The sequence below is a fragment of the Brevundimonas sp. GW456-12-10-14-LB3 genome, from assembly GCF_059424365.1.
The window spans coordinates 1-54,293 of the sequence record NZ_JBWKZJ010000013.1 but is presented as its reverse complement, the minus strand read 5'-3'; the positions used below and the strand labels follow the sequence as shown (position 1 = coordinate 54,293).

Annotated in this window: 61 protein-coding genes (1 of these 61 running past the window's edge); 37 read left to right on the top strand and 24 right to left on the bottom strand. The window is 67.3% G+C overall.

The window, feature by feature from the left end:
* Together AC07XS_RS07655 and pdxH are read right to left on the bottom strand one after the other, a co-directional pair.
* Positions 1-1,111, bottom strand: the 5' portion of a protein-coding gene (locus AC07XS_RS07655; RefSeq protein WP_182713942.1) for a carboxylesterase/lipase family protein. It extends 485 nt beyond the left edge of the window; only the first 1,111 of its 1,596 coding nucleotides appear in the window; the start codon lies at positions 1,109-1,111; its stop codon lies beyond the left edge, outside the window.
* 87 nt (positions 1,112-1,198) lie between these two features.
* Positions 1,199-1,873 carry a pyridoxamine 5'-phosphate oxidase gene (pdxH, locus tag AC07XS_RS07650; protein WP_182713941.1) on the bottom strand — a complete coding sequence of 225 codons (675 nt, stop codon included), beginning with the start codon at positions 1,871-1,873 and terminating at the stop codon, positions 1,199-1,201.
* A 119-nt stretch (positions 1,874-1,992) separates the two neighbouring features.
* Between pdxH and AC07XS_RS07645 the strand changes: the two genes are divergently transcribed.
* From AC07XS_RS07645 to AC07XS_RS07630, 4 genes are all read left to right on the top strand, one after another.
* The gene (locus tag AC07XS_RS07645; RefSeq protein ID WP_182713940.1) at positions 1,993-2,724 is read left to right on the top strand and encodes a DnaJ C-terminal domain-containing protein; all 732 of its coding nucleotides are present in this window, start codon (positions 1,993-1,995) and stop codon (positions 2,722-2,724) included.
* A 70-nt stretch (positions 2,725-2,794) separates the two neighbouring features.
* Positions 2,795-3,880, top strand: coding sequence for a chorismate synthase (gene aroC / locus AC07XS_RS07640; RefSeq protein WP_182713939.1), 1,086 nt, complete (start codon positions 2,795-2,797; stop codon positions 3,878-3,880).
* Positions 3,880-4,293, top strand: a complete 414-nt coding sequence (locus AC07XS_RS07635; RefSeq protein WP_182713938.1) for a GNAT family acetyltransferase — start codon at positions 3,880-3,882, stop codon at positions 4,291-4,293. Before aroC ends, AC07XS_RS07635 begins: the two co-directional genes overlap by 1 nt.
* 188 nt (positions 4,294-4,481) lie before the next feature.
* The gene (locus AC07XS_RS07630; RefSeq protein WP_054765444.1) at positions 4,482-4,823 is read left to right on the top strand and encodes a VOC family protein; all 342 of its coding nucleotides are present in this window, start codon (positions 4,482-4,484) and stop codon (positions 4,821-4,823) included.
* 10 nt (positions 4,824-4,833) lie between these two features.
* Here the strand turns inward: AC07XS_RS07630 and AC07XS_RS07625 are convergent, their stop codons facing one another.
* Complete coding sequence (locus AC07XS_RS07625) at positions 4,834-5,169, bottom strand: hypothetical protein (RefSeq protein WP_152949937.1); 336 nt, start codon at positions 5,167-5,169, stop codon at positions 4,834-4,836.
* Here AC07XS_RS07625 and AC07XS_RS07620 point away from each other — a divergent pair.
* Positions 5,159-5,470 carry a hypothetical protein gene (locus tag AC07XS_RS07620; RefSeq protein ID WP_152949935.1) on the top strand — a complete coding sequence of 104 codons (312 nt, stop codon included), beginning with the start codon at positions 5,159-5,161 and terminating at the stop codon, positions 5,468-5,470. The two genes, AC07XS_RS07625 and AC07XS_RS07620, sit on opposite strands and share 11 nt — an antisense overlap.
* 215 nt (positions 5,471-5,685) lie before the next feature.
* On the opposite strand, the gene AC07XS_RS07615 is transcribed toward AC07XS_RS07620, so the two are convergent.
* Together AC07XS_RS07615 and thiE are read right to left on the bottom strand one after the other, a co-directional pair.
* A complete protein-coding gene (locus AC07XS_RS07615) occupies positions 5,686-7,269 on the bottom strand; it encodes a sensor histidine kinase (RefSeq protein WP_321207997.1) in 1,584 nt (527 codons plus the stop codon).
* Positions 7,270-7,429: 160 nt separating this feature from the next.
* Positions 7,430-8,083: a thiamine phosphate synthase gene (thiE, locus tag AC07XS_RS07610; protein WP_182713936.1), complete on the bottom strand. Its 654-nt coding sequence runs from the start codon at positions 8,081-8,083 to the stop codon at positions 7,430-7,432.
* 127 nt (positions 8,084-8,210) lie between these two features.
* On the opposite strand from thiE, the gene AC07XS_RS07605 reads away from it, so the two are divergent.
* On the top strand, positions 8,211-8,396 hold the full coding sequence (locus AC07XS_RS07605) for a (2Fe-2S)-binding protein (protein ID WP_182713935.1): 186 nt from the start codon (positions 8,211-8,213) through the stop codon (positions 8,394-8,396).
* A gap of 142 nt (positions 8,397-8,538) precedes the next feature.
* Complete coding sequence (bfr, locus tag AC07XS_RS07600) at positions 8,539-9,039, top strand: bacterioferritin (protein WP_054765438.1); 501 nt, start codon at positions 8,539-8,541, stop codon at positions 9,037-9,039.
* Between the two features lie 6 nt (positions 9,040-9,045).
* On the opposite strand, the gene AC07XS_RS07595 is transcribed toward bfr, so the two are convergent.
* Complete coding sequence (locus AC07XS_RS07595) at positions 9,046-9,771, bottom strand: ABC transporter permease (RefSeq protein WP_152949929.1); 726 nt, start codon at positions 9,769-9,771, stop codon at positions 9,046-9,048.
* Positions 9,771-10,706, bottom strand: a complete 936-nt coding sequence (locus tag AC07XS_RS07590; protein WP_182713934.1) for an ABC transporter ATP-binding protein — start codon at positions 10,704-10,706, stop codon at positions 9,771-9,773. The genes AC07XS_RS07595 and AC07XS_RS07590 overlap by 1 nt, the downstream gene beginning before the upstream one ends.
* 96 nt (positions 10,707-10,802) lie before the next feature.
* Between AC07XS_RS07590 and AC07XS_RS07585 the strand changes: the two genes are divergently transcribed.
* From AC07XS_RS07585 to AC07XS_RS07560, 6 genes are all read left to right on the top strand, one after another.
* Positions 10,803-11,288 carry a hypothetical protein gene (locus tag AC07XS_RS07585; protein ID WP_054765435.1) on the top strand — a complete coding sequence of 162 codons (486 nt, stop codon included), beginning with the start codon at positions 10,803-10,805 and terminating at the stop codon, positions 11,286-11,288.
* Positions 11,289-11,531 (top strand): helix-turn-helix domain-containing protein, encoded by a 243-nt coding sequence (locus AC07XS_RS07580; protein WP_054765434.1) that lies wholly within the window; start codon positions 11,289-11,291, stop codon positions 11,529-11,531.
* 54 nt (positions 11,532-11,585) lie between these two features.
* On the top strand, positions 11,586-12,143 hold the full coding sequence (locus AC07XS_RS07575; RefSeq protein WP_182713933.1) for a tryptophan-rich sensory protein: 558 nt from the start codon (positions 11,586-11,588) through the stop codon (positions 12,141-12,143).
* 101 nt (positions 12,144-12,244) lie between these two features.
* Positions 12,245-12,811: an elongation factor P gene (efp, locus tag AC07XS_RS07570; protein WP_054765432.1), complete on the top strand. Its 567-nt coding sequence runs from the start codon at positions 12,245-12,247 to the stop codon at positions 12,809-12,811.
* 198 nt (positions 12,812-13,009) lie between these two features.
* Positions 13,010-13,816 (top strand): inositol monophosphatase family protein, encoded by an 807-nt coding sequence (locus tag AC07XS_RS07565; RefSeq protein WP_152949925.1) that lies wholly within the window; start codon positions 13,010-13,012, stop codon positions 13,814-13,816.
* Between the two features lie 233 nt (positions 13,817-14,049).
* On the top strand, positions 14,050-15,099 hold the full coding sequence (locus AC07XS_RS07560; RefSeq protein ID WP_182713932.1) for a glycerophosphodiester phosphodiesterase: 1,050 nt from the start codon (positions 14,050-14,052) through the stop codon (positions 15,097-15,099).
* 11 nt (positions 15,100-15,110) lie between these two features.
* On the opposite strand, the gene AC07XS_RS07555 is transcribed toward AC07XS_RS07560, so the two are convergent.
* Entirely contained in the window at positions 15,111-16,994 is a 1,884-nt protein-coding gene (locus AC07XS_RS07555) for an ABC transporter transmembrane domain-containing protein (protein WP_054765429.1), read from the bottom strand.
* A gap of 138 nt (positions 16,995-17,132) precedes the next feature.
* Between AC07XS_RS07555 and rpmE the strand changes: the two genes are divergently transcribed.
* Both rpmE and AC07XS_RS07545 read left to right on the top strand, forming a co-directional pair.
* Positions 17,133-17,357, top strand: coding sequence for a 50S ribosomal protein L31 (gene rpmE, locus AC07XS_RS07550; protein ID WP_054765428.1), 225 nt, complete (start codon positions 17,133-17,135; stop codon positions 17,355-17,357).
* A 167-nt stretch (positions 17,358-17,524) separates the two neighbouring features.
* Positions 17,525-19,087 (top strand): L,D-transpeptidase family protein, encoded by a 1,563-nt coding sequence (locus tag AC07XS_RS07545; RefSeq protein WP_182713931.1) that lies wholly within the window; start codon positions 17,525-17,527, stop codon positions 19,085-19,087.
* Positions 19,088-19,105: 18 nt separating this feature from the next.
* Here AC07XS_RS07545 and rcdA read toward each other — a convergent pair whose 3' ends face one another.
* Both rcdA and AC07XS_RS07535 read right to left on the bottom strand, forming a co-directional pair.
* Positions 19,106-19,621, bottom strand: coding sequence for a protease adaptor protein RcdA (gene rcdA, locus AC07XS_RS07540; RefSeq protein ID WP_224761396.1), 516 nt, complete (start codon positions 19,619-19,621; stop codon positions 19,106-19,108).
* Positions 19,622-19,725: 104 nt separating this feature from the next.
* A complete protein-coding gene (locus tag AC07XS_RS07535; RefSeq protein WP_182713930.1) occupies positions 19,726-19,929 on the bottom strand; it encodes a DUF1192 domain-containing protein in 204 nt (67 codons plus the stop codon).
* Between the two features lie 89 nt (positions 19,930-20,018).
* On the opposite strand from AC07XS_RS07535, the gene AC07XS_RS07530 reads away from it, so the two are divergent.
* Positions 20,019-20,990: an NAD(P)H-quinone oxidoreductase gene (locus AC07XS_RS07530; RefSeq protein ID WP_182713929.1), complete on the top strand. Its 972-nt coding sequence runs from the start codon at positions 20,019-20,021 to the stop codon at positions 20,988-20,990.
* Between the two features lie 6 nt (positions 20,991-20,996).
* On the opposite strand, the gene AC07XS_RS07525 is transcribed toward AC07XS_RS07530, so the two are convergent.
* Positions 20,997-21,629 carry a beta/gamma crystallin-related protein gene (locus AC07XS_RS07525; RefSeq protein WP_182713928.1) on the bottom strand — a complete coding sequence of 211 codons (633 nt, stop codon included), beginning with the start codon at positions 21,627-21,629 and terminating at the stop codon, positions 20,997-20,999.
* Between the two features lie 221 nt (positions 21,630-21,850).
* Here AC07XS_RS07525 and AC07XS_RS07520 point away from each other — a divergent pair, with 221 nt between their 5' ends.
* On the top strand, positions 21,851-22,519 hold the full coding sequence (locus AC07XS_RS07520; RefSeq protein ID WP_054765423.1) for a DUF1013 domain-containing protein: 669 nt from the start codon (positions 21,851-21,853) through the stop codon (positions 22,517-22,519).
* 167 nt (positions 22,520-22,686) lie between these two features.
* Here the strand turns inward: AC07XS_RS07520 and AC07XS_RS07515 are convergent, their stop codons facing one another.
* Positions 22,687-22,860 carry a YdcH family protein gene (locus AC07XS_RS07515; RefSeq protein WP_054765422.1) on the bottom strand — a complete coding sequence of 58 codons (174 nt, stop codon included), beginning with the start codon at positions 22,858-22,860 and terminating at the stop codon, positions 22,687-22,689.
* A gap of 115 nt (positions 22,861-22,975) precedes the next feature.
* Here AC07XS_RS07515 and AC07XS_RS07510 point away from each other — a divergent pair, with 115 nt between their 5' ends.
* The 8 genes from AC07XS_RS07510 to AC07XS_RS07475 all read left to right on the top strand — a co-directional run bounded on the left by AC07XS_RS07510 (position 22,976) and on the right by AC07XS_RS07475 (position 30,161).
* The gene (locus AC07XS_RS07510; RefSeq protein ID WP_182713927.1) at positions 22,976-23,575 is read left to right on the top strand and encodes a UbiX family flavin prenyltransferase; all 600 of its coding nucleotides are present in this window, start codon (positions 22,976-22,978) and stop codon (positions 23,573-23,575) included.
* On the top strand, positions 23,572-24,069 hold the full coding sequence (locus AC07XS_RS07505) for a TIGR02444 family protein (protein WP_082382665.1): 498 nt from the start codon (positions 23,572-23,574) through the stop codon (positions 24,067-24,069). The genes AC07XS_RS07510 and AC07XS_RS07505 overlap by 4 nt, the downstream gene beginning before the upstream one ends.
* Before the next feature lie 48 nt (positions 24,070-24,117).
* On the top strand, positions 24,118-24,342 hold the full coding sequence (locus tag AC07XS_RS07500) for a YdcH family protein (RefSeq protein WP_054765420.1): 225 nt from the start codon (positions 24,118-24,120) through the stop codon (positions 24,340-24,342).
* 67 nt (positions 24,343-24,409) lie between these two features.
* Positions 24,410-25,030 (top strand): SAM-dependent methyltransferase, encoded by a 621-nt coding sequence (locus tag AC07XS_RS07495; RefSeq protein WP_182713926.1) that lies wholly within the window; start codon positions 24,410-24,412, stop codon positions 25,028-25,030.
* A gap of 157 nt (positions 25,031-25,187) precedes the next feature.
* Entirely contained in the window at positions 25,188-25,820 is a 633-nt protein-coding gene (locus AC07XS_RS07490; protein ID WP_182713925.1) for a M23 family metallopeptidase, read from the top strand.
* A gap of 70 nt (positions 25,821-25,890) precedes the next feature.
* Positions 25,891-27,777: a CocE/NonD family hydrolase gene (locus AC07XS_RS07485; protein ID WP_182713924.1), complete on the top strand. Its 1,887-nt coding sequence runs from the start codon at positions 25,891-25,893 to the stop codon at positions 27,775-27,777.
* Between the two features lie 75 nt (positions 27,778-27,852).
* On the top strand, positions 27,853-28,803 hold the full coding sequence (locus AC07XS_RS07480; RefSeq protein WP_054765416.1) for an ABC transporter ATP-binding protein: 951 nt from the start codon (positions 27,853-27,855) through the stop codon (positions 28,801-28,803).
* Positions 28,800-30,161 carry an ABC transporter permease gene (locus AC07XS_RS07475; protein ID WP_182713923.1) on the top strand — a complete coding sequence of 454 codons (1,362 nt, stop codon included), beginning with the start codon at positions 28,800-28,802 and terminating at the stop codon, positions 30,159-30,161. The genes AC07XS_RS07480 and AC07XS_RS07475 overlap by 4 nt, the downstream gene beginning before the upstream one ends.
* Before the next feature lie 112 nt (positions 30,162-30,273).
* On the opposite strand, the gene rpsU is transcribed toward AC07XS_RS07475, so the two are convergent.
* Positions 30,274-30,516, bottom strand: coding sequence for a 30S ribosomal protein S21 (gene rpsU, locus AC07XS_RS07470; protein WP_087120183.1), 243 nt, complete (start codon positions 30,514-30,516; stop codon positions 30,274-30,276).
* 188 nt (positions 30,517-30,704) lie between these two features.
* Between rpsU and AC07XS_RS07465 the strand changes: the two genes are divergently transcribed.
* Positions 30,705-31,352, top strand: a complete 648-nt coding sequence (locus AC07XS_RS07465) for a COQ9 family protein (RefSeq protein WP_152949918.1) — start codon at positions 30,705-30,707, stop codon at positions 31,350-31,352.
* Between the two features lie 96 nt (positions 31,353-31,448).
* Positions 31,449-31,778, top strand: coding sequence for a DUF7709 family protein (locus AC07XS_RS07460; protein WP_182713922.1), 330 nt, complete (start codon positions 31,449-31,451; stop codon positions 31,776-31,778).
* Between the two features lie 24 nt (positions 31,779-31,802).
* Here AC07XS_RS07460 and AC07XS_RS07455 read toward each other — a convergent pair whose 3' ends face one another.
* Complete coding sequence (locus AC07XS_RS07455; protein ID WP_182713921.1) at positions 31,803-32,885, bottom strand: 5-(carboxyamino)imidazole ribonucleotide synthase; 1,083 nt, start codon at positions 32,883-32,885, stop codon at positions 31,803-31,805.
* Complete coding sequence (gene purE / locus AC07XS_RS07450; protein WP_152949906.1) at positions 32,886-33,377, bottom strand: 5-(carboxyamino)imidazole ribonucleotide mutase; 492 nt, start codon at positions 33,375-33,377, stop codon at positions 32,886-32,888. It lies immediately after the preceding gene.
* 178 nt (positions 33,378-33,555) lie between these two features.
* Here purE and AC07XS_RS07445 point away from each other — a divergent pair, with 178 nt between their 5' ends.
* Positions 33,556-34,119, top strand: coding sequence for a GGDEF domain-containing protein (locus AC07XS_RS07445; RefSeq protein ID WP_054765410.1), 564 nt, complete (start codon positions 33,556-33,558; stop codon positions 34,117-34,119).
* Between the two features lie 22 nt (positions 34,120-34,141).
* Here the strand turns inward: AC07XS_RS07445 and AC07XS_RS07440 are convergent, their stop codons facing one another.
* The 3 genes from AC07XS_RS07440 to AC07XS_RS07430 form a co-directional block, all read right to left on the bottom strand.
* Entirely contained in the window at positions 34,142-35,947 is a 1,806-nt protein-coding gene (locus tag AC07XS_RS07440) for an autotransporter domain-containing protein (protein WP_182713920.1), read from the bottom strand.
* A 112-nt stretch (positions 35,948-36,059) separates the two neighbouring features.
* Positions 36,060-37,952: a phosphoglycerate dehydrogenase gene (serA, locus tag AC07XS_RS07435; RefSeq protein ID WP_182713919.1), complete on the bottom strand. Its 1,893-nt coding sequence runs from the start codon at positions 37,950-37,952 to the stop codon at positions 36,060-36,062.
* Between the two features lie 121 nt (positions 37,953-38,073).
* Positions 38,074-38,739 carry a YtxH domain-containing protein gene (locus tag AC07XS_RS07430; protein ID WP_227975895.1) on the bottom strand — a complete coding sequence of 222 codons (666 nt, stop codon included), beginning with the start codon at positions 38,737-38,739 and terminating at the stop codon, positions 38,074-38,076.
* Positions 38,740-38,908: 169 nt separating this feature from the next.
* Between AC07XS_RS07430 and AC07XS_RS07425 the strand changes: the two genes are divergently transcribed.
* The 5 genes from AC07XS_RS07425 to AC07XS_RS07405 all read left to right on the top strand — a co-directional run bounded on the left by AC07XS_RS07425 (position 38,909) and on the right by AC07XS_RS07405 (position 43,343).
* Entirely contained in the window at positions 38,909-39,832 is a 924-nt protein-coding gene (locus AC07XS_RS07425; protein ID WP_054766903.1) for an Hsp33 family molecular chaperone, read from the top strand.
* A 74-nt stretch (positions 39,833-39,906) separates the two neighbouring features.
* Positions 39,907-40,605 carry a hypothetical protein gene (locus AC07XS_RS07420; RefSeq protein ID WP_182713918.1) on the top strand — a complete coding sequence of 233 codons (699 nt, stop codon included), beginning with the start codon at positions 39,907-39,909 and terminating at the stop codon, positions 40,603-40,605.
* A 60-nt stretch (positions 40,606-40,665) separates the two neighbouring features.
* Positions 40,666-41,103: a holdfast anchoring protein HfaA gene (gene hfaA, locus AC07XS_RS07415; protein WP_182713917.1), complete on the top strand. Its 438-nt coding sequence runs from the start codon at positions 40,666-40,668 to the stop codon at positions 41,101-41,103.
* 131 nt (positions 41,104-41,234) lie between these two features.
* On the top strand, positions 41,235-42,137 hold the full coding sequence (gene hfaB, locus AC07XS_RS07410; protein ID WP_182713916.1) for a holdfast anchoring protein HfaB: 903 nt from the start codon (positions 41,235-41,237) through the stop codon (positions 42,135-42,137).
* A gap of 42 nt (positions 42,138-42,179) precedes the next feature.
* Positions 42,180-43,343 carry a CsgG/HfaB family protein gene (locus AC07XS_RS07405; RefSeq protein ID WP_182713915.1) on the top strand — a complete coding sequence of 388 codons (1,164 nt, stop codon included), beginning with the start codon at positions 42,180-42,182 and terminating at the stop codon, positions 43,341-43,343.
* 7 nt (positions 43,344-43,350) lie between these two features.
* On the opposite strand, the gene phoB is transcribed toward AC07XS_RS07405, so the two are convergent.
* From phoB to AC07XS_RS07375, 6 genes are all read right to left on the bottom strand, one after another.
* Entirely contained in the window at positions 43,351-44,043 is a 693-nt protein-coding gene (gene phoB, locus AC07XS_RS07400; protein WP_152949895.1) for a phosphate regulon transcriptional regulator PhoB, read from the bottom strand.
* 20 nt (positions 44,044-44,063) lie between these two features.
* A complete protein-coding gene (gene phoU / locus AC07XS_RS07395) occupies positions 44,064-44,789 on the bottom strand; it encodes a phosphate signaling complex protein PhoU (protein ID WP_054765402.1) in 726 nt (241 codons plus the stop codon).
* Positions 44,789-45,751, bottom strand: a complete 963-nt coding sequence (gene pstB / locus AC07XS_RS07390; protein ID WP_054765401.1) for a phosphate ABC transporter ATP-binding protein PstB — start codon at positions 45,749-45,751, stop codon at positions 44,789-44,791. Before pstB ends, phoU begins: the two co-directional genes overlap by 1 nt.
* A 4-nt stretch (positions 45,752-45,755) precedes the next feature.
* Positions 45,756-47,060, bottom strand: a complete 1,305-nt coding sequence (pstA, locus tag AC07XS_RS07385; protein ID WP_054765400.1) for a phosphate ABC transporter permease PstA — start codon at positions 47,058-47,060, stop codon at positions 45,756-45,758.
* On the bottom strand, positions 47,053-48,483 hold the full coding sequence (gene pstC, locus AC07XS_RS07380; RefSeq protein ID WP_054765399.1) for a phosphate ABC transporter permease subunit PstC: 1,431 nt from the start codon (positions 48,481-48,483) through the stop codon (positions 47,053-47,055). Before pstC ends, pstA begins: the two co-directional genes overlap by 8 nt.
* A gap of 144 nt (positions 48,484-48,627) precedes the next feature.
* Complete coding sequence (locus AC07XS_RS07375; protein ID WP_182713914.1) at positions 48,628-50,040, bottom strand: ATP-binding protein; 1,413 nt, start codon at positions 50,038-50,040, stop codon at positions 48,628-48,630.
* Between the two features lie 152 nt (positions 50,041-50,192).
* On the opposite strand from AC07XS_RS07375, the gene AC07XS_RS07370 reads away from it, so the two are divergent.
* From AC07XS_RS07370 to AC07XS_RS07355, 4 genes are all read left to right on the top strand, one after another.
* Positions 50,193-52,478, top strand: coding sequence for an ATP-binding protein (locus AC07XS_RS07370; protein WP_321207996.1), 2,286 nt, complete (start codon positions 50,193-50,195; stop codon positions 52,476-52,478).
* Between the two features lie 152 nt (positions 52,479-52,630).
* Entirely contained in the window at positions 52,631-53,248 is a 618-nt protein-coding gene (locus AC07XS_RS07365; protein WP_054765396.1) for a 50S ribosomal protein L25/general stress protein Ctc, read from the top strand.
* Positions 53,249-53,335: 87 nt separating this feature from the next.
* Complete coding sequence (pth, locus tag AC07XS_RS07360) at positions 53,336-53,956, top strand: aminoacyl-tRNA hydrolase (protein ID WP_182713913.1); 621 nt, start codon at positions 53,336-53,338, stop codon at positions 53,954-53,956.
* A 37-nt stretch (positions 53,957-53,993) separates the two neighbouring features.
* The coding region (locus tag AC07XS_RS07355) for a hypothetical protein (RefSeq protein WP_182713912.1) at positions 53,994-54,293 on the top strand (300 nt) is incomplete at its 3' end.

Here is a 54,293-nt window from a genome sequence, read left to right as displayed (position 1 = left end):
CATCGCCGTACATCCACAGCGTCTCCTTCTGGTAGCGGTCCATGTCCTTGACCTCATTGGCGAACAGACGCCCCTCGTCCAGATTGGTCCCGACGATGACGGGCACGCGGGTGAACCGCCCTTGGTCGATAGCCAGGGCGGGGTTTTCAGGCACGGTCGCATCGGTGTGCACCGGTCCCCACGACCCTGGGCCGTTGATGCCCGCCCGAACTGACGGCGCCCGCGACAGACGCCAGGCGGGCAAGGCCTTCAGGCAGGCGATCTGATCGGCGCCGGTGCAGCCCAAACGCCGGGCGAAGAGCGGGCCGGAAGCGGCGGCCTCTTCAGCGCTGACCAGAGACGAGGGCTCCAGACAGCCGCCGCTTTGCAGGATCATCCTCTGATAGAGACCCTCGGCCTGGGGCGAGGTCATCAGATAACAGGCGGCCCAGGCGCCGGCGCTTTCCGTGAACAGGGTGACATTGGCCGGGTCTCCGCCGAAGGCGGCGACGTTGCGGTTCACCCATTTCAGCGCCGCCAACTGATCCATCAGGCCGAAGTTGCCGCCGAACCCCTCACCCTCAGCCTGGAACTGAGGATGCGCCAGCCAGCCGAGGGCCCCCAGCCGGTAGTTCAAAGTGACGACCACCCGGTCCTGATCCGCCGCCAGCCGCGACGGATCGTAGTTGGCGCCCGAGCCCACGGTGAAGGCGCCGCCCGGTATATAGACCATGACAGGCCGGCGCCGCTGCGGTTCGCCGGCCGGGGCGTAGATGTTGAGGTAGAGGCAATCCTCTGACCCGACCACCAGACCGCCCCCGCCGCCCAATATCGCCTTGCGCCCTATAGCCTGGGTGCAGTCGGACCCTATGCGGGTGGCGTCGCGCACCCCGCTCCAGCCTTCAACGGGCTGAGGCGCCCGCCAGCGCAGTTCGCCGACGGGCGGGCGCGCGAAGGGCACGCCCAGAAACGCCCGCGCGCCCGCGCCCTCTACGCCCCGAACCGTCCCGGCCTCGGTGGCGGCGAGAACCGGGCGAGCGTCCGGCGCGAACCTGATGGGATAAACCTTGCCCGGATGAACGGCGCAGGCCGCCAGAACGAGGGACGCGAACAGCAGCGACAGCAGACGCATAGAGAACCTTGGCCGTGACGAAGCGACCTTAACGCGCGCGCCCGTGCAAATATCCCTGTGCGAAACGATTCAGTCCCGCAGGACGACCTAGGGCCAAAGGCGCTGTCGCAGCCAGGCGTCGCCGTCGCGGGTGAACTGCAGCCGGTCATGCAGGCGGAACGGCCGGTCGCGCCAGAACTCGACGACATGAGGCGTCACCCGCCAGCCGCTCCACCGCTCAGGACGCGGCACCTCCAGGTCCTGGAAACGCGCAGTCTCGCGCGCGACGGCCGCTTCCAGGCTCTGGCGATCGTCCAGCGGGCGCGACTGGTCCGAGGCCCAGGCGCCGATGCGGCTCTCGCGGGCCCGGCTGGCGAAATAGTCGTCGGCCTCCTGAGGCGTCACCGGTTCGACTGAGCCTCGCACCCGCACCTGACGGCGCAGCGACTTCCAGTGAAAGGTCAAGGCGGCGACCGGCCGCGCCGCCAGTTCGACGCCCTTGGCGCTTTCGCGGTTCGAATAGAAGGTGAAGCCGCGCGCATCGACGTCCTTCAACAACACGATCCGCGCGTCCGGCATGCCGTCGGCGTCCACGGTGGACAGGGTCATGGCGTTGGAATCATTGACCTCATGCGCGCGCGCCTCAGCGAGCCACTCGATGAAGGGACCGATCGGTTCGGTGCGGTCGAACAGGCTTTCGTCGCCGTTGGCGGCCAGGGCGGCGGCGTAGTCGCGAGCGTATTCCTCTCGCGACGGACTGGGCGGGATCACTGGTGCGGTCATGCGCAGGATTTAGACTGTGAAGGAGCCGATGAAAATGATCGGGATCAAATCCCCCCTCCCCGCCGTCCAGATCAAGCTGGTTAACCCGGCGTTGACCCTAAGGCGCGAACGGTAGCGAAATGAGCCCTTCTCATTCCCGATCAGACGCCGATGCGGTTCGTGACGCCCTTTCCACCTTGGGGCTTCAGGACGCCGCCGACGCTGAATCGCTGAAGGCGGCCTTCCGCGCGGCGGTGAAGGCGGCGCGGCCCGACCAGCCTGGCGGAGACGCCGATCGGTTTCGCAGAGTCATCGCCGCCTATCGCCTGGTCCAGGCCTACAGGCCGGGCGACGTCGCGCCGGGGACGCCGGACCGGCCCGCCGCCCCGCCTGTGCTCAGCCTCAGCCCCTTGCAGGCGGTCGCGGGCGCCAAGATTGATTTGCGGCTGGGTGCACGCACGATCCGGGTCGCGGCGCCGCCGGGCCTTCGAACCGGAGAGACGTTGCGACTGCGCGGCGGGGCGGCCGACGGGGCGGACCTTCTCCTGGCGGTGCTGATCCGCCCCCAGGATGGCCTGTCGGTCCTGGGCGACGATCTGTTCATGAGTTGGCCGACGCCTCAGCGCCTGTTGCAGGAAGGCGGCCGGGTCGAGATCGACACCCACGCCGGGACACGCTCCGCCTGGATCACGCCCGACCGTGCGGCGCCGGTCCGCATTCGGCTGAAAAACCTGGGACTGCCGGCGCGCGGATCCCGCCCTCCGGGCCATCTGTTCGTGACCTTGACCCCGTCGTCCGAAACGCGGTCCCCGGCCGAAGACCTGCTGGCGCAGTTCACCCGAGCCTGGACGCCGGAACGGCTGGCGGCCTGAGGGCGCAAAGCACTTCGCGAACCCGGCGTGACGGTTTCGCCGGGCGCCGTCATGCTCTAAGCGTCGCCCTATGTCGCACAACACCTTCGGCCATCTGTTCCGCGTGACCACCTGGGGCGAAAGCCACGGCCCGGCCATCGGCTGCGTCGTGGACGGCTGCCCGCCGCTGATCCCTCTGACCGAGGCCGATCTTCAGCCCTGGCTTGACCAGAGAAAGCCCGGCGGTTCGCGCTTCGTGACCCAAAGACGCGAAAGCGACACCGCGCAGATTCTGTCCGGCGTGTTCGATGACGGCGAGGGCCCGGTGACCACCGGCACGCCCATCTCGATCCTGATCAAAAACGAGGACCAGAGGTCCAAAGATTATGGCGAGATCGCCCGCGCCTATCGTCCCGGCCATGCCGACTTCACCTATCAGACCAAGTACGGCGTTCGCGATCCGCGGGGCGGCGGGCGCTCGTCGGCGCGCGAGACGGCCAGCCGCGTGGCGGCGGGAGCTGTGGCGCGCAAGGTGCTGGGCGACGGCGTCAAGATCCGCGCCGGCGTGGTGCAGATCGGCCCACACCGGATCGCACCGGAAGCCATTGATTTCGACGCCGTGCACGGCAACCCGCTGTTCGCCGCCTCCAGCGCGGTCGTAGCGGAATGGGAGGCCTATCTGGACGAGGTCCGCAAGGCCGGCTCGTCGATCGGCGCCGTCGTCGCCCTGGAGGTGACGGGCGTGCCTGCCGGCTGGGGCGCGCCGCTCTACGGCAAGCTGGATTCCGAACTGGCCGCCGCCCTGATGTCCATCAACGCCGCCAAGGGCGTGGAGATCGGCGCCGGCTTCGGAGCGGCGGAGTTGTCGGGCGAGGACAACGCCGACCAGATGAGGCTGGACCTGAACAAGCAGCCGGTCTTCCTGTCGAACCATGCGGGCGGAGTGCTGGGCGGCATCTCCACAGGACAGCCGGTCACGGCGCGGGTGGCGTTCAAACCCACCTCCTCGATCCTGACGCCACGCCAGACCATCACACGCGACGGCGAAGAGACGGATCTGCGCACCAAGGGCCGCCACGATCCTTGCGTCGCCCTGCGCGCCGTGCCGGTGGTGGAGGCTATGGCCGCCTGCGTGCTGGCCGACGCCTACCTGCGGCACCGCGCCCAGGTCGGGTAATGGACATCCGCCCCATCCGCGATGGGGAAGACGAGGCTGTCATCGCACTTTGGACAGCCTGCGGCCTGACGCGCCCATGGAACGACCCGGTTGCGGACCTGAATCTGGCGAAGGGCGGCGCGACCTCCGCCGTTCTGGTCGCGGCGGACGACGCCGGGATAGGCGGGACCATCATGGTGGGCTTCGACGGCCATCGCGGCTGGGTCTATTATCTGGCGGTCGACCCTGGGCGTCGCCGCACCGGCTTGGGGCGCAGCCTGATGGCGGCGGCGCAAGACTGGCTGATGGTTAGAGGCTCCCCCAAACTTCAGCTCATGGTCCGCAGCGATAACGAAGCGGCTATGGGCTTTTATCAGCGACTGGGCCTGGAGCGGCAGGAGGTGATCGTACTCGGCCGCAGGCTGGACGGCTGACAGGCGTCGCCGTTCGCTCTGTCCTTCGGCTTCTCGTCCTGCCGCATGAGCGCCATCAGGCCGGTTAGACCCGTCGTCATCACGATCATCGCCGAATCCTGCAATTGCGAACCGTTTGCAGGTTTGCGCACATCTGAGCGGTGTGCAAGACGGGTTCGTCGGTGGCGCCGCACTACAGGAGATCAACCGTGCGTGAAGACGGAAAGCTGGACTACCTCGAACTGCCCGCTGCAGACCTGCCCAGGACCAAGGGATTCTACAGTCAGGCCTTCGGCTGGACCTTTGTCGATTACGGCCCGACCTACGCTGCCTTCGATCAGGGGCTGGACGGCGGTTTCGACGCCGACGAGGCGGAACGAACCAGGACGCCTCTACCCGTTCTTTACGCGGACGACCTGGAGGCCATGCAGGCCAAGGTCGAGACGGCCGGCGGCGTGATCCTGAAGCCAATCTACGCCTTTCCGGGCGGTCGTCGCTTCCACTTCGCCGATCCTGCCGGGACGGAGATGGCGGTCTGGTCGGAAAACTGACCCCAGGACGTCAGCGGGCGTCCACCGACTGCGCAATCCTCTCGGCCAAGTCGCGGGCGGCGTCGTCCACACTCGCCACCCAGATATGGATTTCCTGGGGCGCGGACGGCCGCTGGAACAGGTGCTCCAGCGCCTGACGTCGCCCGCCTTCGCTGACCACGACCGAGGCGCGCCCTCCGGCCCGCACCACCTCGCCGTCGTAAATGGGGAATTGCGACGCCGGACCCACATAGATCATGACGAGGGGAAGCCCCCCGGCGGCCCGAACCGAATAGACGGCGGCGTCGGCGCCCGCCGGGGCGCGGGTCAGGATCAGGCTCTGCGGCAGCTCAAGGGTGAAGGGCAAGGCGGCGATAGCGGCGGCGTCCAGGCCTGACAAGCCGACAGGGTTCGCCGACGGCGCAGCGCTGGTCGCCGAAGAGGTCGGCGCGGCCGGCGACGTGACGGCGGGCGTCGTCGCGGGCGTCGGCCGTGGTGGCGGCGTGATCGCCGGTCGCACCGCCGGAGAGGTCGGCGCCGCAGCCGAGGGCTCGGCCCCGATCGCAGCGGACGTTGCGGAGGGCGTCGCGGGCGCGGGCGCGGCGGCCGGCGCACGCCCCGCCGACAGGCTGTTGAGGTCGCGCGTCACAGACGACGCCCCCGACTGAATCGGCGCCGCCCCGGTTTGAGAAGAGGTCGCCGGCGGCTGGGGTTGAGATGCGGTCGTCGGTTTGAAGGGCGGACCGCTGTTCAAATCCCGCGTCAGATCCGACGGCGAGCGCGGTGCGGACGACGCTTCTTGACCGGACAGAAGCGTGGCGGCGAGAGCGAGAGCGAACATGGCGCGACCTTTACGCGCCGCAGGCTGAACCGCAAGGCCCCGTCAGGCGCGCGGCAGCTCGATCCAGAAGGTCGCGCCCTCGCCCGGCGCCGACACCACGCCTATGGCGCCGCCTTGAAGCTCAACCAGCCGCTTGGCCAGGGCCAGGCCGACGCCGTGGCCTTCCACGCTGGATCGTTCCAGCCCCAGACGGTTGAAGGGCTCAAACAGCTGCGCCTGCTTCTCCTCGGACAGGCCGGGGCCGAAGTCGGACACCTCGATGCGAACGCAATCCTCCTGCTGGATCGCTCGCAGGATCACGCCGCCGCCCGCACCGCCGTATTTGAGCGCATTGACCGCCAGGTTGGTCACGACCTGAACCAGTCGTTGGGAGTCCGCCACGGCCACCGCGTGGCCGTCCTCGCAGACGACGGTGATCTCCACGCCCTGGGCCTCGGGCAACAGCACCGCACTGCGGCGGACGTCATCGAGCACGCCCACCACGTCGGTCGGGCGCAGTTCGACCTTGACCGAGCCGGATTCGGCGCGCGCCACGTCCAGCAGATCGTGCGCCAGGGCCTCGACCTGGCGGGCCGTCTTTACCAGCATGTCCGCCATCTCCGCCTGTTTCGGCGTCACCGGCCCCAGTTGCCCGCTTGACCAGAGTTGGCCGATGCCGATGACGCCCGCCACTGGGCTTTTGATCTCGTGCGCGACATTGGCCAGCAGGCGAGACTTGGCTTCGGAGGTCATTTCGGCCCGGACCTGTCCCAGACGCGCTCGCTCGGCCAGCCGATCTCGTTCTTCCAGAAGGGCGGCCACCAGAAGGGTCGGCATATAGCCGATGAGAACCAGCAGCTGCGCTATCAGCACCTGTTCGGCGCGCGCCATTCCGGCGACATAGGGGCCGGCGCCGGCCATGGCGCTGCCCACCGCCAGGATCGAGACGATCAGAAGGCTGAAGGCCGAGCCCGCCACACCCAGACGCACCGCCACCGCCAGCAGCAGCGGCGTCATGATGAAGCCCATGGACATCTGTCCGGTGAAGCCGATGTAGTAGAAGGCCAGAATGGCGGTTATCAGGCCCGCCGCCTCAAATCGCGTCTGAGAGCGGTTCAGGCGGGTCAGAGTGGAACGGGTCAATGAAAGTCCCAGAGCCCCGATCACCGCTATGCCCAGGGCATGGCCGAACCACCAGGTCTTGAAACTCTCCAGCGACGCCTCCTGACCCAGATGCGGCAGGGCAAAGGCCACCGCCAGGCCTGCGGGGACAGGGGCGATCAGGGCGCAGAGCAGAAAGCGGACGGTGCTGCCCAGACTGAGAATGTGCAGGCTCGGCAAAACTCGACGCACCAGAAACACAGCCGCCCCGATCTCGATCAGATTGCCGGCAGTGAAGAGCAACGACAGCGCCGGACTGTTTCCCGAGATCAACTCGCCGATCATGAGGCTGACGGTCAGAACCAGGGCGAAGACCATGTCGTGACGGCGTCCGCTGCCGGTCCTCAGCCAGACCGCAACCGCCACGCCGCTGGCGGCCCACAGGCCGACCACCAGGCCGGAGCTGCGCGCAAAATTGACCGCCACGGCGACCAGCAAGGCCACCGCCACGCCGGTCAAGACGGGCACGACGGGGTGGGCGAACAAATCACTGCCCGCCTTGCTGCGGCCTACGCCGGCTGCCGACGCAGGGGCTGCGGTTGCGATGTCGAGCGCGCGGCTCATCGTCATGTAAAGGGTCTCGGCGAATGGATCCGCCGAAGATTAGACGCCGATCATGCTAAAATACCCTGAAGCAGGGCGCGGTTCAGAACTTCAACCTTTCGTTGAAAGCCTTGACCGCCGCCGCCGGCCCCTGGGCATAGGACCAGACGCCGCTGCTGACGGCGATGAAATCGGCCCCCGCGCGGGCGAGGTCCCGGGCCGTGTCCACCGTGATCCCGCCGATGGCGACGCAGGGCGCCTCGACCGTTTCCTGCCAGACGGTCAGAAGCTCCAACTCCGGCCGGTGCGTCGTGGTCTTGGTGTCGGTCGGATAGAAGGCGCCGAAGGCGACATAGTCGGCTCCGCCCTCTGCGGCGTCCCAGGCCAGTTCACGGTCGTCGTGACAAGTGACGCCGATCATGGCGTCGGGCCCCATGATGCGCCGAGCCTCGACCAGAGAGGCGTCCTGCTGGCCGATGTGCACGCCATCGCATCCGGTCTCCTTGGCCAAATCCGGGCGGTCGTTCAGCAGAACGGCCACGCCGCGGCGACGCGCGACGGGCGCCAGCGCGGCGACGGCCGCCCGGACCGCGGCGTCGTCGGCCGGCTTGAGCCGGATTTGCAGCGCCGCCACGTCGCCGGCGTCCAACGCCTGACCCAGCAGGTTCGCAAAGGCGTCCAGATCCGGAATCACCGGAGGGGTGATCAGATAGAGGCGGCAGGGCGGACGGGCGGGAACGGTGGGGGACTTGGCCATGGCGCTGCTTCCCTCTCCTGCGACCATTCGTCAACGGTATCAAACGGCGCAATGCGTGCGAACGACTTGCAATCGCCTTAACGGATGCTATAGCGAACCATTATCAGCCTCGACCGCATGGATCCTCGTGTACGTCTGCAACTGCAACGGTCTGCGTCAAAGAGACGTCGCTCAAGCCATCGAGGCCGGCGCCAGCCGTCCGCGCGACATTTTCGAGCGCCACCAGTGTCAGGCCCAGTGCGCCAAATGCGTCTGTGAGATGCGACAAATGATCCAGGACAACCGCGAAGCCTTCGCCCTCGCCGCCGAATAGTCGCCGAATCCTTCGCGGGCGAAAATCACTCGCACTATCAATGTAGTGATAAAAACTCGCAAATAAACAAACTGGCTTTTACTGTGGTACGGCATGGCCTGGCAGACGGCGCAGAGGTCGTCTCCAGAGCAAGGACAGGGCCATGAAGGGCGATCCCGCAATCCTCCGCACACTGAACGCTGTGCTGACTAACGAACTGACGGCGGTCAATCAGTATTTCCTTCACGCGCGCATGTTCGAGAGCTGGGGCTTGGCCCACCTCGGCCACGTGATCTACGAGGAATCGATCGGCGAGATGAAGCACGCCGACATGCTGATCAAACGCATCCTCTTCCTGGACGGCCTGCCGAATCTGCAGGATCTGCACAAGCTTAAGGTCGGCGAGGATCCGATCGAATGCCTGGGCGCCGACCTGCAGCTGGAGCTGGATAGTCGTGTCGCCACCGCCGCGGCCGTGACCCAGTGCGAAGAGGCCCGCGACTACGTCAGCCGTGACCTGCTGATGAAGATTTTGTCCGACACCGAGGAGCACATCGACTTCCTCGAAAACCAGCATAAGCTGATCGAACTGATGGGCGCGCAGAACTATCTGCAGTCGGCCATGAAGGAGATCGTCACCGACAGCGCCGCGACGGGCGGCTGAGGCTCCTTAGCGTCCCTCGCGGCGGGCCAGGTGCAGCACCGCCGCCGCGAGCACGACAAGGCCCAGACCACCGCCCAGCGTCAATGCGGTCTGCACCCGCCAGGCCTCGGTCGCCAGGATGTTGACGGGCATCTGCCACGGCATGAACACCCCTTGCCTGGCGGATGTGGCCACGACGGCGAAGAAGGTTCCCCCTATGCCCAAGGCCAAGCCCGGCACAAAGCTGGCGAAACGGATGGCGGTCCAAAACTGTATGGCGATCATCAGCAGGGCGGCCGCCGCCATCCGCGCCATCGACCAGGCGTAGCCCGTCAAATCGAGCGCGCCCATAGCCGCGGCCTCCGGCTTGATCAGGCCGCCCAGCGCCACCGCCCCTATGGTCGCGCCCAGCACCGCCGCGCTCATGATCAGCACGAGAGCGATCACGCAGACCGCCTTTGCCGCGTAAAGGGTCCAGCGGGGAACAGGCAGGGCGCGCAAATGATCCCAGCTTCGCGGGCCGTGCTCCATGTGCGCGACCAGAGCGGTCAGGGCCGCGACGCACAGGGGCATCATGAAATAGGCCCAGATCGCCATGCCGCTGCCGATCCACATGTCCCACTCCGACGGCGTCTTGGACCGAAGCAGCATCGAGAAGACGAAGACGGCGATCAGGGCGGGCGCTGTCGCCGCAAGCACCAGAGCCAAAGAACGGTTCAGCTTCCGGACTTCTACAGACAGAACGGTCAACATCAGACGGGCTCCGAGACGGGTCTTCGGGAGACGGCGGAGGCGGCGCGATAGACGCCCTCGAGCGAGGGCGCGCGCGAGCCGATAGAGAAGACGGCTACGCCGGCCGCAACCAGATCGCGGTTCAAAGCCGCGCAGACCTGGTCATGATCGTCGCCGGGACGCAGCTGCGCCACCAGCCCATCGGCGTCGTCGCTCAGGGTCAGGTCTCGCGAACGCAAGACGGCGCGGGCGCGTGTCGGATCATCGACACGCAGCCCGATCTCTGGCGCCAGTTCGGCCTTAAGCCGGGCCAGTTCGCCCTCGACCACCAGCCGACCCTGATGGATCACGCCGACATGGGTGGCGGTCTGTTCGATCTCGCCGAGCAGGTGGCTGGACAGCAGGACCGTCGCCCCCGCGCGGATCGGCAGTTCCCGCAGGAAATGACGCATGTCGGCGATGCCGTCGGGGTCCAACCCGTTCGTCGGTTCGTCCAGCATGAGCACCGGCGGGGAACCCAGCAGGGCGCGGGCGATGCCGAGCCTCTGGCGCATGCCTAGGGAGTAGTCGCCGACGCGCCGTCCGCCGTCGCGCGTCATATCGACGACGTCCAGCACCCGATCGACCTCAGTCGTCGCCAGACCCAGAAGTCGCCGGGTCAGGTCCAGATTCTCTCGTCCCGAAAGATGGCCATAGAAGCCGTGCGCCTCCAGCAGGGCCCCGATCTTGCGGGCCGCGCCTCTGCGGTCCTTGACGACATCGACGCCGCAAACCCGAGCCACGCCCGATGAGGGCCGCAGCAGGCCGGTCAGCATCTTCATCGTCGTGGTCTTGCCAGCGCCGTTGCGGCCCAGGACGCCATAGACCGAATGATCCGGCACGGTCATGGACACGCCGTCCACCGCCCGACGATCCCCGAAAAGACGGGTCAGTCCCTCAGTCTCTATAGCCGCCATGCCCAACCCAATCTTTAACTCTTAGATAAAGTTGCGGCCCTCGGATTTTTAAGTCAAGATTAAAAACAAGACAGGTTTCAACTCGGAACAAGGCCCATGACCGCTGACAACCTCGCCCGCTTTCGGCTGATGTGCCGGCAGTTCCGCGCGCTTGCGATCTTCATGGTCGTCAGCGTCGGCGGCTTGCTGGCCCTGGCGCCGGTCGCCTTCTTCCTGGCGCAGGGAGATCGCCCGGTCCGGCTGCTGGTTGAACAAGTCCTTTGGGCCCTGCCCGCCCTATTCTACCTTTTCGCCGTCTGGTCGATCGGGTCGGCGATGGGGCAGTTGGCGAAGGGGCGTTTGATCCAGCCGACCTTATCGTCCGCCCTGCGTCGCGTGGGGTTGGCGCTTGGCCTTGGCGGAGTGCTCAGCGTCTTTGGCGTCACCAACCTGATGCGGCTGTTGGGTCTTACCCAGGGCGGCTTCGCCTATTTCGACATCGCCGGCATGACTCTGGGCATGATCGGCGGCGCCCTGTTCCTGTTGGGGCGCGTCATCGACCACGCCGGCCGAATACAGGCCGAGATGGACGAGATGATCTGAATGCCGGTTCGCGTCACCCTGAATGATCTGATGGTTCGCAAGGGCCTGAAGGCGCGCGACGTCGCCGCCCAGGTGGGCCTCAGCGAGACCCAGTTCTCGCTGTTTCGATCCGGCAAGGTGAAGGGCATAAGGTTCAGCACTCTGGCGCGGCTGTGCGCGGTGCTGGAGTGCCGCCCCGGCGACCTGCTGGACTATGATTTCGATCCGCGCGAGACGGAACCGGTCGAACCGGACGAGGTCTGACGGAACCGGCGCCCCGTCCGCCCATTAGATTTTCCTGACAAGCGGGAGCGGACCATGACGGATATCGACGACGCCATCGACGACGTGCGCGACGCGGCCGTGGATCTGTTGAACAGCGAGGGGCGGAGCGTGGCGCATGTGGCCGTAGGGGTGGCGCTGACGGTGGGGTTCGCCCTGCTGGCGACGGGCATAGCGTCAGGCGCATTCACCCCCAAACGAAAGCTGAAACATGTGCGCGACGGCGATCTGCCCATTACGGAGAAGCCGCGCGGCGCCTTCAGCCTGATCCTGCCGGCGGTGTTTTCGGCCACGACCCTGTCGGCGGTGCGGGTCTGGAACGCGCCGCATCGGCCCGAAAGGACGCGCGCCATGGGGCTTTGGGTCGCAGCCCAGACGGTCAACGCGGTCTGGCTGGGGTTGCGCCCCTCCACGATGTGGAAACAGGTGGCCGCCGCCATGTCGTCAGCGGGTCTCGCGGCGGCCTTCGCCCATGAGGCCCGCAAACTGGACGAGGGCGCCGGCAAGATGGCCGCCCCGACAGGCGGCGGCGTTCGGGTGGGCAACTTCCTTCATCGGAAAGCCGATCAGATGAACGAGCGGACCCTACACTAGGTCCGCCTTGCCCTTCTCGGGGGCTTCCTCTAGGGATCGCGCCCTATTCGCCACGCTCCAACCTGGGCGCGCGGGCGCAACCCCATTCCCGATGTGACCCCATGAAGATCAACGGCAACGCCATCAAGCCCGGCATGGTCCTGCAACACAACGGCGGCCTGTGGGTCGTCACCAAGGCCAGCCACGTCAAGCCCGGCAAGGGCGGCGCCTTCGCCAACGTCGAAGCCAAGAACCTCGAGACCGGCAACAAGCTGAACGAACGCTTCCGCTCGGAAGACAAGGTCGAGCGCGTGACCCTGGAGCAGAAGGACTTCTCCTATCTGTTCGACAACGGCGACAGCCTGGTCTTCATGGATGACGCCACCTATGAGCAGATCGAGCTGCAGAAGGACTGGGTCGGCGACGAGCGCATTCCCTATCTGCAAGAGGGCATGAAGGTCGTCATCGAGATGCACGAAGAGCGTCCGATCGGCCTGGAACTGCCCGATCAGGTCGTGCTGGAAGTCGCCGAGACCGAGCCGACCGTGAAGGGTCAGACGGCCTCGTCCTCCTACAAGCCCGCCATCGCCTCGAACGGCGTGCGGATCATGATCCCGCCCTATATGTCGGCCGGCGAGAAGATCGTCGTCGACACGACCAGCGGCGAATACGTCCGCCGCGCGGACTGAACTCCGACAGGTGCTGGCGAAGAGTGCTAGTGAGCAGAGGGGCCGGCGGGCCAAGGCGCTCCGCACGGCTTCCGCTCACCTTCTGCTCACCAGCACTATTCACTAGCACTTCCCCACGCCTTCCACGTCCCCCTTGAACTTCTCCGCATCTCCGGCCCTGAGCGGCTTTAGAGGACATGCGGACCAGGAGATTTCACAATGGCCCTCGCCTCCGCCCTGCTTCAGGTCATGACCGACGCGGTCCGCAAGACCGCCCGTCCGATGCTTCGCGACTTCGGCGAGGTGTCGCAGTTGCAGGTGTCGCGCAAGGGGCCGGGCGACTTCGTCACCGCCGCCGACCTGAAGGCGGAAGAGACCCTGTTCGAACTGCTGACCAAGGCCCGGCCCGGCTATGGCTTCCTGGGCGAGGAACGCGGCCTGGTCGAGGGAACCGACAAGTCCCACACCTGGATCGTCGATCCGATCGACGGCACGACCAACTTCATGCACGCCCTGCCCCATTTCGCCATAACGGTGGGGCTGGAGCGACGCGCGCCGGACGGGTCCAGCGAGATCGTCGCCGGCGTCACCTACAACCCCGTCATGAACGAGCTGTTCTGGGCCGAAAAGGGCAAGGGCTGCTATCTGAACGACCAGCGAATCCGAGTCTCCGGGCGTCGTGACCTGTCGGAAAGCCTGATCGCCACCGGCCTGCCCTTCATCGGCAAGTCGGGTCACGCCCAGGCCATCAAGGACATCCACGCCGTGGGCCAGCGCGTCGCCGGCATCCGCCGCCTGGGCTCTGCCGCCCTGGATTTCGCCTGGGTCGCCGCCGGCCGATATGACGCCTACTATGAGCGCAATCTGAAGCCCTGGGACGTGGCGGCCGGCATACTGTTCGTCACCGAGGCCGGGGGCCGGGTCACGACCATCGAGAACGACGGCGATCCCAAGACGGGCGTGTCGATCCTGGCGTCGAACACCGAACTGCATCCGCAACTGCGCAAGGTGTTGCAGGCGTCCTGAGGCTCGCTTCTGTCTCTTCCCCGCTTGCGGGGAAGTGGCGCGGCGCTTCTCCAGCGCCGTGACGAAGGGGCTCTTGCCGCATCACCAGCGGCCGGTGGGGCGTCAAGAACCCCTCCACCGGCGTAGGTTGTCCTCGGGCTCGCCTTCGGCGAGACCCGGGGGCGGTCCCCCTCCCCACTGCGCGGGGAGGAGACATTCATATCCTTGTCGCGCCGCGCCCCTATCCAGGGGGCATGATCCGCGCCATCGTCACCGCCCTCGCCCTCCTTGTCGGAACGCCGGCCATGGCCCAGCCGCTGATCATCGCCCACCGCGGCGCCTCGGGCGAACGGCCCGAGCATACGCGTGCGGCCTATCTGCTGGCGATCGAACAGGGGGCGGACGTGATCGAGCCGGATCTGGTGCTGTCCAAGGACGGGGTCTTCATCGACCGGCACGAGAACGAGATCAGCGGCACGACCGATGTGGGCGACCGGCCCGAGTTCGCGGATCGCAAGACCACCCGGACCATCGACGGCGTCTCGACCACCGGCTGGTTCACCGAGGACTTCACCCTGGCCGAGCTGAAGACGCTGCGGGCCAAGGAACGGCTGCCCGCCTTTCGGCCCGGCAGCGCCGCCTATGACGGGCGCGAGCCGATCCTGACCTTCGACGAGGTGGTCGCCATTGCGCGCGAGGCCTCGGCCCGGACGGGCCGGACCATAGCGGTGGCGCCCGAGTTGAAACACCCGACCTATTTCGCCGGCATCGGCCTGCCGATGGAGGACGCCTTTGTGGCCGAGCTGAGACGACTGGACCTGACCGGCGCCGACGCCCCGATCATCATCCAGTGTTTCGAGGTCGGGCCGCTGGAGCGGCTGTCGAGGCGGATCGACGCGCCCCTGGCCCAGTTGATCGCGTCCGAGGGCGGGCCCGTGGATCGGCCGGACCTGACCTATGCCCAGATGATCACGCCGGAAGGGCTGAAGGCCATGGCCGCCTATGCCGATTGGGCGGCGCCGGACATGACCCTGGTCCTGCCGAGAGACGCGGACGGGCGGACGACCGGACCGAGCGCCCTGGTCGCCGACGCCCACGCCGCAGGGTTGAAGGTGGTGATCTGGACCCTGAGGGCCGAGAACGCCTTCCTGCCCGCCGAGCGGCGCCGGGGCGAAGGCTTTGCGGACCACGGCGACATGGCCGGCTACGCCGCCGCCTTCTCCGAGGCAGGGGTGGACGCCGTCTTCACAGACTTTCCGGCCCTGGCGCGATCAGGACGCTCCGCGAATCCTTCGTCCAACTAAGGGTCTTCGGCTCAATCCGCCCGGAACTGAAGCTCGGCCAAGCGGGCGTAGAGGCCGCCCTGTGCGACCAGCTGGGCGTGGGTCCCCTCCTCCACCACACGGCCGTCGTCCATGACGACGATGCGGTCGGCGCGCAGGACCGTGGCGAGGCGGTGGGCGATGACCAGGGTGGTGCGTTCGGTCATGGCCTGATCCAGGGCCGCCTGGACCAGCCGTTCGCTTTCGGCGTCGAGGGCGCTCGTCGCCTCGTCCAGCAGCAGGATGGGCGCGTCGCGGACCAGGGCGCGGGCGATGGCCAGACGCTGGCGCTGACCGCCCGACAGGCTCTTGCCGCGTTCGCCCAATGGGGTGTCGAAGCCTTCCGGCAGGGCGTCGATGAAGCCCAGGGCCTGAGCCTTTTCAGCGACGGCGCGGGCCTCTTCCAGGGTGGCGGTCTCGCGGCCGAAGCGAATGTTCTCCAAGGCCGAGCCTGAAAACAGCGGCGTCTCCTGCGACACCCAGGCGAAGCGATTGCGAACCTCGACCGGATCGGCCTGGCGCACGTCCACCCCGTCGACCGAGACCAGACCGGTCTGCGGATCATAGAAGCGCAGCAGCAGGCGGAAGACGGTGGACTTGCCCGCGCCGGAGGGACCGACCAGGGCCACGGTCTCGCCGGGACGGACGGTCAGGCTGAACCCCTTCAGGGCCGGAAGATCGGGTCGGCCGGGATAGGCGAAATCGACGGCCGACATGGAGACCTCGCCGCGCGGCGGGGTGGGCAGGGCGACGGGCCGGGCCGGGGCGGCGATGTCGGGCGTGGCCCGCATCAGTTCCTCGATCCGCTCCATGGCGCCGGCGGCCTTCTGCACATCGCCCCAGCTTTCGCCCAGAGCGCCCACGGCCCCGGCGGCGAAGACCGACAGGAGGACGAATTGAAGAAGGGCGCCGGGCGTCATCTGACCGGCCACCACATCGCGCGCGCCCAGCCACAGGACCAGGGTCACGCCGCCGAACATGACGACGATGATCAGGGCCGTCATCCAGGCCCGCGCCCGCATCCGCTTCAGAGAGGCGTCGAAGGCGTCTTCCACCGCCGCGCCGAAGCGGGCGATGGCGCTGTGTTCGCGCCCGAAGGCCTGGACCGTCTCGACGGCGTCCACGCTTTCACCGGCGAAGCCGACGGCGCCGGCGAACCGGTCCTGGGAGGCGACGGTCAGCTTGCGGACCCGGCGGCCGAAAATGAAGATCGGCCCCAGCAGGAACGGCACGATCAACAGGACCAGGCCGGTCAGTTTCGGACTGACGAAGAACAGCAGCACCACCCCGCCGATCAGGGTCAGGAAGTTCCGCAGCGCATAGGAGACCGAGGTCGTCATCAGGGTCTCGACCAGGGCGATGTCGGTCGTCAGGCGCGACAGCACCTCGCCGGTCCGCATATGGGCGTAGAAGGAAGGGTCCAGCGTCAGGATGCGGCCGAACAGCCCCTTTCGGAGGTCGGCGATGACCCGCTCGCCCGTCCGTGTGACGTAGAAATAGCGGGCGGCGGTCGCGAGACCCAGGAACAGGGCGTTGGCCCCCAGCAGCAGGAACCAAAGGTTCAGGCGCGCGCCGCCGTCTTCAAATCCGTGATCGATGGCCCCTCGGGCCAGGGCCGTCAGCCCCAGTGAGGCGGTGGTGGACAGCAGCAGCCAGAAGACCGCCATGAGGGCGTGGCCCTTGTGCCGAAGCGCATAGGGAATCAGCCGCGCCAGGGGACGGATGTCCCGGCGCTTCGCCCGCTTCTCGCCCGCTTCAGACATCTGTTCGGCCAGGACGGCGCCGGCGCTGGGCCGCCCGTCCAGGCTGGCCGCGCCGGCGGCGCGCCCCGCAGGAATACTGGCGGAGCGGGCGGAGGCGGCGGATTGATCAGTCATTGCGACCGCCTCTTGCCCCGGAACGCCCCCCGGTGTAAACGCCGCCCCTCATTCCCGCCGGATTTTCTGGCGGGTTTCTCATTTCATGCGCAGCGACGGTCGGCATCGTCATCGCGCCCAGAGACCGGACGACGACCCATGAAGGCGGACACCCACCCCGACTACCACTTCATCACCGTGGTGATGACCGACGGCACGACCTATCAGACCCGTTCGACCTACGGGAAGGAAGGCGACAAGCTGGCGCTCGACATCGACCCGACGACGCACCCGGCCTGGACCGGCGGCAACGCCCAGCTGATGGACCGCGGCGGTCGCGTTTCGCGCTTCAACAACAAGTTCGCCGGCTTCATCAAGAAGTAAGCGCGTCCTGGCTGCGACACATCGCGGCAATCACGTCACGAAAAGCGCCGGTCCGATGGCCGGCGCTTTTTGTTTGCCTGGAACGTCGGTAACATGGACGGCGTTCAAATCAGCAAGAACAAGGGCGTCGGTTCACGGGGATCGGGCCATCGAGAAGCGGACGGATTATGAATAGACGGGAACTGGGTTTGGGCGTCGCAACGGCGACGATCGCCCTCGCCTCCGCTGCGCGGGCGCAACAGGTTTCCATCCAGCGCCCTGCGGCGGCCACCGCCTTCTACAACAGTTTCAACGATCAGATTTTGCGTCTGCCCGAAACCCAGCAACCGGACGTTCGCGCCTTTTATGAGATGAACGGCTGGCGGGCGGTATGGACCGGCGAGCGGATGCGCGCCCTGAACGCCGTCGCCGCCCGGGCCGAGCGCCACGGCCTGTCGGCGGGTGACTATTTCGACTTCGTGGGCCTAGCCGCCGATCCCGCCTCGGCCGATCTGCGCACGACGGCGGCGGCCCTGGCCTATGGCCGCGTCCTGGCCGAGGGCAAGGTGCGGCCCGAGACGGTCGAGGATCTGTGGGAAATGCAGAAAAACCGCGTGGACCTGCCGCGCGGCCTCAGCGACGCCTTGGCCCGCAACATCCTGCTGGACTGGTTCGAGGGTCTGGCGCCGACCGACATCGGCTATCAGAACCTGTCGGCGGGCTATGTGCGCTATCGCCGACTGGCCGCCGGCGGCGGCTGGCCCGCCTTCCCGGCCGGCCCGACGATCGAACCCAACATGAGCGACCGCCGCATCCCCGCCCTGATCGACCGGCTGACGGCCGAGGGTGATCTGACGGCGGCGCAGGGCGCGCGGCTGAAGGCCCAGGGCCTGACTTACGGCGCCGAGCTGCAACAGGCGGTCCAGGGCTTCCAGACGCGGCACGGCCTGGACGCCGACGGCCGCATCGGAACGGGCACCCAGCGCTCTCTCTCAGCCTCGGCCGAGGATCGGGCGCGTCAGATCGCCCTGAACCTGGAACGCCGCCGCTGGCTGAAGCGCGACGTTGCGCCCGAGCGGATCGAGGTCAACACCGCCGCCGCCATCATGGTCTATTGGAAGGATGCGAAGCCGGTGCATTCCAACCGCGTGGTGGTCGGCTCCGCCGAGAACCAGACGCCCAGCCTGGAGAAACCCTTCGCCTCGGTGGTCGCCAATCCGCCCTGGTATGTGCCGGCCGGCATCGCACGGCGCGAAATCCTGCCCAAGGGTCCCGGCTATCTGGCGGCCAACGACATGTATGTGGCCAACGGAACAGTGATCCAGCGCGCCGGGCCGAAGTCGGCCCTGGGCTATGTGAAGTTCGAACTGCGCGACAGCTACGCCATCTTCCTGCACGACACCCCGTCCAAGGCCGCCTTCAACCTTTCCGTGCGTCAGCGCAGCCATGGCTGCGTGCGGGTGCAGAACGCCGTGGAATTCGCCCGTCTGCTGCTGTCGCCCGATCCCGCCAAGCTGGCCGAGTTCGACACGGCCCAGGAGACGCGTGAGACCACTCGCGTGACCACCGGGCGCGAAATCACGGTGCGGCTGCTGTACTGGACCGCCTTCGTGGACGGTCAGGGGCGGGTCGCCTTCCGCGAGGACGTCTATGGCCGCGACGGCAAGCTGGCCCAGGCGCTGGGGATCGCCGTCAGCCTGCCTCGACCGATCGACGACGGGCGTCGCGACGCTGACGACGTCGGGCCGTAAGGTCGGGCTTTAGAGGCGTCAGCCCTTGAAGGCGGCTTCCAGCAGGCCCAACTGGCTGAGGACCGGATTCTGCGGCTGTTCCTCAGGCGCCTCCAGATACATGCGGCGGTCGAGATAGAGGGCGCGGTCGAACAGTTTTTCCGACCGGACCAGATATTCGACCAGGGCGATCGGCAGTTCCGCGTGGCTGGGCTGGCTCTCGATCTTGCGGTCGTTCAGACGATAGCGCGGCTCGCAGGCGGTCTCGGCCGTCATGTCGTTCTCGCGTACGGCCCGCTGCACCAGAAGCCAGGAGGCGATCTGCATCAGGCGCGTGGTCAGCTTCATGCTTTCGGCCGCATAGGCCAGGGCGGCCGAGCGGGACAGCATCTTGGAATCGCGACGGCCCTCTCCGTCCAGATAGGCCGCCGTCTCCTCCACCAGTTCCATGCCTTCGCGGAAGGTGCGGTCGAACAGTTCGGAACGGGTGAAATCCTGCACCTTGCGAGCGCGTTCGGCCCGGGCGGCCATGTCTTGATCGTCGCTCAGGGTCATGGGGGACATCATCATGAAGGTTAGGCTTGTTCCGACTTGGGGCCACAAACGGCCTGGGCCGAAGGGTTTGCAACCGTCATGCCACGGATTTGAGACGCGGGCGATCAGGGTCTAAAACTGAACAGGGCGTCGGCGGCGCTTTTCTTGGCCTGTTTCTTCTCGATCGCTGTCTGGGCGCGACTGATTTCGGCCGTCAGTGCGCCGATCCGCTCCTGCAGGTCTTCAATGGAATAGGGGTCCAGATCCTCGCGCTCAAGAGTGGTCAGGGCCTCTCCACGCCGCGGGCGAGGCTCGAAATCGTCGAACATGGTCGTCGCCTTTCTGCGCCTGTCATGGCCGAAGTCGGCCGGAACCCCTATCTGAACGCGCGGACAGCGACGAATGCAAGCGAGGCGACATGCGGCTTATCCAGATCGAGGGCGGTTCGGGTCCGGCTGAGGCGCTGAAGATCGCCGAACAGGCTGATCCGACGCCTGGCCCCGGCGAGGTGTTGATCCAGGTGCGCGCGGCCGGAATCAACCGGCCCGACCTGCTGCAGCGGCGGGGCGGCTATCCGCCCCCGCCCGGCGCCTCGCCTATCCTGGGACTGGAGGTCGCGGGCGAAATCGCGGCCCTGGGCGAAGGCGTGAGCCAGTGGCGCCGAGGCGACCGGGTCTGCGCCCTGCTGGGCGGCGGAGGCTATGCCGAACAGGCGGTGGTGGACGCCCGCCACGTTCTGCCGATCCCGGAGGACCTGTCCTTCGTTCAGGCGGCCGCCCTGCCCGAGACCGTCTTCACCGTCTTCGCCAATGTGTTCGAGGCGGGCGGGCTGAAGGCGGGCCAGACGCTGCTGATCCACGGGGCGACGAGCGGGATCGGGGTGACGGCGATCCAAATGGCCAAGGCGGCGGGCGCTGTGGTGATCGCCACCTCGCGCGGGGCGGACAAGGCGAAGGCGGCCCAGGCTTTGGGCGCCGATGTCAGCCTGGACGCCCGATCCGACGACCTGGCGGCCGCAATCGCCGAAGCGGGCGGCGTCGATGTGCTGCTGGACATGGTGGGCCGAGACTACGCCGAACTGAACCTGAAGGCGTTGAAGCCCGGCGGTCGCTGGGTGGTCATCGCATCCCTGTCCGGATCGGTGGTCGAAATCGACCTGATGCGGATCATGCTGAAGCGGCTGGTCCTGACGGGATCGACCCTTCGCAGCCGATCGGCCGATGAGAAGGCCCGGCTGACCGCCGCCGTTAAGGCGACGGTCTGGCCCTGGGTCGCCTCCGGCGCGGTGCGACCGCCGGTGCAGGCTGTCTATCCGCTGGACAAGGCCGCCGAGGCGCATGGCGCGCTGGAGGCCGGCGATCACATCGGCAAGTTCGTGCTGACGCCTTGACCGCCCTCAGCGATCCCAGCGCCCGCCGCCCCGCACCGGGCGCATCGAGGAGATGCGGTCGTTGAAGCCGTCGCTCAGGAAGCGGACGTCGCCTTCGACGATGCGGCAGCGCCCCCGGAACTCGGCGTCGGTGCAGACCTCCCATCGGCCGCGAACGCGCATGGAGCTGATCCGGTCGTTGAAGGGGGTGCGGCCCAGGTTGCGGTCCTCATCGACGAACTCGCGCGAGGCGCCGCGGAAGTTGGCGTTTTCATAGACGGTGATGGAGGTCCGGCCCCATCCTCCGTTCCAGCCGCCGCCCGAGCCGCCGCCCCAACCCCCGCCATTGTCTTCGCCGTTCCATCCGCCGTTCCCACCGGGATAGTCGGGACGACGATCTTCATAGTCCCCCCGCTCGCGGCCGCAGACCAGAAGGCCGTCCATATTGGCGATCTCTGCGTCTCCACACCGGGCCAGTTCGATCGAGGTGCCGCGAATGCGGCCCCGCATGTCGCGACAGTCGGCGTAAAGCCGTCCGCGGTGGGTGTAGGCCTCGGTGCAGGACCGGCTGTAGCTGCCGCGCGGGGCGACCCGCTGGGCGGTGATGTCCTGGCCGGAAGCCAGGGCGGCGGCCATGGCGGCGCCGAGCAGAATGGGCATGGTGGTTCTCCTCTCCCAAAGGCGAAAGCCTCGATTAAGGCGAAGGTTGCCGCACCTCGGATGAACCGTGGCTGTACGAGAATGTCGGGCGGCGTTTTCTTTTCAGGCGAATAGGCCTATATCGAAACCATAAGCGCCCGGTCGAAAGGCCGGGCGCCGTCGTATCCAACGTCTGCCGAACCCTCATTCGGCGGCCCCCACCCTACCGGAACGAACGCCCCATGAGCGACATTCTGATGCCCAAGGCCACTGCGGTCTGGCTGGTCGACAACACCTCCCTCAGCTTCGAGCAGATCGCCGACTTCTGCGGTCTTCATCCGCTGGAAGTCCGCGGCATCGCCGACGGCGACGTGGCCCGCGACATCCGCGGCGTCGATCCCGTCACCGGCGGCCAACTGACTCGCGAAGAGCTGGACAAGGCTCAGGCCGACGAAAACTATCGCATGAAGGCGATCGTCAGCCGCCACGCCGAACTGCTGAAGTCGGCCAAGCCTGCGCCGAAATACACCCCTGTGTCGCGTCGTCAGGATCGGCCCGACGCCATCGCCTGGTTCGTGCGCAACCACCCGGAAGTGACCGACGCCCAGATCGCCAAACTGCTGGGCACGACCAAGTCCACGATCGAGAGCGTGCGCAACCGCACCCACTGGAACAGCGCCAACATCAAGCCGGTCGATCCGGTGACCCTGGGCCTGGTCGGTCAGCTGGCCCTGGACGAGATCGTCAAGAAGGCCGCCGACAAGAAGGCCAAGGACGATCTGAAGAACGGCGGCGGCACCATCCTGCCCGTGGCCGAAGAGGTCGAGGAAGAGCCGGAATTCGTTCCCGAAGCCCGCCAGCGTCCCGGCGCCGAGCCGACGGCGGAATCGGTGTTCGGCGCCAAGGATTGATCCGTCCGTCGCGCTCGGGCTTGGCCTGAGGGCCCGGCGCCGTGCGCTGACGTCTTCGCACCAGCGGCGGATCATCCGATCCTCGGGTCAAGCCCGAGGATGACGGGAATAAAAACGGCCCCGGAGAGCGGTCTCCGGGGCCGTCGTCGTCTGAGCGTGCGCGACCCTCAGTGGGCCCGCTGCTCCAGAATGGTGATCTCTTCCTTCAAGCGAAGCTTCTTCTGCTTCAATTCCTTGACCTGCAGCGTGTCCACGGACGGATGGTTGAGTTCTCGCTGGATCGTCTGATCCAGCATGCGGTGCCGATTACCCAGTTCGCGAATACGAGCCTCGATGGTCATGGCTTGCGCCTCCGTTGGTTAGGGACCAGTAGAGTGAGCGCCCGGTTCGGCAGGCTGTGGAATCACATTCCAGTGACTGCTTTTCGTCCGGGCACGACGGAGGCTGGCCCCAAAAATGGTCGATGATGTGAACGGAGCCATACGGACTGCTCCTTATCGGATGGTGGTCGGAATTTCAGGGGCGTCAGGCGCGATCTACGGCGCGCGGACGCTGGACGCGCTGAAGGATTTAGGCGTCGAGACCCATCTGGTGGTGACCAAGGCCGCCCTGCTCACATTGTCGCAGGAGACCGATCTGTCGCCTGACGACCTGACTGCAAAGGCCTCGGTCGTTCACAAACTGGCTGACGTCGGGGCGACCATCGCCTCGGGCTCCTTCAAGACCTTGGGCATGATCGTGGCCCCCTGCTCGATAAAGACGATGAGCGAGATCGCCACGGGCGTGACCTCGTCGCTTCTGACCCGCGCCGCCGACGTGACGTTGAAGGAGCGCCGGCCGCTTGTGCTGATGGTGCGTGAGACGCCCTTCCATCTGGGCCATCTGCGGACGATGACGGCCCTGGCCGAAATGGGCGCGACCATCGCCCCGCCCCTGCCCGCCCTTTATGCGCGGCCGGCATCGATCCTGGAGATGGTGGACCAGTCGGTGGGGCGGACCCTGGATCTGTTCGGGCTGGACTGGAGCGCCGTGCGGCGCTGGGACGGGCTGAAGTGACCGCCGTCGAGACGCGCAGCCTGTGGGACTGGGCCGTCGCCGCCTATGGGCGACCCGGCGTCAGCGAAGCCTGCCTGGCCTTGCAGGACAGCCACGACCAGAATGTTCCCCTGCTGCTGTGGTCGGCCTGGGCCGCTGCGGCCGGCCATGAAGCCGACGCCGAGACGATCGAGGCGGCCTGCGACATCGCCCGCGCCTGGGACGGGGTGGTGGTCGCGCCGCTGCGCGCCGTTCGCCGCACCCTGAAGGCGCCCGTCCCCGACATCGAGGACGCGCCGCGCCTGGCGGTCCGCGAGAAGATCAAGGGGCTGGAGCTGGAGGCGGAACGCCATCTGCTCGCCGCCCTGGAAGCCCTGATCCACGAAGCGGACGACCACGCGCCCCGCGCGTCGCCGCGCCCTGCCTTGGAAGCCCTGGTCGCCACGGCGCGCCTCTGGGCGCCGGTGACGCCGCGCCCGGCCTTGCAGCGGCTGGCCGAAACCCTTTCCGCCTGAAGGTCGTCCGATTATGTTGGCTCTACCGACTGCAAGATGGACTGCACGATGAACGACGATGTGCCGGACATCACCGAGGAAGAAGCGGCGCTTCACGCCCGCGTCAAATTGCTGCGCCAGGAGCACGCCGACCTCTCGGCCTCGATCGACGCCCTGTCCGAGGCGGCCGTGCCTGATCAACTGCTGATCGCCAGGCTGAAGCGCAAGAAGCTGGCGCTGAAGGACGAGATCGTCAAAATCGAGGATCAGATCCTGCCGGACATCATCGCCTAAGGCCCAGTGGCTTGGGTTGCGCCGAACGGTCGCAAATGATAGCCATTCGCAGGAATGGAGGCCGATCATGGCGACCTTGAGTGACGGCTGGGACGCCCGCTATGCGGCGACCGCCGACTATGTTTTCGGCACGGCGCCCAGCCAGTTCGTGGTGACGCACGCCGACCGGCTGAAGCCCCGCAGTCGGATTCTGACGCCCGCCGACGGCGAGGGCAGGAACGCCGTCTATCTGGCCCGACTCGGCCACCAGGTGACCGCCACCGACATCTCGCCGGCCGCGCAGGACAAGGCAAAACGCCTGGCCGCCCGCGAGGGGGTCGAGGTGGATTTTCAGATCCAGGACCTCGAGGGGTGGACCTGGCCGGACGCGGCCTATGACGCCGTGGCGGCGGTCTTTATCCAGTTCGCGCCACCCGACTTCCGTGCGGCGATCTTTGAGGGAATGAAGCGGTCGGTGAAGCCGGGCGGCCTGATCCTGTTGCACGGCTATACGCCGCGCCAGCTGGACTACGGCACCGGGGGGCCTTCCCAGGTCGAACAGCTCTACACCCCTGAACTGCTGGAGGCGGCGTTCGGCGATTTCGGGATCGAGCATTTGCGCGCCTATGAGGCCGATCTGGACGAAGGGGCCGGCCACAGGGGCCGTTCGGCCCTGATCGACCTGGTCGCTCGACGCCCGCTGGATTAGGCCCAGCCCCATCCCGGCCCGATCAGGGTCCAAAAGTCGCCCCAGCCTAGGAGCATAAGCGCCGCTTCCAGGAGCATGACGGTTTCGAACGCGCCCGCGCGTGTCGCTCCATGCTCCGGCTCAATCCAGAGCCTGTCCAAGCTGGAGACGCCGCCGAATGCGACGCCTGCTGACCGACGCGCCCCTGGCGCGTTGCAAAAGCCTATTGATCCACGGCGGCCAGACCGCCGCCTTTGCGACCGTGGCCCTGCTGGCCGCCGCCGCCGCCCCCGGCGTGACGCGCGAAACGGCGCCGACAGTTGCGGCCGAGCCCGTCGCCCCGCCGGTGAAGGCTCAGGTCGAAAATGCCGGGCCGGTGATGCGGGAGATCGGGTTTTCCGCCCCCGTGCGCGGCTATGCGATCAACTCCCCCTTCGGCCTGCGCAAGCTGGCGATCGAGGCCCGCGCCCGCGCGCACAAGGGCGTGGACATCGCCGCGCCAAAGGGAACGTCGGTCTTCACCGCTGCAGAGGGTCGGATCGTCCGCACCGGCTATGAGGCCGGGGGCTACGGCGCCTTCATCGAGGTGCGCCATCCGAACGGCCTCAGCACCCTTTACGGCCACCTCAGCCGCATTGATGTGGGCAGCGGCGATCTGGTGACGAGCGGACAGCGAATCGGCCTGGTCGGCTCGACCGGCTATTCGACAGGCCCCCATCTGCATTTCGAAGTGCGCCGCAGCGGCGCCCAGGTGAACCCGGCCAAGATCGTGGGCCGCCATTTCAAGGTGGCGGTCAAGGCGAAGGACTGATCCCGGCGAAAGATTGCCGCGCCCTTCTTTGCAGCCTAACCTTCTGCAAGCTTTTTGGAGGGGCATCATCATGAACAGAATCGTCGCCGCCGTCGTCGCGGCCGTACTGGCGGCTACGCCCGCCGCGGTCGCCGCCCAGGACTATGGCCGGTACAGCGATGCGGCCGCCCAGACCGAACTGTCCCGCATCGCCGATGTGCAGATGGCGGTCATGATGCCGATGCGCGACGGAGTCGGACTGGCCACCAACATCTATCGGCCCAAGAACGCCCAGGGACCCCTGCCGACCGTCTTCATCCGCACTCCCTATAATGAGCTGGCCTATAACCCCCGCACCACCCGCAGCGCCCTGACCTGGGTCAGCCGCGGCTATGCCCTGGTCATTCAGAACGAGCGGGGGCGCTATTTCTCGGGCGGGGACTATCAGATCCTGGGCTATCCCCAGACCGACGGCTATGACGCCCTGAGCTGGATCGCGGCTCAGCCCTGGTCGAACGGCAAGGTCGGCACCCTGGGCTGCTCGTCTTCGGCCGAATGGCAGCTGGCGCTGGCGGCCCAGAACCATCCCGCCCATGCGGCCATGGTCCCCCAGGCGTCGGGCGCGGGAATCGGCAAGGTCGGGCGGTTCCAGGAACAGGGCAACTGGTACACCGGCGGCGTGCCGCGCAATCTTTTCTTCGTCTGGCTGTACGGTGTCGACAATCCGCTTCGCGCCCAGATCCCGGCGGAGACGGACCAGGAGACCCGCGCCCGCATCGTCCGCTACAACGACTTGGACGCCAAGAAGCCCGAGGTGAACTGGCCCAGCCAGATCCGCCATCTGCCGGTCGATGAAATGCTGAAGGACCTGGGCGAGCCGCCCGCGACCTTCGAGGAACTGATCGCCCGCACGCCCGCCGACCCGGCCTGGCGCGAGGGCGGCCTCTATCACGACGACATGGGCTGGGGCGTGCCGGCCCTGTGGTTCAACAGCTGGTACGACGTCTCCATCGGGCCGAACATGGAGCTGTTCAATCACGCTCGCTCGACCCCCCAGGACCGCGAGGCAGCCGAGAACCAGTATGTGGTGGTGGGGCCGAACAATCACTGCGCCTTCGCCGGGCTGAAGGCCGGGTTCCGCTCTGGCGATCGCGACCTGGGCGACGCCAGTTTCGACGCGGACGGCCTGGTCCTGGCCTGGTTCGACCGCTGGCTGAAGGGCGAGCGCCGCGCCTTCCCCGACAGCACCCCGCATGTCCAATATTTCAACATGGGCCAGAACGAATGGCGCACCGCCGCCCAGTGGCCGCCGGCCGGCGTCCAGACCGTGCGGATGTATCTGCGATCCGGCGGGGCGGCCAACAGTCTGAACGGCGACGGCCGGCTGAGCCCCGAGGCGCCGCCGGCGGGCGAACAGGCCGACCGCTATCGCTATGATCCGATGAACCCGGTCCAGACCATCGGCGGCGGCGACTGCTGCAACGGCGGGCTGGTCACGGCCGGCGCCTTTGACCAGCGTCAGATCGAGGCGCGCAACGACGTGCTGGTCTATACCTCGGAGCCGCTGACCGAGCCGATGCAGGTGACGGGCTTCGTCGATGCGGTGCTGAAGGTGTCGTCATCGGCGCCCGACACCGACTTCGCGGTCAAGCTGGTGGATGTGGCGCCGGATGGGACGGCCTATATCCTGGGCGACACCATCATGCGAGCCCGCTATCGCACCGGCTACGACCGGCCCACCCCCCTGACGCCCGGCCAGATCGCGACGGTGCAGCCCACGCCGATCACCATCAGCAACACCTTCCAGCCGGGCCACCGCATCCGGGTCGAGGTGACCAGCTCCAACTTCCCGAAATTCGTCCGCAATCTGAACACCGGCGGGCCGAACGAAAGCGAGACCCAGGGCCGGGTCGCCGACAACGCCCTGCATCACGCCGGAGACGACGCCTCCTACATCGACCTGCCCGTCCTGAAATAGGGCGACGGGGCGGAAGCGGCTGGCCTGAACCGCTTCCGCCTTGCTAGGCTGGCTGCAATCATAAGGGGAGACGGAATGACGGCTGCGTTGACGCTGGAAAGCGTGAGCAAGCGGTACGGCGGTTTCGACGCCGTGCGCGACCTGAGCTTCGAAGTGCCCAAGGGCTCGATCTGCGGCTTTCTGGGGCCGAACGGGGCGGGCAAGACCTCAACCCTGCGGATGATCCTGGGGCTGCAACCGGCGACCTCGGGCCGGATCGACATCCTGGGCGCGCCGGACGGGCGGCTGGTCCGCGACCGGATCGGCTTCCTGCCTGAGGAGCGCGGTCTCTACAAGAAGATGACCCCGGTGGAGGCCATCGCCTTCTTCGGCGCCCTGAAGGGCCTCCCCTCCCACGAAGGCAAGAAGCGCGCGAGGCAGTTGCTGGAGCAGCAGGGCCTGGGCGCGGCGCAGAAGAAGAAGATGAAGGAGTTGTCCAAGGGGATGGCTCAGAAGGTTCAGTTGATCGCCGCCGTGGTGCACCGGCCCGAGTTCGTCATCCTGGACGAGCCCTTCTCAGGCCTCGATCCGATGAACCAGCAGGGGCTGGAGGAGATGATCCGCGGCCTGGCGGCGGACGGGGCGACGGTCCTGTTCTCGACCCATGTGATGCAGCATGCCGAACGGCTGTGCGACAAGGTGGTGCTGCTGGCCAAGGGGCGTAAGGCGTTCGAAGGCACGGTCGAGGAGGCCAAGGCCACCTCCCCCCGCGTCCTGGACCTGGAAGGCGCCATCTCGCCCGAGGCGGCCGGCGCCCTGCCCGGCGTGGCGGGGGTCGAGACCCTGTCCGATCAGGACGGGGTGCGCCGACTGAAGATCGTGCTGGCGGCCGGCGCGGGGGGCCAAGACACGCTGAAGGCCGCCTTCCTGAGCGGGCTGGACGTCCGGGGCTTCGCCCTGAAGGAACCGACCCTGCATGACGCCTTCATCGGCCTGACCGGCGACAATCCCGATCAACCCGCCGTCCGCGCGGAGGCGGTCCAATGAAACGCACCCTGCTGATCGCCCGCCGCGAATATGTCGCCTACGCCAAGACCGTGGGCTTTTGGCTGTCGCTTCTGGCCTTTCCGATGTTCGCCGTCCTGGGCGGGGGCATCCCCCTGCTGATCCGCTCGGCGGAACCGATCAAGGTAGTGACGGTGATCGAGGACGGTCCGGCGGCGACCGGCCTGGCCGCCGAGGTGCGCGCCGCCCTTCAGGAAGAGAAGGACCGTCTGGCGGAGCGGGTGCAGGAAGCAGCCCAGAAGGGCCAGGCCGCGGCCGGCCGCGCCGCCGCCTCCATCAGCGGTCCGAAGATGCGGCTGATCGACGCCCCGCCCGCCCTCACCGTCGCGGCGCCCGGCGCCGCACGTGAGGCGGCCTTGCGCGAGGTGCTGGACAAGGATGCGTCCAAGGACCGGCGCGTGGACGCCGTGGTCTTCTTGAGCCGCGTCGACGGCAAGCCCCAGGCCCAGGTCTGGACCGCGCGGGCCATGGACAATGACGTCGCCGACTTCGTCCGCAACGCCCTGCGGACCGGCTATCGCGACCAGGCCCTGACCGCTGCAGGCGTCGCCCCGTCCCTGGTCGAGCAGATCGAATCCTTCAAGCCCGAGGTGAAGGCCTTTTCGCCCAACGCCGCCAGCGGGGGCGAGGTGTCGATGCGTGATCGAATTCCGGCCTTCATCGGCCTGGGCGCCGGCTTCCTGCTCTGGTCGCTGGTGATCACCGGCGCCTCCATCCTGCTGAACAGCGTGATGGAGGAGAAGTCGAACAAGATTCTGGAGGTGCTGCTGTCCTCGGCCTCCGCCTCGGAAATCCTGACGGGCAAGGTTCTGGGGGTGGCGATGCTGACCTTGACGGTGCTGGCGGTCTGGGCGGGAATCGGAACCTCGGTGCTGACGTCGGCCTCGCCCGATACGGCGGCGACGATCGGCCAGGTGCTGTTGGACGGCGGCCTGGTCTTCTATTTCATCGCCTATATGGTCGGCGGCTATCTGATGTACGCCGTGCTGTTCGCGGCCATCGGCGCCTTCTGCGAGACGCCGCGCGACGCCCAGACCCTGATGGGGCCGATCATGATGATCCTGGTCGTGCCGATCCTGGTCATGCAGATGGCCCTGACCAGCCCTGATGCGCCGGTGGTGAAGGTCCTGTCGTGGATACCCTTCTTCACCCCCTTCCTGATGAGCGCGCGGGCGCCCAGCGATCCGCCCCTGATCGAGGTCGTTCTGACCTTGATCGGCATGTTCGCCACCGCCGCCCTGATGGTCTGGATCGCTGGCCGCGCCTTCCGCGCCGGCGCCCTGTCAGACGTGAAGCTGAGCTGGAAGACGTTCGGACGGGCGGTGACGGGACGGGGATGAGGCGCCGCCTCCTCTCCGCCTCGCACCACGGAGGCGACAAGAAAAAGGCCGCTTCCCGAGGGAAGCGGCCTTTGATCTTTCGGCCTACGCCTGAGCCCTTTCGGGCTGAGCCTTAGCGGCCGCCGGGGACGCGCGGCTTGGGCGCAGGCAGCAGGCCTTCGCGTTGGGCGCGCTTGCGGGCCAGCTTGCGGGCGCGACGGACGGCCTCGGCCTTTTGGCGGGCGCGCTTTTCCGAAGGCTTTTCGTAGTGCACGTGGCGCTTCATTTCACGGAAGCTGCCTTCGCGCTGCATCTTCTTCTTGAGGGCTTTCAGCGCTTGATCGACGTTGTTGTCGCGGACGAAAATCTGAACCAGGGGTATCTCTCCTTTGGCCGCCCGCCGCGTCCTTTCGAAGGGAGACGGGCAGACAAATAAAATCCTCTCCCGGGAGCGAGGCTCTCGGATGAAGGCGGGCTGATACACGAGCCCGCCGCGTCTGTCCAGTTCGTCGCAACCATTCTTCCAGGCTCGAAACCCCGAAAAGACGGGCGTATGATCCGCCAATGACACAGACCGACGATTGGGCCGATCAGACCGAACAGACCGTGCTGGACGCCGCCGTCGCCCGCGCCCCCGCCCTGGGCTGGAACGCCCGATTGGTCCGGGAGGCGTGCGAAGCCTGCGGCCTCTCGGTGGGGGATGAGGAACTGCTGCTGCCCAACGGCGCGCGGGATCTGGCGGCCCTGCTGTCGCGCCGCCACGACGCGCGCGCCCTGGAGGCCCTGGGCGCCGTCGATCCCAAGTCGCTGAAGATTCGCGAGCGAATCGCCCGCGCCGTGTCCGAACGGATGGAGGCCGGCGCCGCCGATCTGGAGGCGACGCGCCGCTGCGCCGCCTTCCTGGCCCTGCCGACCAACACCGATCTGGGGCTGAAGCTGGCGTGGGAGACGGCCGACCATCTGTGGCGCTGGGCTGGGGATGAATCGACCGACTGGAACCACTATTCGAAGCGGACCATCCTGTCGGGCATACTGATTCCCGCCCTGACGATGCGCTGGTTCGACGGCAGCGAGGCGGCGGAAGCCTTTGTCGCTCGCCGCATCGAAAACGTCATGGCCTTCGAAAAGTGGAAGGCGGGGAAGGATTTCGAGGCGCCGTTCCGCAAGGTGACGGATGTGCTGAGTCGCATCCGTTATGGGGCGCGAGGTTAGGCGCTCGTCTCGCCGCTTTCGCTCCTTTGTCGCTGCGCAGCGTTGCATTCGAGACGGGTGAGCGCCAGCTAAGCTTCAGTCCCAGGAGCGATGCGCATGGCCGACGAGATTCTTCACACGACCGCCTTGAACGCGATCAACCAGAAGCTTGTGGCGGATGGGGAACGCCTGCCCGCTGTGAAGTTGAAGGACGGCAGCACGGTCCAGACCGGCACGGTCGCCACCATGTTGCTCAACATCGAACATTATAATCAGGGCGCACGGGGCGATGTGGAGCGCCAGTTGGAACTGGCCGTGCCCACACTGGCCAAGATCGGCCTGTTCGACCTGTTCAGCCCGCACGAATGGTGCGCCGGCGACAATCCGGGACGAGCCTTCGTCGGGCGACTGGCGCTGGCTCACATCGTCGACGAATCGGGTCGCTGACCGAAGCGATCGCCACAGACGGCCTCAGACCGTCCCCAACACCCGGTTCACATGGGCCATCTTGCGGCCCGGTCGGGCCTCGGCCTTGCCGTAGAGGTGCAGCCGTTCATCGGCCTTGGCCGACAGGGCGCGCCATTGATCGACCTCGTCGCCCAGCAGATTCTTCATCTCGATCCGGGCATGGGCCGCCGTGGGGCCGAGGGGCCAGCCGGCCACCGCGCGGATATGCTGTTCGAACTGGTCACAGACGCAGCCGTCCTGAGTCCAGTGGCCGGTATTGTGGACGCGCGGGGCGATCTCATTGACCAGCAGAACGTCGTCTCCGAGGTCGAACAGCTCGACCCCGATCACGCCCACATAGTCCAGACCGTCCAGGATCGCCTCGGCGATGGCGCGGGCGCGCACCTGGGTCTTTTCGTCGACGGCGGCGGGGGCCAGGGTCGTGCGCAGCACCCCGCCCTCGTGCCGGTTCTCGCCCAGCGGATAGACCGCCATATGACCGTCCCAGTCGCGCGCGGCGATGACCGACAGTTCGCGCACGAAGGTCGCCCTGGCCTCCAGGATCGCCGGACGGCCGCCCAGGCTTTCCAATGCGGCGGGCGCGTCTTCGATCGCGTGAATCCAGACCTGGCCCTTGCCGTCATAACCTTCGCGCCGGGTCTTCAGCAGGGCGGGCAGGCCCAGTTCAGTCAGGCCGATGACCAAGTCGTCCAACGTATCGACCACGGCGAAATCCACCGTCGGGGCGCCGACGGCGTTCAGGAAGGTCTTTTCGTCCACCCGGTCCTGCGACACGCGAAGCGCCGTCGGCCCCGGCGCGACCAGGGCGCCGGCCTCGGCCAGCCGCTCGATGGAGGCGGCCGGCACATTCTCGAACTCGAAGGTCACGACGTCGGCGGCGCGGCCGAGCGCCGTCAGGGCCTCGGGATCGTCATAGGCGGCGACGATCTGGCTATGGGACACGCGGCCCGCAGGGCTGTTCGGTTCCGGATCCAGGATCACGACGTCGAAGCCCAGGCGCGAGGCGGCCTGGCTCAGCATCCGACCCAGCTGTCCTCCGCCGAGGATGCCGAGGGTGGAGCCTGGGGGAAGCGGAAGCTGGGGCACTCAGTCCTCGACGGTTTCGGCGACGGAATCGGTCAGGGCGGCCCGGAAGGCGGCGAGGCGCTGGGCCAGGGCTTCATCCGACAGGGCCAGGATCTGGGCAGCGAGGATGCCGGCGTTGGCGGCGCCCGCCTCGCCGATGGCCAATGTGGCGACCGGGACGCCGGCCGGCATCTGCACGATCGACAGCAGACTATCCATGCCCTTCAGGGCCTTGGACTGAACCGGGACGCCCAGCACCGGCAGGTCCGTCATCGAGGCGGCCATGCCCGGCAGATGGGCGGCGCCCCCGGCTCCGGCGATAATGACCTTGAAGCCCGCCGCCTTGGCGCCGGTGGAGAACTCGACCAGTCGCTGCGGGGTGCGGTGGGCGCTGACGACCTTGGCCGTCCAGGCGACGCCCAGCTGATCCAGCTTGTCGGCGGCCAGCTTCATCGTCGGCCAGTCCGAACGGCTGCCCATGATGATTGCCACCGGCGTTGCGGAAGTCGCCATAGTTCAAGGCCCCTCGCGGAAAGGCGCCCGTTACAGCACACGGGGCGCCGCCGCAACCGAACAGCGCCGGTTCATCGCCGGAATCCGCGCCGCGCCGCCTTCAATCTCTGCCGTCCAGCCTCTAACATCGACCTATCGCGCGTCCGTCTGAGTCGCGCCGCCGGAGCCTGCCTGCGCCGTGACCGACGTGGCCGAACACGACCTGACCGCCGAGATCGCGCGCCTGCGCGCCGAGCTGGACGCCTGGAAACAGCGCGCGGCGGCGGCCGAGGCGGCGGCCGATCACGACGTCCTGACCCCGGCCCTGAACCGTCGAGGCTTCGTCGCCGCCCTACAAAGGGCCATGGCCTATTGCCAGCGGCATGAGGTGCCGGCAGTCCTGCTTTATCTGGATATGGATGGGTTCAAGGGGGTCAACGACCGCCTGGGTCACGCCGCCGGGGATGCGGCGCTGGTGGCCGTTGCGCGGATGATGATCGGCCATCTGCGGGAATCCGACGCCGTGGGCCGCCTGGGCGGTGACGAATTCGCCCTCTTGATGCTGAACGCCGGCCAGGAAGACGGGCGGGCCAAGGCGCGACAGCTGGCCGAGGCTCTGGAGACCGAAGGCTTCGTCTGGAACGGCGAACGCACCCCCCTGGGGGGCTCTTTCGGGGTCCGCGCCTGGGACGGCCATACGGACGCCGAGGTCTGGCTGACCGAGGCCGACGCCGCCATGTGGGTGCGCAAGAAGGGGCGCTGAGGCCCCTTCCCCGCCTTCCGTCCTACAGGGGCAGGCGCAGCTGGACGCCGCCCATATGGCTGTCGGCGTGTTCGCCGTAGCGACCACGATAGGCCACCGACACCTTCACAGGGCCGACCGAGCCCTCCACCCCCGCCGAGGCCAGGAACTGGCCGCCGAAGGGTTCCTCCACCTCACGCTCCAGCACCTGGGCCGGATTATTGTACAGGCCGACGCGGACCGGATCCGAACTGTCGTCCAGGGCGTCGCGATAGCCGCCCTCGGCGAACAGGGCGAAACGGCCCATCTCCGCCTCGGCCCGCAAAGCGACCTCGCCGCTGATCGCCTTCATCTCGCGGTCTTCGTACTGGTACTGGGCGGCGACGCCCTGCTCCCAATAGCCGTCGACGTCGCTGGTCGCCCAGGTGACGGCGGCGCGAGGCGACAGGGCCACGCCCCCCATCTCGAACCACATCCCGCCCTGCAGCCGCGCCCCGGTGCTGAGCGCGCGCGTCTCGGCTGTGTGAACGAGAGGCGCCAGGCTGGTGAAGCGCTTGATGTCGTCGATATTGTCGCGCGCCACCCCGACCGCCGCATTGACGAACAGGTCGCCCGAGCGCCAGCCGCCGTACAGGTCCAGGCCGAAACTTTCGACGCTGAAGGTCAGGGCTTGGCTTTCGACGTCGCTGGTGCGGGCCGTCCCGGCCATGCCGAAACGCCAATGCTCCGACGGACCGGCCTCCAGGGCGATGCGAGCGCCCCAGCCGTCGCTGGACGATTCCGTGACCGAGCCGCGCGCATCCGTCTCGACGCTGTCGACCATGGCCGAGGCGGTGATCGCCACGCCCGCCTCCCAGGCCTCGCGGCCGGACAGGGCCTCGCTGGCCGCATCCAAAGCGTCCTCCCGATGCCGGAAGGCGGTCTCGCCCTGCAAGGCCGCCTGGGAACCGATATCGCCATAATAGAGGTAGTCGGTCGCCAGTCGGGCGATGATCTGGTGCCCCGTCGCGGTCGGATGCACCCCGTCGAAGTAGAAGTAGCTGGCGGGATTCGAACAGCCCGTCACCCCGTTGAAACAGGCCTGGGTGACGTTGGTCACACCGAACTGGCCGGGATTGGCCGCCAAGGTGTCGCCGATCTTGAACAGGTCCATCATAATGATGTTGCTGCCCGGACGGGCGGCCGCCGTTGTGTTCAGGCCCGTTTGCAGGGCGGTGTTGAAGGTCGTCACCGCATAGTCGGCCAGGGGCGCGGCCGTCGTACCGCGGAACTGCGGCGTCAAACTGAGCTTGGGTAGGTTGGTCACCAGTATGGTCCCCGCCCCCGCGCCGGCGACGCTGTTGACCAGGCTGTTGACGTTGGCGGCGGCGGTCGTGGCGACCGGCGTGATGGCGGCGACCGGGTTGGACGAGGCCCCGGCGGCGGGCAGCCCCTGGAAGATGTCGTTGGCGCCGCCCAGGACGCTGACCAGATCGGTCGCGGCGAACCGTCCGCCCCGACTGGTGTAGGCGGCCAACTGGGTCAGCATGCCGGGCGGCGGGCCGGCCGACGAATCGGTGCGGGCCCCGCCGAAGGCGTAGTTGATGCTGCCGCTGACCGAACCGTTGAAGTTGACGGCGTTGAAGCCCAGCAACTCCGTAAAGACCGGGCCGGTGGAGAACCGGCCTTGATAATAGGGCGGCGACGGCGGCTGCGTGCCGCCCGAGGCCAGATAGAGATTGCCGTTGTCGCTGAGGCTGTCGCCGAAGACGACCAGGCGATTATAGGTCTGGGCCGAGGCCGAACCGGCGAAGGCGCAGGCGGCAAGCGCCAGGGCCGCGGCGGCGGCGCCGTTGAGATAGCGTGACATATGTTCCTCCCACAGCCGTCTGTGTCGCGGCCGTTAAGCCGGAGGATGCGCCACTCTGCGCAGAGCGCAAGATGCCGTTACGTCAGTATCCGGCGGAATATGTCGGAAACGCCTAATGCAGGGTGCGGAACTTCAGGGTGCCGGGCACCGTCTTCAACGTCCGCAGGCCCTCGGGATCATAGTCCCGGTCCACGTCGGTGATGACATAGCCGGTGCGCTCGTCCGTCTTCAGATGCTGCCCCAGGATGTTGAGCCCCGCCGCCGCCAGGGCCCGGTTCAGCTCGGCCAGGACGCCCGGCTGGTTCCTGTGGATGTGCAGGATGCGGTGCGCGCCGGAGACCTCGGCCAGTTGCACATTCGGCAGATTGACGCTGAAGGTGGTGTCGCCCCGGTTCAGATAGCCCAGCAGACGCTCGGCCGCGAACTCGGCGATGGCTTCCTGGGCCTCCTCGGTCGAACCGCCGATGTGCGGCGTCAGGATCATGTTCTTCAGCCCCTGAAGCGGGCTTTCGAATGGGTCGGAATTGGTGCGCGGTTCTTCCGGGAAGACATCGACCGCGGCCCCGGCGATCCGGCCGGACCCCATGGCCTGGGCCAGGGCGCCGACATCGACCACATGGCCGCGCGACAGGTTCAGGAACAGCGCGCCCTCCTTCATCCGGGCGAACTGGGCCGCGCCGAAGATGTTGGAATTCTCACGCCGCCCGTCAACGTGCAGGGTCACCACGTCGCTCTCGGCCAATAGGGCGTCCAGCGACCGCATGCGCCGGGCGTTGCCCAGGGCGAGCCGTTCCGACAGGTCGTAGAACAGCACCCGCATGCCCAGGTTCTCGGCCAGCACCGACAGCTGGCTGCCGATGGCGCCGTAACCGACGATGCCCAGGGTCTTGCCGCGCAGCTCTTTCGATCCGGTCGCCGACTTGTTCCATTTTCCGACGTGCATGGCCGCAGACTTGTCGGGCACGTCGCGCATCAGGACGATCATCAGGCCGACGGCCAGTTCCACGACCGAGCGGGTGTTCGAATAGGGGGCGTTGAATACCGCCACCCCGTGATCGGCGGCGGCCTCTAAGTCGATCTGGTTGGTGCCGATGCAGAAGGCGGCGACGGCCATCAGCCGGTCGGCCTCCTCCAGCACCCGGCGGCTGACCGTGGTCTTGGAGCGGATGCCCAGCACATGTACGCCCTTGATGGCGGCGATCAGATCGTCCTCGTCCAGGGCGCCCTTCATGGTCTCGACGGAATAGCCGGCCTCCTCCAGCCGCTCGACGGCGACGGGGTGGATGTTCTCCAGCAGCAGCATCTTCATCCGGCTGCGCGGAAAGGACCAGCGGCCGGACAGGCCCTCGGCGTGCAGCACCTCGTCCAGGGATGCGGCTTCGGCGTCGGCGACCTCGATCACCGACGGACGACGCGCGACCTCGGTAAAGGCGTAGAAGGCGTCCGCCGCCCCGGCCAGCTTGACCTCGGCGTCGTTCCAGCCGTCGCCGACCATGACGACGCGACCCGACAGGTTCAGCCCGTGAATGACCGCCTGCTTGCCGTCGGCGTGGGACAGGGGATTGGCGTCGTCTACGCCCGTCACCCGCCCGTCCGCGTCATAGATCAGGTCGTTGCACAGCACCCGGTCGGGCGAAACGCCCAGCAGTTCGGCCACCGGCGCGATCACCTCGCGGAAGCCGCCGGACAGGATGACCACCCTGCCCTTGTGCTGCTGGAAGAAGTTCAGATTGCGCCGCACAGAGGCGGTCAGCCGGTCGGGCGCGCGCTCCGCCAGGGACTGCACATGGTCGCGGGTCAGGGGCAGCAGGGCCAGACGCCGACGCAGCGCCTCCCCAAAAGCGAGGTCGCCCGCCATGGCCTGATCGGTCAGGGCGGCGATCTCGGCCCGCGTCGCCTCAGCCTGGGGCGAGTCCGCCAAGGCGAGGTCGGCCAAGGCTTCCAGTGTCTCGAAATCGACCAGGGTCGAATCAAAGTCGAAGATCAGGGTGGGGCGCGCAGTCATGGAGCGCGTCTTAGCCGCCTTCGCGCCTGCGGCAAAGCCGAGGTGTGCTGAAGAAGGCGATCAGTTGCGCTTAATCCTTGCCGCCCGCCGCGATATTCCGAGCTGCGGACGGCAAGAAATCTCAGAACCGGGCGATACGGCGCACGCGGCTGTCCGGCCGGCGGCTTTCCAGAACGACGGCGCCGATCGCAGCCGCAAGGGTCGCGACGGCGAGCAAGGCCCCGCCCTCCCGTGCATGATCCCGGGCGTAGGCGCCGGCTTCATCGGCGTAGTGACGCGCCTTCTTGCCCTGTTTCTTCAGCGCCTTCTTGGAGCCCTTGCGAGTTGCGTGGAACCAGCCGTCGGCGCGGGCGCGGGCGTAACGGGCGCCGTCGGCGGCCCGGTGACGCGCTTCGCGCGACCATTCGCCGGCGCGCTCGCCAGCCCATTCCCCGGCGTCTTCGGCCCGGTGGCGGAAAGCGTCCACGGCGTCATGCAACCGGTCGCGGAGATCGGCCGTATCGACCCAGCCGCGGGGATTCATCCGCATCTTGATCCGCTCATAGCGGGTCGGGCCGCTGCGCTGCGACAGATAGATGGCCAGACCGGCGCCGACCAGAAGGGCGGCCAGGGTTCCGGCGCTGACGCCCGGATGTTTGCGAACTTCGTCCAAGGCGTTGAAGTTACGGACCATAGGATAGTGAACCTCTTCATCCAGACCGTTCGCGGTCGGGTCACGGCGCCCGCCGTCGTTCGGCCGATAGGCGGAACGGCGGTTCCGCATCAGCGAAGGAGCGAACCGCGCCAAAAACGGTTCCGCCCCACCCGACCGGATCAGATAGAAAGATGCCTGGCTTGGGCGCAGGCGCAAGCCCTTGAGGCGCGGCCGGCGGGATGTTGGGGGCGCCTCTTACCAAGCCGGTCTCGGGCGCCTAAATAGCCCCGATCCCGAAATGACGCCTTCCAAGGACCTTGCCGTGACCGATCACGCGCCCCAATCCGCTGTTTCCGACGACCTGGCCGCCGCCTTCCAGATCGAGGGCTGGCCCGTGCGCGGTCGCCTGGTTCGGCTGGGCGCGGCGATCGACACCATACTGGCCGCCCACGCCTATCCTGAGCCGGTCGCCGCCCTGCTGGGCGAAGCCTGCGCCCTGGCGGCCCTGATCGGCTCCAGCCTGAAGTTCGAAGGCCGGCTCCTGGTCCAGGCCCAGGGCGACGGGCCGGTGCGCTATGTCGTCGCCGACTATGGCACGGACGGGTCTCTGCGGGGCTATTGCCGCTATGACGAGGACGAGGTGGCGGCGGCCTCTCAGGGCTTCGCGCGGCCGGGCGCCCGGACCCTGCTGGGTCAGGGCGTTTTCATCATGACCCTGGACCGCGGTCCTGATTTCGAACGAACGCAAGGCATCACCCCGATCGAGGGCGAGAGCCTGTCCCTGTGCGCCGAACACTATTTCCAGCAGTCAGAACAGGTGCCGACCAAGGTGCGCCTGGCCGTCGGCTCAGTCCAGACCGGCGCCGGGGTCCAGTGGCGCGCCGGCGGGGCGATGATCCAGATCATCGCCGGCGACGAGACGCGCGGCTCGACCGAGGAAGTCTGGGACCGCACCCGCGCCCTGTTCGGCACCCTGGCCGACGACGAACTGATCGACCCCACCATCACGCCCGAAACCCTGCTGTTCCGCCTGTTCCACGAGGACGGGGTCCGGCTGGAGGGTGCGCGACCGCTGACGGCCGTCTGTCGGTGTTCCAAGGACCGCATCGCCTCGGTCCTGGCCTCCTTCGACCCGGCCGAACGGGCCGAAATGATCGAGGACGACGGGCGTATCCACGTCACCTGCGAATATTGCGCCACGGTCTACGCCTTGGAACCGGACGAGGTGGTGGCGGCCCAGATCTGATCGGGCATTCAGGCATGGTGTTTGCGACCTGGGGGACGGAGGACCGTCCCTCTGACCGAATTCGAGACATCGCCATGAAAACCGCCATCGCCGCCGCCGCCGCACTGGCCGCTCTGAGCGTCGCGCCTGTCGCCTTCGCCCAGACCGCCACCACGACCACCACCAGCAACACCTGCCGCCCCACCGACCCCTGCTATGACGCAGTCTGGAGCAAGTCGATCGCCAACACCCAGCGCATCGACGGCACGAACTCGATCTTGAACGCCACGGTCAACACCACAATCGGTCACGCCGCCGACACCGTGACCGCCGCCGCCACCTCCATCGGCAACAACTTCAAGGCCGAGGGCCGGTCGGTCGAATCCCTGTCTTCGCACCAAGTCTTCCAAGGCGAGGCCTACGCTACGCTGAACGCCAAGATCGGCGACGCGGCCTCGGACGTCACCCTGAACTCCAGCGCCATCGCCAACAACACGTCGGTGGACGTGGCGCAGGCGGGCCGCATCGATCTGAACCAGCAAATCCTGAACCGCGATCCGTCGGCCGTGGTCAACGCCGAGCTGGGTTCGGTCGGCGGCGATCTGACCGTCAGCGCCATCGCCGGCGGCAACATCGCCAATGTGACCGCCGACGTGGCCAACCTGTCCTCCAACCAGTTCGCCCACGCCGCGCCTCTGAACGCCGTGACGAACCTGTCGGTCGGCGCCGTCTCCGGCAAGATCGACGCCGCCGCCACGTCGATCGGCAACAGCCTGACCGTCAAGGGCTTCTGATCCTACGGCGGGACGCGGCCGCGGTCGCGTCCCGCCGTAGGATCAGGCGAGGAGACTTAAATGAGACACCGGCTGCTTGCGCTCTCCGTTCTGAGCCTTCTCGCCGCTGCAAGCGCGGTTCAGGCCCAGTCCAGCGTCGCCCAGATGGAGGCCGGATACGGTGGGGCCCGCCGCACCCTGTCCACCGCCTTCAATCCGTCCACCCGTGATGCGAACAACAACCGCGTCATCATGAACGGGGTGATCCAGGACGGTCAGGGCGGAAGCCAGATCAACGTCAACGCCAACGGCCAGACCTCCGGGGCGGACTTCTTCCGCTCCGGCGCAGACAGCTTCACGGCGGGGGCCCTGACCGCCAGTTCGACGGCGATCGGCAATCAGATCAACGTCAACGTCAACGGTTCCTGGAACACGGTGGTGCTGGATTCGACACAGATCAACAACGCCCCGATCAATGCGACCACCACAGTGACCGGACGCAACACGACCGGACAATAGGTCTTCGATCAGGGAAGGCTGGACGCCCGTCGGTTCGCCGACGGGCGTTTTCGTTTTCCGGGCGAATTTCTCGCTGGCCCGAACGGTGCGTTTCAACCGTCGAGAGACCTAAGACTGTTCAGGAACGACACATGTCGCCGATCGCCCTTCGCGCCGCCGCGCTCGTTATCGCCGCTGGTCTGGGACTGACGCCCGGCCTGGCGTCGGCTGAGACGCGCCAGAACTATGTCCCGCCGATCGGCGACGCCCCTGTCACCTCCAATCCGACTCCTTATACACCTGCCTTGACCTGCCTGGCGGAACGTGCGGCGGGGCGCCCGGCCCCGCGCATCTCGGTCGGCCGGATTTCCGACCTGACGGGGCGCGTGGATTTCGACACTGGCGCCAAAATCCCGCAGGGCGCGGCCCTGTTCGCCATCACCGCCCTGGGTAAGGCGGGCGTTCCCGTTGTCGAACGGCTGGACAATTCCGTCGCGGAGATCGAGCTGAACTACGCCCGCCAACATCTGTTGTCGGACACCCCCGAACGGGCGGGCTCCGACCCTCAGAACTTCCGCCCCATCTATGCGGGCCAGATCGCGGGGTCGCAGTACTACATCGTCGGCGGCGTCACCGAGCTGAACTACAATATCGCCTCCTCCGGTCTGAAGGCCACGGTCGGAGAGGCGGCCGCAGCCGGGGTGCGCGGCACGGCGTCCACGACCGGCTATGTGATGAACGTCGCCGTCGATCTGCGCCTGGTGGACACCCGCACACAGCAGGTGATCGACATGGCCTCTTTCCAGAAACAGGTGACTGGGCGCGACGCCAGCCTGGGGCTGGTCGGGACAGTCGGAGACTACGGCGCCAATCTGAACGGCGGACGCGGCGCCATGGAGCCTTTGCAAGCGGCGGTGCGCACGCTCGTCGAGCGGGGCGTATTTCAGCTGATCGCCAATCTTCAGGGCGGGAACGCGACCGCCGACTGTCTGAACCCGGCCGCCAATCCGTCCGGTCCGACGCTGCCGACCTACGCCGCCCTGCCCGGCTCCTGACGCTTTCCTGAATCTTCACGGATTTGGGGTATTCGAGGCGCCATGCAGCGCCTGTCGATACAAATGACCGCCGCCCTGTGCGTCGCGGCCGTTGGAATGTCCGGCTGTGTCGGCGCCCATTACGATCCGGCGACCGGGCTTTACGCCCGCACCCTGGGGGGCGCGCCGGCGACACCGAACCCGACGCCCTACACTCAATCGCTGGAGTGCCTTGCACGGGCGGCGCGCGCCCAGAGCCTGCGCGGGCCGACCTTGGCCGTGGGGGCCATTTCGGACCTGACCGGCAAGAACGACTGGGACACTGGACGAAAAGTCAGCCAGGGCGCCGCGCTTTTCGCCATGACCGCCTTGGGCAGGGCCGGACTGCCGGTGGTCGAACGCTATGACCGCTCCGTGTCCGACATCGAGCTGGCCTACGCCCAGACGGGGGCTGTGTCCGGGGCCCTGATCGGCGAAACGACGCCTGCCGCGACGATCGCGCCCCGGACGCCGTCGGAACCGGACCCCGAGGTGGTCTCGACCGTCGTTCCGGCCGATGCGACGGCTCTTGCCCCCCGACCGGTCCTGACCGGTCAGATCGCGGGTTCGCGCTACTACATCGTCGGCGGCGTCACCGAGCTGAACTACAACATCCGATCTTCGGGCGTCGACGCCGCCGGGGGCGAGGTGGACAGCCAGGGCGCCAAGGGCAGTTTCCGCAACAGCGCCTATGTGATGAATATCGCCATCGACCTGCGCCTGGTGGATTCCGTCAGCCAACAGGTCGCGGCCGTCGCCTCCTATCAGAAGCAGTTGATCGGCCGAGAGATCAAGGCCGGCGTCTTCGACTTTCTGGACGGCAACGTCTTCGACATATCGGGAGGCGCCAGCCAGTTGGAGCCGATGCAACTGGGGGTCCGCACCCTGGTGGAACGCGGCGTATTCGACCTGGCCAGCCACCTCTATGGATTTGACCGGTCCGCCTGCCTGCCCGACGGACTGGAGAGCGAAGACGGGGTCACGCCTCTGCTTCCCCTTGGTCCGCATCACATCCTCATGGCCGAAGACGCGGCGCCCCGGATCGCCCGTGCGGTAGAGCCTGAAATCGAGCGACGCCTTGAGGCGGCGACGCCCATTCCCCTCCCCGTCCAGACGGCGTCAAATCGATCGGTTCAAGCCCATCCGGGGCCGGTGATCGAGCCCGGCACCTGGCGCGTCCGGCGCTGAGGGCTGATCAGCCTTCCAGATCCAGCGAATAGCCGGCTGAGCGGACCGTGCGGATCGGATTGGCGCTGTCGTCGCCGATGGCCAGGGCCTTGCGCAGACGGCCCACGTGGACGTCCACTGTGCGCGCCTCGACATAGACGTCCGACCCCCACACGGCGTCCAGCAGCTGCTCGCGGCTGAACACCCGGCCCGGATGCTGCATGAAGTGATCCAGCAGGCGGAACTCGGTCGGCCCCAGATGGACTTCCTGCCCAGACCGCTTCACCCGATGGGAGACGCGGTCGATGATGATGTCGCCGTGGTTCAGGCGGTCGTCGGCAAGACCCGGACGGATGCGGCGCAAGACGGCGCGGATGCGGGCGATCAGCTCGACCATCGAGAAGGGCTTGGTCAGATAGTCGTCGGCGCCGGTATCCAGCCCCCGCACCCTATCGCTTTCCTCGCCGCGAGCCGTCAGCATGATGATGGGCAGGTTGCGCGTCTCGGCCTTGCCCCGGATGCGACGGCAGACCTCGATGCCCGACAGCTTGGGCAGCATCCAGTCCAGCAGAACGAGATCGGGCTGGCGCTCGTCGATCTGGAGCATCCCCTCCTCGCCGTCGGCGGCGACGGTGACGTCGTAGCCTTCCTTTTCAAGGTTGTACTGAAGCAGGGTCGCCAGCGCGTCCTCGTCTTCCATCACAAGGATATAGGGCTGCACGTCGGGTCTCCGGTCTCGGGTCAGTGCGTCGAAAGGTTCGGCGTCGGATCGGAATCTTCGGCCGTGGGTTGGGCGCGCGGGCGTTCGCCCACGATGTCTTCGCCGGTGATTTCGTAGTGCACGGTCTCGGCGATATTGGTCGCGTGGTCGCCGATCCGCTCCAGGTTTTTGGCCATGAAGAGCAGATGGGTGCAGGCCCCGATCGTGCGCGGGTCGCCCATCATATAGGTGAGCAGTTCGCGGAACAGGGCGTTGTAATGCTCATCGACCTCGTCGTCGGTCTGCCAGACGGCGACGGCGCGATCCAGCTCTGAGGCCGTATAGGCGTCCAGCACGTCCCGCAGCCGGGTCGAGACCAGCCGCCCCATCCGCTCGATCGACCGGGTCAGGGGTTGCATGGGCTCGCCCTCGGCCAGGATCAGGGCGCGCTTGGCGATGTTCTTGGCCAGGTCGCCGGTGCGTTCCAGGTCGGTCGCGATCTTCATGGCGCCCAGGGTGCGGCGCAGGTCGCTGGCGACCGGCTGGCGCAGGGCGATCAGGCGAATGGCCTTCTTTTCGATGTCACGGTGCAGGGCGTCGAGCTTGAGGTCCCGCTCGACCACGGCGCGGGCCAGGGCGATGTCGCGCCGGGCGACAGAGTCGATCGCATCTGCGACCTGGGCCTCGGCGAGACCGCCCATGCGGGCGATCTCGGCCGTGATCTGATTCAGCTCGTCGCCATAAGCCTTGACCGTGTGCTGGTTCATTAGCCGAAGCGTCCCGTGATGTAGTCCAGGGTGCGCCGCTCGCGCGGATTCTGGAAGATGTCTTCGGTGTCGCCGGTCTCGACCAAACGCCCCATGTGGAAGAAGGCCGTGCGTTGCGACACCCGGGCAGCCTGGGCCATGGAGTGGGTGACGATGACGATGCAGAACCGCTCGCGCAGTTCGTCGATCAGCTCTTCGATCCGGGCGGTGGCGATGGGATCAAGCGCCGAGCAGGGCTCGTCCATCAGGATCACTTCGGGGTTCACGGCGATGGCGCGGGCGATCACCAGACGCTGCTGCTGGCCGCCCGACAGGCCCATGGCCGAGGACTGAAGGCGATCGGCGACTTCATCCCAAAGGCCCGCGCGTTTCAGGGCGCTTTCGACCACGCCGTCCATCTCGGACTTCGCCGAGACCAGGCCGTGGATCTTGGGGCCGTAGGCGACGTTTTCGTAGATCGATTTGGGGAAGGGGTTCGGACGCTGGAACACCATGCCGACCCGCGCGCGCAGCAGGACCGGGTCGATGGAGCGGTCGTTGATGTCTTCGCCGTCCATGGCGATCCGCCCCGTGACCTTGGCCCCGGAGATGGTGTCGTTCATGCGGTTCATGGTCCGCAGGAAGGTCGACTTGCCGCAGCCAGAAGGACCGATCAGGGCCGTGACCGTCTTGTCTGGTATGTCCAGCGACACCTCAAAGAGGGCCTGTTTGCCCTCGTAGAAGACCGAAACGTCGCGCGCGGCGATCTTGATCGGGCCGGTGGGCGGCGTAGCCACGACCGTCTGGTCCGCCTGGCGCGAAGATTCGGCGGCGGCCTCGATCCGGTCTGCGTCGCCAGCCGTTTCGGACGCTTCGCTCACGGCCGCAGGCAGAACCTGACCGCCCATGCGCACGGCGTCGGTCGGATCGGCCGTCCCGGCGCCGGTCTGGTCTTCAGCAGAACGGAAGATGCGAGTTTTCATGCTCTTACCACCGGCGCTCGAAGCGCCGCCTCAAGATGATAGCCGCCGCGTTCATGATGATCATGAAGACGAGCAGAACGATGATCGCCGCAGCCGTGCGTTCGTGGAAGGCGCGTTCAGAGGCGTTTTCCCAAATGTAGATCAGCGACGGCAGGGCGCCGACCGGCTGGTCGATGGCGTGCGGCACGCCCGGCACGAAGCTGACCATGCCGATCAGCAGCAGGGGCGCGGTTTCGCCCAGGGCGTGGGCCATGGAGATGATGGCGCCGGTCATCACGCCCGGCATGGCCAGGGGCAGAACGTGGCTGAACACCGTCTGGGTGCGCGAGGCGCCCATGGCCAGGGCCGCCTCCCGGATCGAGGGCGGCACCGCCTTCAGCGAGGACCGGGTGGCGATGACCAGGGTCGGCAGGGCCATCAGTGCCAGGACCAGGCCGCCGACCAGGGGACTGGCGCGCGGCAGGTGCATCCAGTTGATGAACAGCGCCAGGCCCAACAGGCCGTAGACGATCGAGGGCACGGCTGCGAGGTTGTTGATATTGACCTCGATGATGTCGGTCAGCCTGTTCTTGGGCGCGAACTCCTCCAACCAGACCGCTGCGCCGACGCCCAGCGGAATGGCGATCAGGGCGGTGACCATCAGCATCAGGGCCGAACCCACCACCGCGCCCAGCACGCCCGCCAGTTCCGGCTGGGTCGAGTCGCCGTTGGTGAACAGGGCGGTGTTGAAGTGCGCCCCCACCACCCCCTCGGCCTGCATCCGCTCCAACCAGGCGATCTGCCGATCCGTCAGACGGCGCTGGTCTTCAGGGGTCGATTTCGAAATCTCGCCTTTCAGATACAGGTCCGCATCGTCCGATAGGGGCGCGGCCAGGGGCACGGTCTCGCCGATGACGTCCGGGCGTTTGGCGACTAGGTCGGCGGCGACGAACTTCAGCTCGGACGAGAACAGGCCGCGCATTTCGGCCGAGGCGCGACCGGCAGCGTCGTCCTGAACGCCCCAGCGCGCCAGCTGCTGCTCGGCGGCCAATTGCTCGAAGTTGGACCCTTGAGGATAGGCCCGATCCACGCGGGCCGGGTCCATATAGACCGGGACGGTCACCGTATGGGTGTAGAAGGCGGTGTGCCCCTGCTCCACGATCCGCACCAGAAGGATGGCCAGGAACAGGACGGCGGCGGCGATGGCCAGACGGCCATACCATTTGAACCGCGCCTCCTTGGCGTGGCGTCGTTTCAGCCCGGCGCGCAGTCGGTCCAGCCGCGTCCTGTCGGTCGCGCCGGCGAGGCGATCGGAGGTCGCGTCAGTCATATTGTTCCCGATAGGTCTGCACGATGCGGTGGGCGACGATGTTGAGCACCAGGGTCGCCATGAACAGGGTCAACCCCAGGCCGAAGGCCGACAGGGTCTTGGCGCTGTTGAACTCCTGGTCGCCGGTCAGCAGCGTGACGATCTGGACCGTGACGGTGGTCACCGTGTCCAGCGGATTGAAGGTCAGGTTGGCCGCAAGGCCCGCCGCCATGGTCACGATCATGGTCTCGCCGATCGCGCGCGACATGGCCAGCAGCAGGGCGCCGGCGATGCCCGGCAGGGCGGCCGGCAGAAGAACCCGCTTCACCGTCTCCGACTTGGTGGCGCCCATGGCGAAGGAGCCGTCGCGCAGGGTCTGGGGCACGGCGTTCAGAATGTCATCCGACAGGGAGGAGACGAAGGGGATCAGCATGATCCCCATCACAGCGCCGGCCGTCAGAGCCATCTGGTTCTGCACCAGGGCCAGATAATGACCGAGGCCGTCCAGCGGTCCGCCGATCAGAAACAGCCCGATTTCATTGAAGAAGACCCGCAGGAGCGGCCCCACGGTCAGGGCGGCGAAGAAGCCGTAGACCACCGTCGGCACCCCGGCCAGAATCTCCAGCAGCGGCTTGACCACCGCCCGCGTGCCGCGCCCGGCGTATTCCGACAGATAGATGGCCGACAGAAGTCCGATCGGCGCGGCCACGCACATGGCGATCGCCATGATCAGCAGGGTGCCCGCGAACAGGGGCACGGCGCCGAATGCCCCGGTCGATCCCACCTGGTCGGCGCGGATGGCGATCTGGGGGCTCCACTGGGTTCCGAACAGGAAGTCGAAGATCGGGACCCGCTGGAAAAAGCGGAAGGAGTCGAAGGCCAGGGAGGCGATGATGCCGATCGTCGTCAGAACGGCGATGGCGGAACAGACGAACAGGGCGCCGTACACCCAGCCTTCCACCCGGTTGCGCGCGCGTGTCTGGGGACGGATTTGGGTCATGGCGAACAGACCGCCCAAGACGGCGGCCAGGACGGCGGCCAGTCCCCCGCCCCACTTCAAGGTGCGCTCGATACTGACCATGCGGCGCGCTTCGACCGGGAGCTGCTCGGCCAGGGGCCGTTCCCAGATCTGAAGGGCGGGCTCGCCGCGACCGAGGCGATGGGCGTCGGCGAAGAAAGCGTCGCGACGGAACGGATCCAGGGCGGCCACCTCCGGCGGCGTGTCCACTGCGGTCAGCTGCCGCTCCAGGGGCGCCGAGAACAGACTCATCAGCACCAGAACCAGCAGGGCCGGCGCGGCGACCCAGATCAGGGCGTAGGCGCCATGCTGTCCGGGTCGCGAATGCGGCTTGGCCCCGACGGCGCGGCGGACGGCCAGGGCGCGACCGCCCAGATAGGCGGCGACGCTGAGCGCGACGAGGATCAGTAGGTAAATCCAGATCATTCCGGGTCCGAGGCGGTCAGGCGCGAATCGAAAGAAGGCCGGCGATCCGGCGGCTACGCGGCGCGACTACTGCCCGCGAATGGTCAGCGGAATAAGACGACTTAGTGACAGTTCCATAACAGCGCAGATGGCGCGGCGCGGCGATCAGGAGGCGGCGCGAACATCCCGCCGTTCGACCACCATGGGGAACCAGGCGGTAAAGGCGGCGCCCAGACCCGGTGCGCTCTCCACCACCAGACCGCCCTCGTGGCGATTGACGATGTGTTTGACGATGGCCAGGCCCAGTCCGGTGCCCTGGCGCTCGCCGCTCTTTTGACCTTCGACTCGATAGAATCGCTCGGTCAGTCGCGGCAGGTGCTCGCGCGCCATGCCCGGCCCATGATCGCGCACGGTGACGGCTGCATAGAGGACGCCCGCAGCCCGGTCCGGCGTGACCAGCGGCAACCGCGTCGCGCCCGGCATGCGGGACGACCAGGCCTCGTCGAACGACAGGTCCGAGCGCACCGAAATCTCCACTGTGCCCCCGGCGGGTGAATATTTGACGGCGTTGTCCAGCAGATTCTGGACGACCTGGAGGATTTCGTCGCGGTCGCCGTTTATGGAGGCGCGTGTCTCCCCGCGGTCCAGGGCCACGACGATCTGTTTGGCCTGGGTCAGAATGCTGACGGCGTCGACCACGTCGGCCGCCGCGCGATCCAGATCGACCCGGCCTGACGGCGGAATATGTTCATTCAGCTCGATCCGGCTGAGCGACAGAAGGTCGGCGACCAGACGCCCCATGCGATCCGCCTGGGCCGACATGATGTCCAGGAATCGATCGCGCGCTGCGGCGTCGTCGCGCGCGTGACCCTTCAGGGTTTCAATGAAGCCGCTGAGCGAGGCGAGCGGCGTGCGCAGTTCGTGGCTGGCGTTGGCCAGGAAGTCGACGCGCATCATCTCGGTGCGGCGCGCGGCGGTCTCATCGCGCAGGACGACCAGGGCCAGGGGATCGCGCCCCTCCGCGGCCTCGGTGGACAATGGCCGGGTCCAGGCGCGCCAACGCCGGTCCCGCTGCCCGCCGGTGGTGTAGTCTGTCGTGCGCGAGACGTCGCCGAAGAGGGCTTCGTCCACAGCTTCCAGCACCCCCGGCTCACGGATCACCTGGACCAGCAGCGCGCCCTGACGATGGATCCGCAACAGGTCGCGCGCGGCCTTGTTCGCCATCACGATGCGCCGACCGGCGATGTCGTCCGGCTCGCCGCCGCTGACGATCAGAACAGGATCGTCCAGGCTTTCGAACACCCTGTCGAGCAGGTCGGCGGTGACGGGATCGGTCGCCCCGTCCGCAGGCGCGCCCTCCGGCGTCGGCGTCGGCGCCGGCGCCGGCGACTGGGCGTTCAGCAGCCAGGCCGATCCGGCCACCACCACCGCCCCGCTGACCAGCCATCCGGCGATCTGAGGATGGACGAAGGCGAGACCCAGCAGAACCCCCACCGCGATCGCGATGCTGATGCCTACCGTCCACAATCGAGACGTCGAGGTCGGCGCCACCGGCGAAGGCGAGGAATCATAGGACATGGGCGGCGCGAGACTCGCTCGAACGGTTGGGTAAATCCCATCCTTGCACGGATTTTGTGACGCCGCGCCGACAGGACCGGCGATTTTTCCAAGCCTGACCGCACGGTTTGTTTAGGAGTTTTAGGCAGGCTGTCGCCAAAGGGGGAACTTCCTTGGTTCGGACGATGGACGCGGTCCTGTACGGTCACGACTGGCGGCTCAGCCTGCTCGCCGTCGCCTTCTGCTTTGCGGGAATGGCGTCGACCCTGCAGTTGATCGAGCTGACACGCCGGCGGGACGTCAAGACGCGCTGGCGGCTCGCCGTCGCCGCCGGCATCGTCGCCTCGCTCACGACCTGGGTGGCCCATGTCCTGGCCATGAAGGCGCTGGCCGCCCGCCTGGGCGGGACCTATGACGTCGGCCTGGCCCTGGGGTCCAGCATATTGGCTATGGCGATGATCGGCTTGGCCGTCGTCGTGGCCCTGGCGCGAGGACGGCTGTGGCGGACGTTTGCGGGGCTGATCGCCTTGTCCGGCGTGGCGGCCATGCACTATCTGGGCATGGTGGGTTTCCAGGCGTCCGGTCGGATGGAGTGGCGGTCCGATCTGGTGGTTCTGTCTATCGTCGGCGGCATGGCCATCGCGGGCGCAACCGCCTTCCTGCATCGTCGGGGCAGCCTTCCTCGCCTGTTGTTGAGCGCCGGCGGGGCGGTCGCCGCCATCATGTTCCTCCATGTCATGGGTACGGCGGCGCTGAGCGTGACGCCCGATCCGGCGGCGGGACGGCAGGCCGCCTTGTCTCCAGAGGCGATGCGCCCCCTGATCATCCTCGTCTTTCTGGCCGTCGGCGGAACGGGCGGGGTGATCGGGGTCATGGCCTATATGACGCGGGCGGGAGCCCTGGCGCGCATCCGCGAGGCGGTCGAAGCCATGCCGGACGGCCTGGCCTTCTTCGACGCCGACGATCGACTGGTGCTGTGGAACGCCCGCTATGCCCAGGTGAACCCGGAACTGGGGCCGCTTCTAAAGGTCGGGACCCCCTTCCTGGACCTGATTCGGATCGGCATGGACGAAGGGCGGTATGACGACGCCATCGGGCGCGAGGACGAGTGGATCGCCGAGCGGCTGAGGGCGCGCCGCGCCGCATCCTCCTTCATTGAGCAGCAGGTGGCTGGCGACCGCTGGCTGCGGATCCAGGACCGCCGGACGGCGGAGGGTGGGACCGTCACCGTCTGCAACGACATCACCGACCTGAAGCACGACGCCCGCGCCCTGGGCGAGGCGCGCGACGCGGCCGAGGCGGCCAATGTGGCCAAGAGCCTGTTCCTGGCCAATATGAGCCACGAGATTCGCACCCCGCTGAACGGCGTCATCGGCCTGTCCCAGGCTCTAGCCAAGACGGAACTGACGGCCGAGCAGCGCGAAATCCTGGATCTGATGCAAGCCTCCGGCCAGACGCTTCGGACCCTGCTGAGCGACATTCTGGATCTGGCGCGGGTCGAATCGGGCAGGCTGGAATTGACTGAGGACGCCTTCGAACTGGCTGGCGCGGTGCGCGAGGCGGCCCAGCTCTATGCCGAGAACGCCCGCGAGAAGCACCTCGGCTTCCATGTGGACATCGATGTCGAAGACGGGCTTTGGGTCATGGGCGACGTCGTGCGCCTGAAGCAGATCCTGACCAATCTGATCTCCAACGCCGTCAAATTCACCAGCCAGGGCTTTGTCGGCCTGACCGTCCAGCGTGGAGCGGACCATGCGCGTGGGCCGACCCTGCGCTTCACCGTCGAAGACACCGGCATCGGTTTCGACTCAGCGACGAGAGAGCGTCTGTTCCGACGCTTCGAACAGGCCGACGGCGGCATTACGCGCAAGTTCGGCGGCTCCGGCCTGGGGCTGTCGATCTGCCGCCAGTTGGCGGAGATGATGGGCGGCGACCTGGATTGCGAAAGCGAGCCCGGGGGCGGCTCGGCCTTCATACTGACCCTGCCCCTGTCGGTCTGCGACGCTCCGGCCCAGAGCGAACCCCAGGCCGACCCTGAAACGCCGGCTCGCCTGCGCCGTCCCGTGCGGGTGCTGGTCGCCGACGACCATCCCACCAACCGTCGGGTGATCGAGCTGATTCTAGCCCAGACCTCGGTCGAGCTGTGCATGGTCGAAAACGGCGCAGAGGCCGTTGACGCCTTCCGTCTTCGCAGCTTTGACCTGGTGCTGATGGACATGCAGATGCCGGTGATGGACGGCCTGACCGCCACCCGGGAGATTCGACTGCATGAAAGCGCGACCGGGGCGGCGCGAACCCCGATCGTCATGTTGACGGCCAACGCCATGCCCGAACATGTGGCGGCGGGTCGCTCGGCCGGAGCGGACCACCATCTGGCCAAGCCGTTCAACGCCGCCGAACTGCTGGCGATCGTCATCGACCCCGCCGCCCTGCCGAAGATCGACGCTCAGGCGGCGTGATTCCGCTGAGCGGTCGCCGATCCGGTCTCAGGCGGTTGCACATCCGTCATGATGCGTGTAATAGCCCGCGCTCTTGAATTCGAGGGTTCATGACCCCCGCCGCGCGGGCCCAGGGTTGGCGCGGTGTTTCCGTTGTTGTTGAGGCGAGCCAGATGGCCGAGATCATTCTGAACGTGGACGTCCGCGAAGGCGTCGGCACCGGTGGCGCCCGCGCCGCCCGTCGCGCCGGTTTCGTGCCGGGCGTCCTGTACGGCGGCGACAAGGCCCCCGTCGCCCTTTCGGTGAACGAGAAGGACTTCCGCAAGTCGCTCTACACCGGCAAGCTGCTGGGCCATCTGGTGACGCTGAAGTACGGCGAAGAAACCCAGCCGGTCATCGCCAAGGACGTACAGTTCGACCCGGTGTCGGACCGTCCCCTGCACTTCGACCTGATGCGCGTCGATGAGCACGCCCCGGTCAAGATCGAAGTGCCCGTGCACTTCAAGAACGCTGACGAAGCGCCGTTCGCCCGTCAGGGCGGTTCGCTGGAAGTCGTCCGTCACGCCGTTGAAATCCTGGTCAAGGCCGACAGCATTCCGGAAGAACTGGTGGTCGATCTGGCCAAGGCCCAGATGGGCGACACCATCCGCATCTCGGACATCGCCCTGCCCAAGGGCGCCCAGCCCACCATCACCGACCGCGACTTCGTGATCGCCACCATCAAGGTCTCGTCCGCCGCCCTGTCGGCCGCCGCCGACGAAGCCGCCGAGGCCGAGACGACCGAAGGCTGAGCCTTCGTCGCATCGCCGGAACCAAGCCCCGCCCGGCTCGCCGCGGCGGGGCTTTTCTTTGGGCGACGCACACGGCATGAGGACGTCATGATCATCATCGCCGGTCTGGGCAACCCAGGCGCCAAATACGAGAAGAACCGCCACAACATCGGCTTCATGGCCGCCGACGAGATCGCGCGGCGTTGGCGGTTCGGCCCCGAGCGGGCCAAGTTTCAGTCGATCGTCAGCGAGGGTCAGGTCGAGACGGCGAATGGCCCGGTCAAGGTCCTGCTGATGAAGCCCCAGACCTATATGAACGAAAGCGGCCGGGCCGTCGGCGAGGCCGCGCGCTTCTACAAGATCAAGCCCAGCGAGATCATCGTCTTCCATGACGAGATCGACCTGGCGCCCGGTCGGTTCCGCATGAAGACCGGCGGCGGAGCAGCCGGCCAGAACGGAATCCGCTCGCTGATCAGTCATCTGGGACCGGACTTCCGTCGCGCCCGGATGGGGATCGGCCATCCCGGCGAGAAGGAGATGGTCATGCCCCACGTCCTGGGAGACTTCCACAAGGCGGAGCAGCCCTGGCTGGACGCCCTGCTCCAGGCCTGCGCTGACGCTTTGCCCTTCGCCGTCGCCGGCGACGACGAACGCTATCAGGGCGAGGTCATGCGCCTGGCCCCGGCGCCCAAGTTCAGTCCCCGCCAAGCGGCGCGCGGCGAACTGTAGCCTGTACGCCCTTGGCGAAACGCCGTAGAGGCGAGGCGTGAACCGTTCCGGCGCCGATCATTGGTCGACATCGAAGTCGCTCGCCTTCCTGGCGGCGGTCTTCGCCATCGTGCTCGGAAGTCTGCTGCCGTTCGGCGCCTTGGCGGCGGCCCAGCCGGGCCAGCCTCTGGTCATCTGTTCCGCAGAAGGGCCGCAGACCATCCAGTCCGGCGGCATGGACGGCCCGGTCAACAAGCATCTGGGGGCCAAGTGCGCAGCCTGCGTCGTGCCCCTGGCCGCCGCCCTGCCCGCCCCGCCCGCACCCGAACCCGCGCCGGTCATCCGCACGGTCGAGACC

Bases quoted from the DNA above. Each gene is read 5' to 3' on its own strand.
- AC07XS_RS07500 (WP_054765420.1), top strand. From the start codon at position 24,118: ATGAACGACGATGTGCCGGACATCACCGAGGAAGAAGCGGCGCTTCAC.
- AC07XS_RS07580 (WP_054765434.1), top strand. From the start codon at position 11,289: ATGCCGGTTCGCGTCACCCTGAATGATCTGATGGTTCGCAAGGGCCTG.
- rcdA (WP_224761396.1), bottom strand. From the start codon at position 19,621: ATGACCCTGAGCGACGATCAAGACATGGCCGCCCGGGCCGAACGCGCT.
- AC07XS_RS07535 (WP_182713930.1), bottom strand. From the start codon at position 19,929: ATGTTCGACGATTTCGAGCCTCGCCCGCGGCGTGGAGAGGCCCTGACC.
- bfr (WP_054765438.1), top strand. From the start codon at position 8,539: ATGAAGGGCGATCCCGCAATCCTCCGCACACTGAACGCTGTGCTGACT.
- AC07XS_RS07545 (WP_182713931.1), top strand. From the start codon at position 17,525: ATGAATAGACGGGAACTGGGTTTGGGCGTCGCAACGGCGACGATCGCC.
- AC07XS_RS07490 (WP_182713925.1), top strand. From the start codon at position 25,188: ATGCGACGCCTGCTGACCGACGCGCCCCTGGCGCGTTGCAAAAGCCTA.
- phoU (WP_054765402.1), bottom strand. From the start codon at position 44,789: ATGAACCAGCACACGGTCAAGGCTTATGGCGACGAGCTGAATCAGATC.
- AC07XS_RS07565 (WP_152949925.1), top strand. From the start codon at position 13,010: ATGGCCCTCGCCTCCGCCCTGCTTCAGGTCATGACCGACGCGGTCCGC.
- pdxH (WP_182713941.1), bottom strand. From the start codon at position 1,873: ATGACCGCACCAGTGATCCCGCCCAGTCCGTCGCGAGAGGAATACGCT.
- pstB (WP_054765401.1), bottom strand. From the start codon at position 45,751: ATGAAAACTCGCATCTTCCGTTCTGCTGAAGACCAGACCGGCGCCGGG.
- AC07XS_RS07520 (WP_054765423.1), top strand. From the start codon at position 21,851: ATGAGCGACATTCTGATGCCCAAGGCCACTGCGGTCTGGCTGGTCGAC.
- AC07XS_RS07590 (WP_182713934.1), bottom strand. From the start codon at position 10,706: ATGGCGGCTATAGAGACTGAGGGACTGACCCGTCTTTTCGGGGATCGT.
- AC07XS_RS07525 (WP_182713928.1), bottom strand. From the start codon at position 21,629: ATGCCCATTCTGCTCGGCGCCGCCATGGCCGCCGCCCTGGCTTCCGGC.
- serA (WP_182713919.1), bottom strand. From the start codon at position 37,952: ATGACTGCGCGCCCCACCCTGATCTTCGACTTTGATTCGACCCTGGTC.
- AC07XS_RS07480 (WP_054765416.1), top strand. From the start codon at position 27,853: ATGACGGCTGCGTTGACGCTGGAAAGCGTGAGCAAGCGGTACGGCGGT.
- efp (WP_054765432.1), top strand. From the start codon at position 12,245: ATGAAGATCAACGGCAACGCCATCAAGCCCGGCATGGTCCTGCAACAC.
- AC07XS_RS07575 (WP_182713933.1), top strand. From the start codon at position 11,586: ATGACGGATATCGACGACGCCATCGACGACGTGCGCGACGCGGCCGTG.
- AC07XS_RS07420 (WP_182713918.1), top strand. From the start codon at position 39,907: ATGAAAACCGCCATCGCCGCCGCCGCCGCACTGGCCGCTCTGAGCGTC.
- hfaA (WP_182713917.1), top strand. From the start codon at position 40,666: ATGAGACACCGGCTGCTTGCGCTCTCCGTTCTGAGCCTTCTCGCCGCT.
- AC07XS_RS07635 (WP_182713938.1), top strand. From the start codon at position 3,880: ATGGACATCCGCCCCATCCGCGATGGGGAAGACGAGGCTGTCATCGCA.
- AC07XS_RS07510 (WP_182713927.1), top strand. From the start codon at position 22,976: ATGGTCGATGATGTGAACGGAGCCATACGGACTGCTCCTTATCGGATG.
- AC07XS_RS07585 (WP_054765435.1), top strand. From the start codon at position 10,803: ATGACCGCTGACAACCTCGCCCGCTTTCGGCTGATGTGCCGGCAGTTC.
- AC07XS_RS07465 (WP_152949918.1), top strand. From the start codon at position 30,705: ATGACACAGACCGACGATTGGGCCGATCAGACCGAACAGACCGTGCTG.
- thiE (WP_182713936.1), bottom strand. From the start codon at position 8,083: ATGGCCAAGTCCCCCACCGTTCCCGCCCGTCCGCCCTGCCGCCTCTAT.
- AC07XS_RS07365 (WP_054765396.1), top strand. From the start codon at position 52,631: ATGGCCGAGATCATTCTGAACGTGGACGTCCGCGAAGGCGTCGGCACC.
- AC07XS_RS07645 (WP_182713940.1), top strand. From the start codon at position 1,993: ATGAGCCCTTCTCATTCCCGATCAGACGCCGATGCGGTTCGTGACGCC.
- AC07XS_RS07560 (WP_182713932.1), top strand. From the start codon at position 14,050: ATGATCCGCGCCATCGTCACCGCCCTCGCCCTCCTTGTCGGAACGCCG.
- AC07XS_RS07555 (WP_054765429.1), bottom strand. From the start codon at position 16,994: ATGACTGATCAATCCGCCGCCTCCGCCCGCTCCGCCAGTATTCCTGCG.
- pstC (WP_054765399.1), bottom strand. From the start codon at position 48,483: ATGATCTGGATTTACCTACTGATCCTCGTCGCGCTCAGCGTCGCCGCC.
- purE (WP_152949906.1), bottom strand. From the start codon at position 33,377: ATGGCGACTTCCGCAACGCCGGTGGCAATCATCATGGGCAGCCGTTCG.
- pstA (WP_054765400.1), bottom strand. From the start codon at position 47,060: ATGACTGACGCGACCTCCGATCGCCTCGCCGGCGCGACCGACAGGACG.
- AC07XS_RS07460 (WP_182713922.1), top strand. From the start codon at position 31,449: ATGGCCGACGAGATTCTTCACACGACCGCCTTGAACGCGATCAACCAG.
- hfaB (WP_182713916.1), top strand. From the start codon at position 41,235: ATGTCGCCGATCGCCCTTCGCGCCGCCGCGCTCGTTATCGCCGCTGGT.
- AC07XS_RS07485 (WP_182713924.1), top strand. From the start codon at position 25,891: ATGAACAGAATCGTCGCCGCCGTCGTCGCGGCCGTACTGGCGGCTACG.
- aroC (WP_182713939.1), top strand. From the start codon at position 2,795: ATGTCGCACAACACCTTCGGCCATCTGTTCCGCGTGACCACCTGGGGC.
- pth (WP_182713913.1), top strand. From the start codon at position 53,336: ATGATCATCATCGCCGGTCTGGGCAACCCAGGCGCCAAATACGAGAAG.
- AC07XS_RS07515 (WP_054765422.1), bottom strand. From the start codon at position 22,860: ATGACCATCGAGGCTCGTATTCGCGAACTGGGTAATCGGCACCGCATG.
- AC07XS_RS07375 (WP_182713914.1), bottom strand. From the start codon at position 50,040: ATGTCCTATGATTCCTCGCCTTCGCCGGTGGCGCCGACCTCGACGTCT.
- AC07XS_RS07440 (WP_182713920.1), bottom strand. From the start codon at position 35,947: ATGTCACGCTATCTCAACGGCGCCGCCGCCGCGGCCCTGGCGCTTGCC.
- AC07XS_RS07595 (WP_152949929.1), bottom strand. From the start codon at position 9,771: ATGTTGACCGTTCTGTCTGTAGAAGTCCGGAAGCTGAACCGTTCTTTG.
- AC07XS_RS07530 (WP_182713929.1), top strand. From the start codon at position 20,019: ATGCGGCTTATCCAGATCGAGGGCGGTTCGGGTCCGGCTGAGGCGCTG.
- AC07XS_RS07495 (WP_182713926.1), top strand. From the start codon at position 24,410: ATGGCGACCTTGAGTGACGGCTGGGACGCCCGCTATGCGGCGACCGCC.
- AC07XS_RS07405 (WP_182713915.1), top strand. From the start codon at position 42,180: ATGCAGCGCCTGTCGATACAAATGACCGCCGCCCTGTGCGTCGCGGCC.
- AC07XS_RS07475 (WP_182713923.1), top strand. From the start codon at position 28,800: ATGAAACGCACCCTGCTGATCGCCCGCCGCGAATATGTCGCCTACGCC.
- rpmE (WP_054765428.1), top strand. From the start codon at position 17,133: ATGAAGGCGGACACCCACCCCGACTACCACTTCATCACCGTGGTGATG.